This is a genomic window from Asticcacaulis sp. W401b (genome assembly GCF_046503825.1).
Lineage (GTDB): Bacteria > Pseudomonadota > Alphaproteobacteria > Caulobacterales > Caulobacteraceae > Asticcacaulis.
The window spans coordinates 1-57,137 of the sequence record NZ_JBKFEE010000014.1 but is presented as its reverse complement, the minus strand read 5'-3'; the positions used below and the strand labels follow the sequence as shown (position 1 = coordinate 57,137).

The window sequence follows — 57,137 nt, the reverse complement described above, 5'->3', positions numbered from 1 at the left end:
AGCATCTGGACTCACTGGTCGCCGTGGTCGAACGCGCCATGCCGACCTCGGTGCCAGCGCAGATCGAGATGGCGCGCTTTTCGGCTCAGGCCGATGAGCTGGCGAACGCGCGCAAGAAACAGGCCTGATCCACTGGATTTTGTGGCGCTCTGTGCCTATATCCGTCCCATAAATCCTTTTTCCGGAGTGCCCGCCGTGAGCGCCGATATCCATACCGAAGTGCATCAGTTCATTGATGGCACCATCAAGAGCAACCCCGTCGTCCTGTTCATGAAGGGCACGCCGGATCAGCCGCGCTGCGGCTTCTCTTCGCTGGTGGTGCAGGTCCTGGACCATCTGGGCGTCGAGTTTGCCGGGGTGGACGTCCTGCAGGACAACGATCTGCGGGAAGGCATCAAGGTCTATTCCGACTGGCCAACCATCCCGCAGCTCTATGTGAAGGAAGAGTTCATCGGTGGCGCCGACATCGTGCGCGAACTGTTCCAGAACGGCGAACTGAAAACGCTTCTGGCCGAAAAAGGCGTGATCGAGGCCTGATTTCGCTTTTTCTTTCATACGCCTGACGCACGCCCTGCCCTATTTGGTCAGGGCGTTTTTGTTGACTTGTCAGCGCGCGTGGAGCGGGTATTTTAAGACCGGTTTTGCCGTTCAGGGGGGTGGGATGCGAAAGACAGCGATGATTGGCCTCAGTCTCTGCCTGAGTCTCGGCCTGTCTCTTATGGGCAGCCTCGCGCACGCCGCTGACAAATGGATTGTCGCGCAGAGCCCGAATTTCACTGTCTATTCCAACGTCAATGCCAAGGCCACCGAGGCCTATGTGCGCAATCTGGAGAAGTTTCGCTACATTATCGGCGCCTTTTATGGCCTTTCGGGTATGGCCTTTCGGGGCCGGATGCTGAGCCGCAGCCGCGGATGAAGCTGTATTTTCTGGGTGACCGTTCCGACCTTAAACAGGTCAGACCCAAGCTGGATAGTAACGTCGCCGGCTTTGTCAGCATCTGCGCCGCCGGCACGGTCGGGTTTTCGACCTATGAAGGCGAAACCATCGCGTCGGGTTCCAAGGTTCAGAACCTCGCTGAAAACACCAGCCAGCACATCTTCTTCCATGAATATACGCACATATTCATGTTCCAGAACTCGCAAACCTTCTATCCGCGCTGGTTTGTCGAAGGCTTTGCCGAATATTACGGCACAACGAAGATTCTCGACGATCAGGCCGTGGTGGGCATGGCCTTGTCCTGGCGCATCCGCCAGCTCAGCTCCAGCGGCACCCTGACCTATGAGGACATACTGCGCGATGCCCCCTCGACGCGCCGATCCGGTTCAAACTTCTACCCGCAGTCGTGGTTGCTGACGCACTGGATCCTGAGTGACCCGGCGCGGCGTGAGGCCTTCCGCCAGTATCTTCAGCGCCGCAGCAAGGGAGAAGAGGCCGTCGCGGCATTTGAGGCAGCCTTTGGTGTGCCGGTCAAATCGCTGTCGTCGGTCCTGTGGAGCTATATGAATTCGCTGAAGGCGACGGTTTATCGCATGCGGGATATGCCGGACCCAAAAATCACGCTGTCGCCCATGCCGGTCAGTGCCGACAAACTGGCGCTGTGGGATGCCGGGTCAATGACCTGCATACCCCGCGACTACAGGCCAGTGCTGCTGGAGAAAGTCCAGAAGGAGGCTGCCAGGTATCCGGACGATGCCTATGCGCAGGGCGTGCTGGCGCGCGCCGAAATCCAGCACGGCGATGAACAAAAGGGGCTTGCCTACTATCAGACCTACACGGCGGCCCACCCCGATGACGCCGAAGGCTTCTATCGTCTGGGTCAGACCTGGTATCTGATGAGCCTTCACAAGCTTTTCCAGCCGGCGGAAACCTTCGACTCCCAGATGCGCAAGGCGCGCGAGGCGTTTCGTAAGGCCTATGCCCTTGACCCGATGAACGCCTCAAATCTCAACTATCTGGCACGCGCGGCGAAGATGGGGCCGGATTATCCGGACGACAACACGGTGAACGCCGCCTATCAGGCCCATATCCTGGCTCCGGCGGTGCGCGACTACGCTATTTTTGCGGCGCAGTTGCTGATCAGGCGTGACCGTTTAAGCGAAGCGGCGGATGTGTTAAGGCCGGCGGCCAATGACCCGCACGGCGGCGCGACGGCCGAACGGCTGGGCAGCATTGTCGCGGCCATTGATGCCGGGAAATCGAAGGCTGACGTTCTGGACATGCTGAAGGCCCCGGCCCCAAAGCCCGGCGCGACCGACGATGATGATGAGGACGGCAAGAAAGACGACCAAAAGTAACAAAACCCCGGAAGGCGAACCTTCCGGGGCTTTGTACGTCTGATCGCTACTAGAGCATTCGTCGGCTCAGATGAGCCGCCGAATAGCTCTAATTATTTCTAACGCCTCATGTTTTTCCGAAAAGTGGTGTCCACTTTTCGGCATGAGGCTCTAAGCCGTAATGACGCGGCGAAAATGTCTGGCTTTTGAGCACCCGAAGCGATGTGTACGAGAGTACATGAGCAAGGGCGCGCAAAAAGACGGGCATTTGCAGCCCGTCAGGACGCGCTTAGGACGAGTAATATTCGACGATCAGGTTCGGCTCCATCTTGACCGGATACGGAACTTCCGACAGTTCCGGCAGGCGCAGATAGGTGGCCTTCATCGCCTTGGCGTCCAGTTCGATATAGTCCGGCACGTCGCGCTCAGGCGATTGCAGGGCTTCGAGCACCAGAGCCATGTTGCGCGAACGCTCGCGGACCTCGATCACGTCGCCGACCTTCACGCGGTAAGAGGCGATGTTCACCTTCTTGCCGTTGACCAGCACATGGCCGTGGTTGACGAACTGACGGGCCGCCCACACGGTCGGCACGAACTTGCAGCGATAGACGATGGCGTCCAGACGCGACTCCAGCAGCGCGATCAGGTTCTCGGAGGTGTTGCCCTTGCGGCGATCGGCCTCTTCGTAGATCTTCGAGAATTGCTTCTCGGTGATGTTCCCGTAGTAGCCCTTCAGCTTTTGCTTGGCGCGCAGTTGCAGGCCGAAGTCCGAAACCTTGGACTTGCGACGCTGACCATGCTGGCCGGGGCCATAGGAGCGCTTGTTGACGGGGGACTTGGGACGACCCCACAGGTTTTCACCCATGGCGCGGTCGAGCTTGTACTTGGCGCTGTGGCGCTTCGACATAGTCTTACCTTTATATAACCCTGTCCGGCGTCCCACGAGAGTGCGAGACAGCGATTTCAACGGCGGTTCAGGATCAACCCGTAATAGCCCGCCTACCGAAGGTAAGCAGGAGAAGCGGCGCTTATGGCGTCATCGGCGCGCAGAGTCAAGCCGCTGCCGTGCCGAACCCGGCCTATTCCTCGTCTGCCTCGTTCTTTTCAGGCTTGCGGAGGGGCGTGAACAGCAGCTTGTCTATGCGGCGTTCGTCCATGTCGATCACCTCGACGCGGTGATGGCCCAGGGTCAGGATTTCGCCCTCCTTGGGGAAGCGGCCCAGACGGTGCAGGACCAGACCCGCCGCCGTGTGATAACCGGTGCCGGGCTCATAGGCCTCATCCAACGCTTCCGACAGCTCGAACAGGTCAGCGCGCCCATCGACCAGACACGAGCCGTCCTCACGATGCAGGATCATTGGCTGTTCGTCATCGTGCTCCTCATTGAAGTCACCGGCGATCATTTCCAGCAGGTCGGTGGGGGTCAGCACGCCTTCGATGGTGCCGAACTCATTGACGACAAAGGCGATATGCAGCTTCGACGCTTTGAACATATCGAGCGCCTGAAGGAGCGAGGTGGTATCGGGGATATAGATCGGCTCAGCGATCAGCTTTTGCAGGTCGAGTGGCTCACCGCTCAGCAGCGTATCGGCGACGTCGCGCTTGTGCAGAATGCCGATGGGGTTTTCCATGTCCTGCCCGCGCACCACGACGATGCGCGAATAGGGGCAGGCACGGATGTCGTTGCGGATGACCGTCTCTTCGTCATCAATCGAAATCCAGTACACTTCGGGGCGCGGCGTCATGGCCACGCGCGCCGGCCGGTCACCCAGACGCATCACTTCAGTCATCATGGCCTGTTCCGCCGGCTCGATCAGGCCCGCGCCCATGCCTTCGGCCAGAGCGGTTTCCACCTCTTCCTGCGTGATGGTCTCGCCCTTTTCGTCGCGGATGCCCAGAAAACGCAGGACCAGCGTGGTCGAGCCGGTCAACAGCGTCACAAACGGACCCATGGCCATGGCCAGAAATGACAGGGGACGTGAAACGAAACCGGCAATGGTTTCCGGGAAAATCAGCGCCACGCGCTTGGGAACCAGTTCGCCGACGATCAGCGACAGATAGGTGAGCAGCACAACGACGATACCTGTGGCCAGCGCTTCGCTATAGGGGGCGAGTGTTGGGAAGTTATGTTCCAGCAGGTGATCCAGCTCACTGGCGATCGTGGCCTGACCATAGGCACCGGCCAGAATCCCAATCAGCGTAATCCCCACCTGCACCGCCGACAAAAAGCGCGTTGGGTCCTGCGACAGCTTCAGCGCCTGTTGCGCCCCCTTGTCCCCCTTATCGGCACGGCTTTGCAGCTTGGCACGGCGAGACGACACCACGGCCAGTTCGGACATGGCAAATATGCCGTTCAGCACCACCAGAAGGAGGACGACGGCACAGGCAAGCAGTAACATTGGGGGGAAGATCCGGAACGAAGCCATCCTGCGGCTCCACGGCTTATGCTAGTCACTAAACTGAGCGGGCGCAATATTTTAGGCGTGCGCTTTGCCGATTGTACCTTAACAGTTTCGTTATTCGATCCGTAAGCGTGGCTTGAGCGTACCTCTTATACTTCACAGGAAAATCTCAATGAAACGCAATGCTGCGCTGGGCTCCGGCCTTCTTTTATGTCTGGCCTCAGCGGCCCACGCCGCCGACCTCACCCCGCAACAGGCCCTGCTCAGTCTTGAAGGCGAGTGGACCGGGGCGCTGGAATACCGCGATTATCAGAGTGATAAATGGTTCGCTCTGCCCGTCAGCCGCACGGTAAAGGTGCTTGAGGACAAGGCGACGGTTCTGGAAACCTCACGCTATGATGACGGACCCAAGACCGGCATTGTCTATATCTATGGCCTCTCCGGCTTTGAGCCAGATGGCAGGACGCTGGCCAGCGCCAGCCTCCGCAAAGGTAAACCGGCCTCGGAAGACCGCGAAACGGTGAGCCTCGCCAAGGGGGCGACGGCGGAAAACTGGACCCTCTATTTCGACAGCACCGCCACGGATGACGACCGTCCGGCGCGTATCCGCGTTACGATGACGTATAAGGACAATGCCTATACGACGCTGAAAGAAATAGATTTTACCGACGATGCCACGGAAACCTGGATCACGCGCAATCGCTCACACATGAAACGGGTTACGCCTTAAGCCGCCGGGCGTGAAAATCCAGGTGGTCGTCGATGAAGCTGGCGATGAAATAGTAGCTATGGTCATAGCCTTCGTGACGGCGCAGGGTCAGCTTTTGCCCCACCACCCCGGCGGCCTGTTCCAGCAGATGCGGCATCAGTTGCGTCTCCAGGAAAGGATCGGCCAGCCCCTGATCGACCAGAATTTCATCAAACGGCAGGGCCTTGCCCTTGGCCAGTCGCAGGGCCGCGTCGTATTTCTCCCACGCCTCATGCGACGGGCCAAGATAGGCCTCCATCGCCTTTTGCCCCCACGGACAGTGGACGGGCGAGGCAATGGGCGCGAAGGCCGAAACCGATCTGAACAGGTGCGAATAGTTCATGGCCAGAGTCAGCGCGCCGTGCCCGCCCATCGAATGGCCGGACAGACCAACGCGGCTCATATCCGCCGGAAATTCCGCCGCGATCAGCTGAAGCAGGTCGTGCGTGACGTAAGTTTCCATCTGGAAATGCGGCGCCCACGGGCTTTGCGTGGCGTTGACGTAGAAGCCCGCCCCCTGCCCCAGATCATAGGCCTCATCATTGGCAACCCCCTCTCCGCGAGGTGAGGTGTCCGGTGCCACGATCATCAGGCCCAGTTCGGCCGCACGCTTATAGGCCCCGGCCTTTTCCGTGAAATTGTTGGCGGTGCAGGTCAGGCCCGACAGCCAGATCAGCACCGGGAAGGGCCCCTCACCTTCGGGCACGAAGACGCTGAGCGCCATCGGCGTCTGGGTCGCCGCCGAGTCGTGCTTCACAAAGCTCAGCGTGCCCCCGAACAGGCGGTGTTGCGCGGTAATGTCCATGATTAAACCCTCAGATCAGTCGGCGCAGCAGGATACCGGGCAGGATGACGCCCTCGGCCATGTGAATTTCAATCAGATTTTCGCGCTTGAAGCCCAGCGTCCGGTAAAAACCTTCGGCATTGAGCCCGGAATAGCAGACAAACTCGCGCAGGCCCGCCGCCTTGGCCTCTTTGAGGCAGTGCTGGAACAGGCGGCTGCCCACACCGAATCCCGCAAAGTCCGGATGGGTGGCAAAGTGGCGGATATGGGCGACGCCTTCGATAACTTCGCCCGAGCCGGGGGCTTCGCGGGTGAAGCCACCGCACGCCGCGATCTGCCCGTCCATATCGGCCATGACGTAGAAAGTACCACAGGTCAGGAGCGCCGGATCAAGCACGGTCAGGAACGCCAGCACCTCCTCGACCAGATCAGAGCCGTAGGACCGGTGCAGGCCTTCTTCGTAGGCCAGACCCAGCATGTCCTCGATATCGGCGCGATCTTCGGGGCGCGCGACCGTCAGCGCCAGCGATTCGGCATAGTCGCGGTCATCGCCCGTATCGACACCGAACAGGACGTGTGGCTCCCACGGCCACGACCCGTGCCAGTTCTTTTGCAGGCACGCGGAATGGCACCAGAAGTCCTGCGCCAGCGGCGAAAACTTGGCGGCGCGCCAGTGCGGCATCCACGTCGCGGTCAGGGTCACGGCGGCGTTTTCGTCCTCGATCGGCTCGGAACAGAAGACGCAGCTATAGGGTTCGACGTGCTCGATTTCGAAATCGTCGTCCTCTTCCATCAGAATACGATCACACTCCGGATGCTTTCGCCGGCATGCATCAGGTCGAAGGCCTCATTGATGCGCTCCAGCGGGAGGGTGTGGGTGATCATCGGGTCGATCTCGATCTTGCCGTCCATGTACCAATCGACGATCTTCGGCACGTCGGTGCGACCGCGCGCGCCACCAAAGGCCGAGCCCTTCCACACGCGCCCGGTGACGAGCTGGAACGGGCGCGTCTTGATCTCCGCCCCGGCAGGTGCCACGCCGATGATGATGCTTTCGCCCCAGCCGCGGTGGCAGGCCTCCAGCGCCTGACGCATAACCTCGACATTGCCGGTACAGTCGAACGTGTAGTCCGCCCCACCGCCGGTCAGCTCGACCAGATGCGCGACAATGTCGCCCGACACCTTTTTCGGATTGACGAAGTGGGTCATGCCGAAGCGACGGCCCCACTCTTCCTTGGAGTCGTTGATATCGACGCCGACGATCTTGTCCGCTCCGACCAGCTTCAGGCCCTGAATGACGTTGAGACCAATACCGCCCAGACCAAAGACCACAGCATTGGCCCCCGGCTCGACCTGCGCCGTGTGAATCACCGCGCCGACGCCGGTCGTCACGCCGCAGCCAATATAGCAGGCCTTGTCGAACGGCGCGTCCGGGCGAATCTTGGCCAGCGCGATCTCCGGCAGAACAGTATGATTGGCGAAGGTCGAACAGCCCATATAGTGATGGATGGCCTGCCCCTTATACGAAAAGCGCGACGTGCCATCCGGCATCAGCCCCTTGCCCTGCGTGCCTCGAATGGCGGTACACAGGTTGGTCTTGCGGCTGAGGCAGGATTTGCACTGACGGCATTCCGGCGTGTAGAGCGGGATAACGTGGTCGCCGGGTTTCAGCGAGGTGACACCGGGGCCGACCTCCAGCACGACGCCCGCGCCTTCGTGGCCGAGGATGGAGGGAAACAGCCCCTCGGAATCGAGCCCATCCAGCGTATAGGCGTCGGTATGGCACACACCCGTCGCCTTGATCTCAACCAGCACTTCGCCGTGACGCGGCCCCTCCAGATCAACCTCGACAATTTCGAGGGGCTTTTTGGCTTCAAACGCGACGGCGGCACGGGTCTTCATGGCAGTCTCCCTAAATCTGCTGCCAAACCTAAGACCCCGCTGGATGCGGGGCAAGCCCTAACCGGCGTTTACCCCCTATAAAAGCCGCCCGGCGCTCAGGTTCGGCTTCACCCGCTTAAGGTAAACAGCAACCATATGTATCATGTTGTATTACAAAACAAAATTTTGTGATCTCAATTGGTCGGTCAGAAAGCCTTAAGACTCTGAGCCTAGATTGTAACCCTGTTATTGAACGGTGACGTGCGCCGTCCCGCTTTACACGCGGGCGGCCACATCTTCGGATCAAAGTTCGGGGTAAGAAAAGATGAGTATCAAGTTCAAGATTCTGGCGCTGGTCGCCGCCTTCGCCATCATCGCTTCGGCCATTACCGGTCTGGGGCTGGCCACCATCGGCGACTACAACAAAATCCTGGCCAGCTACGGCAATGCCAACCAGAACGCCTATAACGGCGAAAAACTCAACCGCCTCGTGACGCTTGTGGTGATGGAATCGCGCGGTGTCTACATGGCCGAAAGCACCGAAAAGGCCAAGAAGTTCGCCGATGGCGTCGATAAGGGCCTCGACGATATGCAGGCGCTCTTGACCTTGTGGAAGGCTACGCTTGAACCCAATGAACTGCCAGCCTTTGCCGCCGTCGAAGCCAAGGCGCAGCAATTCATCACCTTCCGCCGCGAAATCGCCCGCGTCGGCCGTGATGTCTCTCCGGAAGAAGCCAATACGCTGGGCAATAACGAGGCCAACCGCGCCAACCGCTCGGGCTTCCAGAAAGACATCGACGCGATGGTCACCACCATCCGCGCCGATCTGGAAAAATCGCAGGCCGAGGTGGCTGGCTATAGTCAGACGCGCTCCAACCTGTTCCTGCTGATGGCCGTCACCGGCATTCTGGCCCTTCTGGCCGTCTCCCTTTGGGTCGCCATCAAGGTCATTTCGCGCCCGATCCAGAATATCGACCGCAGCGTGACGCGTATCTCCGAAGGCGCCTATGACACGCCGATCCCGGAGCATACGGCTAAGGACGAGATCGGCAGCCTGTGGCGTTCGATCCGCGTCCTGCGCGACCGCGCCGCCGAAGCCGAGCAGCTCAAGGTCGAGCAGCAGATGGCCGAAAAGCGCGCCTATCAGGAGCTGATGGCCGAACGTAACCGCATCGCGGCCGAGTTTGAAAAGCACATGGGCGAACTGGCCACGCGCTTTATCTCCTCGTCGCGCACGGTTGCCGAAGCCGCCCGCGGCCTTAACGAAACGGCCGAAGACGCGTCGCACCGCGCCGCCTCGGTGTCGCAGGCCGCTATCGACGCCGCCAACAATGTGCAAAACGTGGCTGCGGCCACCGAAGAACTGTCGGCCAGCGTCGGTGAAATCAACCATCAGGTCGTGCGCACCGCCGAGGTGACGCAAAGCGCCGTCGAAGAAGCCAAGAAGACCGAAGAGGCCATTCAGACGCTCTCAACCGCCGCACAGCAGATCGGCGAGGTCATCAACCTCATTCAGGCCATCGCCGCCCAGACCAACCTGCTGGCGCTCAACGCCACCATCGAATCGGCGCGCGCCGGGGAAGCCGGTAAGGGCTTTGCCGTCGTCGCCTCCGAAGTGAAGCAACTGGCGCAACAAACCGCCAAGGCCACCGACGATATCCGCGCCAAGATTTCGGAAATCCAGTCGGCGACAGCGGTTACGGTGGGTTCCATCGACGCCATCGTCCGCACGATCGAAACCATCGGCGGCCTGACCGGCTCGATCGCGGCCTCGGTCGAACAACAGGGCGCGGCGACCAATGAAATCGCCGCCAATACCAACCGCGCCGCCACCGGCACGCGCGATGTGACCGGCCACATTACGGGCGTCGATCAGGCGGCCCAGATGACCGGCCACGCCGCGCAGCAACTGCTGGGCCTGTCGTCGGAACTGGAAGAACGCTCCGCCGACCTGCAAGGCGAGGTCGTGGCCTTCGTGCAGCGCCTGCGCGCCGCGTAACACGCTTAAGACAAAGCGTTTCTGATAAAATCTCCCCGCCGGTGAGTGTCTCCGGCGGGGGGTTTTTTATGCGTCCAGAGGATTGTCCGGCAGCTTCCAGTCGATAGGCGTCACGCCCTGCGCCTTTAGCCAGTCATTGGTTTGGGAAAAGGGCCGGCTGCCCAGAAAGCCGTTGTGCGCCGACAGCGGCGACGGGTGCGCCGATTTCAGCACCAGATGGCGCGACGCATCGACAAAGGCGGCTTTTTTCTGCGCATAGGCCCCCCACAGGATGAAGACGACAGGTTGCGGCAACGCATTGACGCGGGCAATCACCGCGTCGGTGAACTTTTCCCAGCCGCGCCCCTGATGCGCCGCCGCCTTGCCCTCCTCAACCGTCAGCACGCTGTTGAGCAGCAGCACACCCTGCTTCGCCCAGTGTTCCAGAAAGCCATGCCGTGCGGGCGGGATGCCAAGATCGCTCTGCATCTCCTTGTAGATATTGACCAGAGACGGCGGGATACGCACGCCCGGCCGCACGCTGAAACACAGGCCGTGCGCCTGACCTTCGCCATGATAGGGGTCCTGCCCCAGAATGACGACCTTGACCTGATCCAGCGGCGTCAGGTCCAGCGCCCGGAAATACTCGCTGCCCCTGGGGAAGATGCGCTTGCCGTGGGCCTTCTCGTCTTTCAGAAAGGCCTTGAGCGATTGCATATACGGGCTGTGGAATTCCGGCGTCAGCGCCGCCTTCCAGCCGGGTTCGAGGCTGATGCCCTCCGTGGTGGGGGTGGCTGTCATACGATATATCCTCTTGCACGGTAGAATGGCCCGAACGGACACCGACTCTGCGAAGGCGTCAAGCCGACGGATCATGTCCGTGTCCGGGTAAAACCGCACAGACCAATTGATAACGGTTCGCAAGCATGAGAGACTGCGGGCGGGCGGGACTGATGAGAGAAGGAAATTCCATGCGCACATTCGCATTCGCCGCGGCCTTGATCGCCGCTGCCACACCGGTCTTTGCCGCCCCGGCGACGTCAGACCTGATCGGCAATGACGGCACGACCATCGGCACGGTCACCGTTACTCCGGCCCCCAAGGGCGTTATTCTGCGTATTGAAGCGACGGGCCTCAGCGAAGGCTGGCACGGCGTACACTTCCACGCCAAGGGCGACTGCGGCGACACGGCCAAATTCCAGAATTCCGGCGGCCACGTCCATGACGCCAGCCACGGCGCACTGGTGCACGGCCTGCTCAACCCCGCCGCCAATGACGATGGCGACCTGACCAATATCTATGCCGGTAAGGACGGCGTGGCCAAGGCGGAAATCTTCTCGTCGCTGGTCAGCTATGCGCCCACCCCTGGCAAGTCGGCCCTGAAAGACGCTGACGGCGCGGCGGTCGTCGTTCACGCTTCGCCCGACGACTATTCGAGCCAGCCCATCGGGGGCGCCGGGGCGCGTGTCGCCTGTGCGGTGGTGAAATAGCCCATAAAAAAGCCCCTTCCGGGAGGCCGGAAGGGGGCAGTGGCTCAGGGAAGTCACCCAGAAAAGACTTCAATGAGAACTCTCACCCCGGCACTATGACGCGCCACGCATAGCGATCCCATCGGGGAAGCCCGCCCGCCCATAAGAAACCGGTAAGTTTCAAAACGCGGGCGCGGCGGCGACCTCGATCCTGCGCCCGTCGGCCGGATGCGGAAATGCCAGATATTCGGCATGGAGCTGCAATCGCGGGCTGAGCGCGCGCACCTCATCCGGCGCATAAAACTCATCGCCCAGTATCGGATGGCCCAGCGCCATCATATGCACCCGGAGCTGATGCGAGCGCCCGGTAACGGGTTCCAGTGCCACGCGGGTGCGCCCCGCCTCGCGCGCCAAAACCGTGTAGCGGGTCAGGGAGGGTTTACCGACCTCATGATCGACCTTCTGGCGCGGGCGATTGGGCCAGTCGCAGATCAGCGGCAGATCAACCTCCCCCTGCTCGGCGGCCACTTCCCCGGCGACCACCGCCACATAGCGCTTGGTGACCTGTCGTTCCGCAAAGGCGATGGACAGGGCGCGATGCGGCTCAGCCCCCCGCGCCATCAGGATCAGGCCAGAGGTGGCCATATCCAGCCGATGCACGATTAGGGCGTCCGGCCACAGGGCCTGCACGCGCAGGGCCAGCGAATCCTTGTTCTCCGGCAAACGTCCCGGCACAGACAGCAGGCCCGCCGGTTTATCGAAGACCAGCACGCTGTCGTCGGCATACAGCGGCGTTATCACAGGTGCGTCAGCCCCAAAAGCGGTCTGGGGTCGGGACAGACCTGTGTCCACGGGTCGCGCTCGGAGCGTTTAAAGACGCCGGGAAAGTCGCCCGACCGGCCGCCCAGGTCGAGAATGACCTGAAAATGCAGGTGCGGCGACCAGCCGCCATTGACGCGGTCATCGCCCAGACGCGCCAGCCTGTCGCCCGCGTTGAACACCTTGCCCGCAAACAGACCGTCGAGACTGTCGCGGCTGAGATGCCCGTACAGCGTCCAGAAGGTCAGGCCGGGCCGTGGTTCATGTTGTACAATAACCGTCGGGCCGTAGTCTTTGATATTATTGTTATCCTGAAACGAGTGCACAGACCCGGACAAAGGCGCAAACACCTCTGAACCCGCCGCAGCGAACAGGTCGATCCCCAGATGCAGGGTGCGCCGTTCGCCGCCGTCTCCGGCAAAGACGCCGCTGTCGTAAATACCGCGATCCTCGTCATAGCCCCCGATACGCAGCGGTTCACCGGCCTGCACGGCCCAGCCGCGCGGCATATCGCCCTCCCAGCCTTCGGCCCTCAGCCCCTCGGCATCGAGGCGGATCGGACGGGCGGTTTCAAGCCCCGCCATAATCCCGGCACTGGTTTCGGGGCGCTCGGCCAGCCACAGATGATAGGCGGCCAGCCGTTCAGAAGTCGATAGAGCATTCATTCCCGCACTTTAGCGGCAATGTCGGCGTAACCCTACCGCTTTTTCATACTGACAGCGCCTGTCCATTCGCCGTAGATAGTGGTCCGAACCTAAACGGAGGCAGGCATGAGCATCTATATCGGTATCGGCGGCTGGAACTTCGAGCCGTGGCGCGGCACCTTCTATCCCGACGGCCTGTCGCAAAAGAAAGAGTTGGACTATGCCAGCCGCAAGCTGACCTCCATCGAGATCAATTCGACCTATTACGGCGCGCAGAAACCGGAAACCTTTGCCAAATGGCGTGACGAGACGCCGGAAGGGTTCATCTTCTGCGTCAAGGGCTCGCGCTATACCACCAATCGTCGCGTACTGGCCGAAGCCGGCGAGTCGATTGAAAAATTCATCACCTCCGGCGTCACCGAACTGAAGGATAAGCTGGGGCCGATCAACTGGCAGTTCATGGCCACCAAAAAGTTCGACGCTGAGGATTTCGAGGCTTTTCTGAAACTTCTGCCCGCTTCCTACGACGGGGTGCGCCTGCGTCACGCGGTCGAAGTGCGCAGCCCGACCTTTCAGACGCCGGAATTTATCGACATGGCGCGCCACTACAAGGTCGCCGTGGTCAATGCCTTTGACGAAGACTTCCCGCAGATCGGCGATCAGACGGCGGACTTCGCCTATCTGCGCCTGCTGGGCACCGAGGAAAACGAGCCGATCGGCTATGCGCAAGCCGCACTCGATGAGTGGTCGGGGCGGCTGAAGACCATCGAAAAGGGCACAGTGCCGGGGGATATTGCCTGCGTCGGCGAAAGAAACCGTCACGAAAACGGCGCTAAAAGGCGCGACGTCTTCGCCTATGTCATCAGCGGGGACAAGGTGAAGAACCCGCACGCCGCCATGGCCCTGATCGAGAGAGTGAAATGAAGCGTATCGCCCTGAGCCTCGTCCTTTTGAGCACGACACCGGCCATGGCCGCCGAACCCCACGTGGCCGAGCGGGCGCGCAAGGATTACAAGAGCTTGCAGCAAACCGCTCAGGGGCTGACGGACCCGCAGATTCGCGCGGCAACGGTTGACGCCCTGTCGCCAAACACCTGCCTGCGCCATCGCGCCGGACTGACCGCCGAAGGCAAGTCGGTCCTCGTCACGCGGTTGGCGGCGCGCGGCTTCGTCGCCGATACCGGCCCGCAAACCACCGCCGGGGTCTTCCCGCCGGTGACCGCCGACGGCAGTGCCTGCCCCACCCTCGCTCAGCCCTTTGTGGCGGCCCCCGGCGGACCCGTCCATTCGCACCACGGCTGGCCCGGCGGGTTGCCGGAGCACGAACGCTTCAATCAGCGCTCCGGCGCGGCCCTGTCGGCGCTTTATAGTGAAAGCGCGGGCCTGCCGGTGGACGCCAGCCTCGTCTCGGCCGCCGCCCTGTGGCACGACTGGGCCAAGGCGCTGGTTTTTCAATGGCAGGCCGACGGCACCACCCTGCCCGAACTGCGCATCGGCGGGACCAATGGCACGGGCGCGCACCATGTGCTCGGTCTGTCTGAGAGCATGGCACGTAAGCTGTCGCCGCGTCTGGTGATCACGCAGGCCTGCGCCCACACGGCCCCGGTCGGTGACGGCGCCGCAAAGGTCGCCACCTGGCTGGAGGCTGCCGCCATCATCGCCCGCGTTGATCCGGTCAAGGCCGGGTATCTGCGCGAAGGCCCGAACGGTCTGGAGATCAACTGGGGCAACGGGGCGAGCGGCGAAACCGGCGTCTGGCGCGAATGCTTCATCCATAACGAATCCGACGCCGGCTATATCCATTCCGGTGCCGCCGAAAAGACCGCCGACACCGTGCTGGAAAAACTGGCCCCGCGCTTTGGCTATGACCCCAAGGTCAGCGGCTATCTGATGAAGTTCCGCCACATCGTGCTGGCCGAACTGGGGGCCGACCGCATTCAGGCCCTCGTCAGCGCGAGCGACGAAGCCGGGCTGATCAAAGAGATCGAAGCGCTTAAGACTAAGGGCTTGCTGTAACTACCTCCTCCCCTGTAGCGAAGTGTACGGGGGAGGTGGCAGCGAATGAAATGAGCTGACGGAGGGGGCCAAAACGACGGCTATGCCCCCTCTGCCTCAACAGGCTCGGCACCTCCGCTGCTAGATCGAAATGATTTTAGATGGAAACGGCTTATCGCTATAGCGCCTCCCCTGATTTGGCTTCGCCGAACTTCGTTTCAGGGGAGGGTGGCCTGAAAGGCCGGGTGGGGTTAAAGCGACGGTAGTTAACCCCACCGTCTTTGACGCCTGAGCGGCGTCAAATCCACCTCCCCTGAAATCAGGGGAGGCGCTTCAATGACGATCCCATTAAAAGTCATACCGGTCTAACGCAGAGGGAGGATGTTCCTTTACTGCCCCAAAAGCGTCTTCTGCCAGAACATCAGACTGGTCCAGAACTGATAGTCCTGATTAGCTTTTTTGGCGAAGCCATGCCCTTCGTCCATGCCGACCAGATGCCAGGCCAGACCGCCGCGGGCGCGCACGGCTTCGACGATCTGATCGGCTTCCGACTTGGGCACACGCGGATCATTGGCCCCGGTGACCACCATCAGCGGCACCCGCAGCTCGTTGACCCGCGTCATCGGCGAAATCTCGAGCAGCTTGGCCTTTTGTTTCGGGTCACGCTCGTCGCCATATTCGACGCGGCGCAGGTCACGCCGATAGCTTTGGGTGTTTTCGAGGAAGGTGACGAAGTTGGAAATGGCCACCACACAATTGGCGCCTTTCAGCCGCGCGCCATAGCGGATGCCCACGGCGTAACACATATAGCCGCCATATGAGCCGCCGGTGACCGCAAACTTCGCGGCATCAAGGCCTGCATCCGTCTCAAGAACGTCGAGGAAGGCCCCGATATCCTTCACAGAATCCTCGCGCTTGAACGGTCCGTTATCGAGCGAGACGAAGCGCTTGCCAAAGCCGGTCGAGCCGCGCACGTTCGGATAGAAGATGGCGATGCCCAGCTCATTGAGCAGGTAGTTGTTGCGCCCCAGGAAACCGGTCGTCGATTGCCCTTCCGGCCCGCCGTGAATATTGATGATCAATGGCCGCTTGCCGGGGAATTTTTTGGGGTCCGGGCGATAGAGGAAGCCCGACACCTTTTCCTTATCGAACGAGGTGACCTCGACAAATTCCGGCTCGGCATTGACATTAGGGTCAAGCCCGCCCGTCTCCGACTGCGTCCAGCGCTTTACCGCCATGGTTTTGGGATCAATCGAATAGGCATCCGATGCCGCCCTGGCCGAAGCGACCGTAACTCCAATCTCTCCCCAGGGCGCGATGTCAAACCCACCCACCGTGCCCTGCGGCAGGGAGGTGACCGGTGTGGATGTGCCCGTCTTCGGGTCCAGTAGTTTCAGGCGATAGACACCGGCTTCATTGACCGAATAGGCGATGAAACTACCGTCATCGGCGATGTCGAAACCTTCGACATCCCATTTGGGATCGGGTGATTTGGGCGTGAACTTGCCCGTCTTTATATCCAGCGTCCCCAACCGCTGAAAATCAGAGCCAATATCCGACGTGACCCACAATGTACCGTCCGGCGCAAACTGCACCCCGCCCCAGGCGATATCGGTCTTGTGGTCGCCGATGGGGGTCATCTGCCCCGACTGGAGGTTCAGCAGATAAAGGTTCGACTTGGTGACCGAGATATATTGCGCGACCACCGCCGTCTTCTTATCCGGCGCGAAGTCCGCGAACCCCCAGCCGCCGCCACTGACCTGTGCCACCATACGGTCGGTCTTCGGATCACGCGGGTTCATCACGTAAAGGTCAGTATCGGTGCCGTTGCGGCGGGTCGAGCTATAGGCGATCAGCTCGCCATCCTTGGAAAAGCCCTGAAAATTATTACGGCTCTTGCCGTCGGTCAGCAGGGTCAGACGGCCGTCTTTAAGCGTATAGAGCTGAAAAAACTCATTGCCACCCGTATCTTTGGACACCAGCAGCACGTCGCCTTTCGGAGACAGGGTGCCGCTGACCGGCTCGGCCTCAAACGATATCTGGGTGCGCGCCCCCATCGGCATCCTGACGCTATGCAGTTGCGCCGTATTGCCAAAGCGCGTCGAAATCAGCATCGAGCGGTCGGTCGGGTCCCAGCCGCGGAAGCTGGCCGTGCGGAACTCCATATAGGGCCGCGTGGCGGCGACAATGCTGTCCGGAACCGCCGGGATACCATCGGCGATCAGATTGGCCGGCTTTTCGGCATCGGCCAAAGCCATCATCGGCATGAGCGACACGCCCGCCGCCAGAGCCAGAGTCAACAGGGATGTACGCATAATAAGAGCCTCCCATCTGAGAACGAGAACCGACTAAACCACACTCCCGAAACATCTGAAACGACTTTTATGGACAGGTTCCGGGGGTGAAATCGATACCATCGAGAATAAGGTCAGGCCGCAATGACCGAAGCTGTACCTCTTGTCGCCCGGCACCGAGTGTCAGGGGCACAGAGGCCGTCAGGCGATTATGCAGCACGCCCTGCTGCCATGCCTTGTCCTGCGGTCCGCGGGCGTAAGTCAATGGCGTGGTCACCCCCTCCGTCTTGAGATCAAGTGACCAAGCGGCCGCCCCGTCGGTCGGGAAAACCGGCAGGATATGGGTACTGACGCACCACGTCCCGGCCTTGGGTAGATCGGGACGCAGGCTGACGACCGCATCCGCCCGCAAGGCGCGCAGACTCCCCTCACCGCGCCCGAGGCCTTCGATCCGCCGCCAACCCCTGGCCACACCGCCTTCCGCCTCAAGGCGGATCACCCCGTCATCGGCCAGACGATAGACAGGCAATTCCCCCGTCTGAGCCAGCGTCGCAGTCGGCAGAACCGGCGGTGACAGGCGGAACGAGGTCCACAGGGCATCCGCGGGTTCTTCGGCAATTATGCCCGCCCACTTACCGCTGTTGTAGCGTGCCGTCAGCGCCTTGATCTGCGCGTCGAACGCGCGGGCCCGTCCCGCATAGAGCCCGCCCAGACGCGGATTGCGCTCATATTCCGCTACATAGGCCTCCAGCGCGAAAAACCGCCGGTTGGCCAGAGCCGAAGCCTTCAGCGGGTATTCGACCAGTTGAAACAGACCCGGATCGTCGCTTTTCAGCGCCTCGACATCGGTCATCAGGTTTTCAAAGGCGCTCACCCGCTCAAACACCTGCCGCGGCGACAGGCCGGAGCGCCGCGCCTTCTCGCCGGGCAGGTAGTATTGCAGGTGTTCCGGGCGGCGTTCGAAATTGAGCCTGTAATAGCGATCCCACAGGTCGCCAATCACCGCCGACTTGTCTGCACCAAAGGTTTCGCCCGCCAGTCGCGTCAGATACTGCTTTTGGCTGAGGGCACGCACGCCCTTCACATCCCAGGCCAGATCGAAAAAGTGGGTCAGATTGACCTCTGCCGGTTTGATATCTCCGGCATTGACGACCCACAGACGGTCCGCGCCATTGTCATAGGCGCGCGTCATCTCTTCGGTCACCAGAGCGGGCGGCGTGGTCGAGAGCCAAAGATAGGAGAGCGGTGCCCCCAGATAGGACAGGTGATAATAGACGCCCGACCGGCCCGAACGCTTTTGTTCTGAAGCATTGGGGAAGTAGCGGATATAGCCGAAATTGTCGTCGGGCCACACCAGGGTTACATCCTCCGGCAGGTCTATTCCGGCACGGTAGATATCCAGAACTTCCTTATAGGGCACAAAGACTTGCGGGAGTGTTTTTGGATCACCGACCGTATCTTTCAACAGTTGACGCTGATCCGACAGAATGCGGTTGAGCAACGCCTGTTTCTCTGCGGTCGTCGAAGCCCCGACAATGCCGGAATCGTGGATGCCCCGCATCCCCAGTGTGTACATATTTTCATAACGACCATTGGTTTTGAGACGCGCTTCCCAATAGGCGCGCACCCCCTGCGGATGGGTCGCGTAGTTGAACCGCTCACCCGGTTCGGTCCATTCCCCGACATTGTTCCGCAGCATCGGCTCGGCGTGCGATGAGCCCATAACGATGCCATAACGTTCGGCTAAAGCCGCGTTTTGCGGGTTAGCATTGAACGGGGCAGACACCTTATGCATGGCCGGCCACAGGGTATTGGCCTTCAGGCGCAGCAAGAGCTGAAACACCTTCTCGTAGGTTTTGGGACCGATATTGCCCGTTTCCGGATCGAAGGTTTGTGCCGCCCAAGGGAAAAGACCCCAGTCTTCATCATTTATGAAAAGACCGCGATAAGTCACGGAAGGTTTCAAGAAATAAGGCTTAGACAGCGAGACATTCAGTCCCTTTTTCACCGGCGTCACATCGGCCCACCATACCCACGGCGACACCCCCAAAGCGCGCGACAGGTCATAGACGCCGAATGCAGCACCCCGCCGATCGGACCCCACAATGATCAGGGCGCGCTCAACGCCCGACGCGGGCTTCGATACCACCGCCGTCAGTGAACATTCCCAGCAGTCTTTCAGCCGTCCGACATCCAGTGTGCCCGCCTTGATCAGCGCATCAATACCGGCATGATGGCCGGGCGTCCCGACCCAGACCTGCGTTCGGCCGGATGAACCCGTCGTGACTGCCTGCGCCTGACCACCCAGTCGCCCGATATCGCCAGCCAGATCACGCGCGGCGATGCCCACCAGCTCAGCATCGCGGGCGTCATAGACAATCGCGGCCCCGTTCAGGTCCAGAGAGCGCAACGTAACGGCGGGCGACACGACCACCTGCGCAACAGCCGGGGTGGCCACACAGGCCATCAGTGCTATCAGCCAGCGCCTCACGGCTGCTTGTCCTGATAATAGGTGGCCAGAACGTCAAAAGCCTGTTTACGCACACCGGTTTCCGAGAGCAGACCCTTTCTGTTCCAGCCGTTCTGATAGATCGGGTGTTCGCGGCGGGGCGACTGGAAGTCCTTCAAAATCCACGGCGACATACCATTCAGGGTCGGTATCCTGTCGGCCATTTTCAGGGTCTGGCGATAGTATGCCGCCTGATAGTCCTCGGAAAACTTATGCATAGCGGTCGGGTCGCGATAGCCCGCTAGCGCATCGGCCCCGAACTCCGATAGGATCAGGGGACGGTCCGCCGGCACATTCCAATGCAGACCCGGCAACGCCGATAGCGGATCATCGCCATACCAGCCGGCATAGGTATTGACCGCCAGCACATCCAGCTTATCCACCAGCGGGTCGGCCAGATAGATGTCATTGCCCTTGCGCTCGACCAGCAGAGCGGCACTGATCAGGCGCGTCGGGTCAAGCGCCCGCACATTGTCGGCCATGGCGGCGTGGAATTGGGTGCGCGCCGCTGACACCGGGGTTTCGTTCCCGACGCTCCACAGGATGACCGAGGCCCGGTTGCGATCCCTGAAAACCGTCTCCGCCTGCATCCTCAGCGCCTTTTGCAACACCGCGGGGTTTTCCCAATCGACCGTCCAATAGACCGGGATTTCGCTCCACACCAGCAGCCCCATTTCATCGGCCAGACGCAGGGTCGTCTCCGAATGCGGATAATGCGACAGGCGTACATAGTTGCCGTGCAGGCCGTATTTGATCTCGGACAACAGGCCACGTGACGCCGCTTCCGTCATATTGCGTGCCGGATGGCTGCCGAATTCCTCCTCGTGCAGCGAAACGCCTTTGAGAAAAACAGGCTTACCATTCAATAGTATCTGGTGGCCTTTGACCGTGATGGTGCGAAAGCCAATCCGGTCCCTCAGCTTGTCATCAACGGTTGAAAAGCTCACCTCATACAGGACGGGGGTCTCCGGTGACCACAGTTTCAGCGCACGCGGCGCTTTCAGATCAAAAACAGCCTGACCTTTGCTATCCGTCGTCCCAGACAGCGTGGTCTTGAGCCCGGCAATGTTCAGCCTAACCACCTGCCCGGAGGCGCGGGGGCCGTTCAGTTGCGCCATACCTTTCAGACGCCCCTCCGGCGTCAGGGTCAGGGTGGCGTCATCGACAAAGGTTTCTGGCGTATAGATCAGCTTCACAGGACGCGTAATGCCGCCGTAGAGGTCCCAGTCGGTGATCGCCGTCGGAATGGACTGAGCGTCATGGGTGGAATCCACACCGACGCTGAGGCGGTTTTCACCGGCGCGCAGGGCGTGCGTGACCTCGATAACGAACGGCGTGAAACCGCCTTCGTGGCGGCCAATTTCCTTGCCGTTCAGATAGACATAGGCCTTGTAGTTGACCGCCTCGAACCGCAGAAAAGCGCGTTTCCCGTCAAACACTTTGGGGGTAAACTTGCGCTGAAACCAGATCAGCCCGTCATAATAGCGCAGTTCGGGTTCGGCAGCATTCCACGCGCCGGGTAGCGCCATCTGCGGACCACGATCGAGGTCAAATTCAAAGAAGGTCGCCCCGCCCCTGGCCTCTTCGGCGGCCACATCCACATCGCGGTAACGCTGCATCCGCGATTTGGCCACCCAGCCATTGATGTCGGTCAGGCCCGTGCGATAGAGGTCCCTGGAATAGGTCCAGGGCCCTGACAGGTCCTGAACCTCGCGATACGCCGCCCCCGTCAAAAGGTAGGCCGGCCGCATATCCTGCGCCCCGGCGGGTAGGGCAAACAGGGCCAATACCGCCAAAATGGTGGAAACCCAACGCATGACCACTCTCCCTCCTGCAATCCTTATCAGACCTAATAATTTTATTGGTAAGACCTTTTAGCGCCTCAAAAATTCAACTTCAATCAAATTCGATCTATAATGCACGTTACTCGGCCGAACCATTGCGCTTACAGCCCTGGATTTACGGTCGTCTTATCACCTCTAATGCGCAGCCCATGTCATTCTTATCGCGTTCAACGCTAAGTCTGCAAAATAGACGAATATCCCGATCACGGATCAACAGATCGCAAAAAGCGCCCCAATCCGAACGGTTTAACGCCACGATTGCGCCGGAAAGTCGGCGCATCTTCTTTCTGAACGCTCAATGGCCGAACGCCATGCCCCTAAATCATGATGGTCAGGGCTGGCGGACGGCTGATGAACAGACGCCGACGGCCCTCTTCAAAAAAGCAGACACTGTATCGTTTTTTCATAGGGGAGAGGTTCATGACCCCGCATCTGCTGTCTGCCCGTCGCCCGAACAACGCCTTGCCGCTTCGCCGTGCCCCGCGCTCTAGCCTGTCCGCGGCGTCGGTGCCGAACATTGTCGATATATTCGTAGGCCTCGTCTCGCGCCTTAACGCCGTCGCCATTCAGGCCCACCGCACGGCCTCCCTGCGTTCAGAGTGCGCCGATATTCGCGCCTATGCCCGCCATATGGGCGAAAGCCACGTGTGGCTGAACGAGGCCCTGCTGACGGCGCTGGAAAAGGCCGGGTCGTCGCTGACGCCCGACTACCTGCCTTCACCCGAACAGCAGGACGAGATCGACGCCCTGCAACTGAGCGAGGCCGCGCATTTCGATATCGACTATATCCAGTTCCAGAACCGGCTCTATCTCGACATGCTGAACCTGTGCGAGCGCTTCCTGCGCACGCGCACGCCGATGGCCAATCTCAACATCTATGCCCTGACCCTGTGCGACTATCTGAAATACCACCTGAGCCAGTTTGCGCCGACACTCTCGACGGCGCGAGCCTCGGCCGCGTAGGACGCGCTCAACGGTCTGTGATCAAGGTGGATTTTCGTTTGCATGGCCGGACGGATCGCCTATCCTTCTCAATATATGGAGGATTTGATGGGCGCACTGTACGATATCCCGCTGAAGCGGATTGATGGGACGCAAACGTCGCTGGGTGACTATGCCGGTAAGGTGTTGCTGGTCGTCAATGTCGCCTCGAAATGCGGCCTGACCCCGCAATACGAAGCGCTGGAGGCTCTCTATCGCGACAAGCAGGCGCAGGGTCTGGAAATCCTCGGCTTTCCCGCCAACAACTTCATGGGGCAGGAGCCGGGCACCGATCAGGAGATCGCCAGCTTTTGCCAGACGGCGTTCGACGTGTCCTTCCCGCTGTTCTCCAAAATCAGCGTGGCCGGACCGGACAAACACCCGCTCTATGCGGCCCTCACCGAAGCTTTACCCGACGCCGCAGGTGCCGAACTGATGCGCGAAAAGTTTGCCGGTTATGGCTTCCCGCCGACCCCGCGCGGCGAAATCCTGTGGAATTTCGAGAAGTTCGTCGTGGGCCGTGACGGTAAGGTCGTGGCGCGCTTTTCTCCGGACGTTGCCCCGGACGATGTGCGCTTGGTCGATGCTCTCAACAAGGCGCTGGCGGCTTAGAGCGGATTTCGTTCAGGTTGAATCGAAACGAAGTTCGGCGCAGCCAAATTCCGCTCTAACCTTTTGTTTGGTCGCGCATTTGATTCCGAAACGGAGTTCGGCGAAGCCAAAACCGTTGCACACTTTTCGGAATGCGCTCTAAACCCCACTTTTTCGAAGCCGACGTCAGGCAAACGCCCGCGCCGCCAGCAAAAGCGTGTGCAGTTGCGCGCGGCTGAGGCGGCGCAGTTCCGGCAACAGGCGCGGCTGCGCCAGATGCACGATCTGCGCGTCGCGATACCAGGGCGTATCCGTCAGCGGATGCGCGACACCATTTACCGGCGGCAATATATCCATCGGGTGCGCCCCCAACTGCTCACAAATGCGGATCAGCATGGAGCAACTGACTCGGTTGGCAGCCTTTTCGTACTTCTGTAGCTGCTGAAAGGTGACGCCCAAACCCGCCGCCAGATTTTCCTGCGTCAGGCCACGCGCCTTGCGGATCAGGCGGATATTCTGCCCTACCGCCACATCAACCGGATGACCTGTCTCGCGCATAACGTCTCCCCTCTTGCAAGAAGGAGAATGCCGACACACGCCCAGATTGTCAATTCATTTTATGCGTTTGATGCGATTCAATCAGGCTCGCCACGCAGAACAATGGGGTAAACCCCTGTAATATCAGCCATATTCAGGCCTTGCGTCACCCGCCGGTGTGCATCACCTTCGGCCACCCAATACTCAACCCACAGCTCAGCCGCCTGCCGCAGATAAAAGCGCGGGAGGCTGCGCCCATCGCGCAGGCGGATGATCACCCCCTCCCCCGGCTGCGATAAACGCTCGGTGTCATAGATGGCGAGGCTGCCCACGCGCAGATAGGGGCTCAGGTCGTCCGTCTGAATACGCACCTGTTGCAGACCGGGCCGATGGAACGGCGCCAGATCGACGCCCCCCGAAGCCGAAAGACCCGCCGCAAACCCCTGCGTCCCCTCTTGGGTCGCGTAAGGCATATCGGTCGCCAGCAATTCCGCCTCGGCCTCCAGATCGCGCAGCGTAAAGCCCAGCGCCCGCACGACTTTCGCGCGTACGGCCAGACGGTCGAGAAAGGCCCGGCTGTCGCCGCTTTCATAGCGCGCCCAGGTGGGTTGCGACGTACCGGCGGCCTCCGCCGCCTTGTCCTGCGACAGGCGCGCCCGCATCCGTAGCTGCGCCAGAGCCTGTCCGTAGATGAGCGCCTTGTCCAAATCTCGCCTCCCGCTTGCAGCATACTGCCGCAAGCGAGCGACAGACAACAGCCCTAATTCAAGGCCTGAGTTGCAATTTTAGCAACGAAGCGTTTTTAATTCACCCTCTATGCGCAACACTGCATCCGCCTATATTGACGCTCAACAACACCCTTTATTGCGAAAGGCCTACGCCATGATCCAGCATCGCCCCTTTGAAAAGCTCTATAACGCCAAACACGGCTGGCTGAACGCCCGTCACCACTTTTCGTTTGCCGACTATTACGACCCCAACAACATGGGGTGGGGGTCGATCCGCGTGTGGAATGACGACGAAATCGACTCGAAGTCGGGCTTTCCGCCGCACCCCCACGCCGACATGGAAATCATCACCTATGTTCGCGAAGGCGCCATCACCCACGAAGACAATCTGGGCAATCGCGGCCGCACCGAAGCCGGCGATGTTCAGGTGATGTCGGCCGGAACCGGCATCCGTCACGCCGAATATAATGTCGAGGACGTGCTGACCAAGATCTTCCAGATCTGGGTCATCCCCGACAAACGCGGTCACGCCCCGCGCTGGGGGGCCAAGCCCTTCCCCAAAAGCGACCGGGCGGGCAAGTTCGTGGCGCTGGCGTCCGGTTTTGATGACGATGCCGAGGCGCTGAAGATCAACACCCCGGCCCGTCTTCTGGGGGCGACGCTCCTCAGCGGCCAGTCGGAAACCTACGCGCCGCAAAAAGGCCGTCATGTTTACGTGGTCTTAGCCGCCGGACGTGTTAAGCTTAACGGCCTTGAGCTGAACGTGCGCGACGGGGCGGCCATCATCGACGAAGATGAGCTGACCTTCGAAGCGCTCGAAGACGCCGAAATTCTTCTTCTGGATGCTGCCTAGATGCGCTTGAAACCGCTCCTTACCCTCACGGCCCTGATCGGGTTTCCCCTTCTGCTTCAGGGCTGTACAGCCGTAGCCGTCACCGGCGCGGCAGTCGGCACCGCCGTGGGGGTAACGGGAGCGGTCATAGGCACCACAGGGAAGGTCGTGGGCGCGGCCATCCCTGACGGCGACGACAAAAAGAAAGATAAAAAAGACAAGAAAAACAAGAAGGGCGAGGACTGATGCGGCTGTCTGCCCTGCGCCCGGTCGCGCTTGCGTCCCTGCTTGCCCTCGCCGCCTGTGGGCCAAAGATCGAAAAGCCACCCGAGCCGCAATCGACTCAGGTCGATTCTCTGGCCGGCGTCGATCTCAATGCGCCGCTAAGCGTGATCGGCACCGAGCCCTTCTGGTCGCTCAGCCTGACCGAACGCGATGTCACCTTTGAACGCCCCGGCGACGACGCGCAGGTCTTTCCGCGCCATCTGTTTGAGATCAACAAGGACAAGAGCGGGCCCAAGCGCGCTGAGTTATTGTCGAATGAAATCAGCCTGACCCTGATCGCCCAGACCTGTTCGGACGGCATGAGCGACCGCGTCTATCCGCTGACCGCCGAGGTCAATTTCGGGGACGAAGTGCTCAAGGGCTGCGCCACCCCGACGGCCAAGCTGGAAAGCGAGAAGCCTTAAGAATAAAAAGGCCTCCCGGAAAGGAGGCCTTTTTATTTCAACATGTTATGCGGTTTAGTTCACCTTGACCGGAACCGGCACATCGCAGCCGGTAAGGCCTGCGGGACTGGCCTTGCGCTTGGCTTCGACCAGGGCGGCAAACTCAGACGAATGGGTGTCCATCACCTCAACCTTCGGACGCTCGGCTTCGGGCATGTCGGCGAGCACCTGCACCTTGGTCATCACATCCGGATCGACCGGCGGCTCACCCAGCTTCAGCTTGCGCACCACATCCAGCCCCACCAGCGTCATGCCAAAGGCCGTATATTTACGCTCCAGTGCGTCCGTATAGGAGCGCATCAGGAAGAACTGGCTGTTGGCCGAGTTGACATCCCCGGCCCGGGCCATCCCCAGCGTTCCCGCGCAGTAAAGCCCCCAGGTTTCAACCTTGCTGTCCTTGGTTATAGCCATCAGGTCGTTGACCTGCGACTGCACCGGCAGGGCCTTGACGTAACCGGTCAGGATACCGCGCTCGGTCGTCAGCGGCGTGATATCGAGCGTCGTGTCACGGCGGATGATGAATTCGGCCGGCACATTCGGCAACTCGGAATTGCCCTCACCCGTGCCCTTGGGGTCGCCGGTCTGGGCCATAAACCCTTCAATGACGCGGTGAAATTTCAGCCCGTTATAGAAGCCCTGCCGCGTCAGCGTCTTCATGCGCTCAACGTGCTGCGGGGCCAGTTCGGGATACATTTCAACGATGACACGGCCTTTGTTCGTGTCGATCACTAGCGTATTGTCGGCATCGACCGGACGATAGCCCGGCGTCGCCGCCACCGCGGTACCGGCCAGAAGCGTTGCGGCGATTGCCAGACCTGCCGCGCGCGCAGCCCCCATCTTAAACGTCATTACTCTTTTCCAACCTTAGCCAAGAGCCGCTCAGCGACGCTTTTTGAAACGAACGGCGCGATATTGCCGCCCAATTGGGCTATTTCTTTGACCAATCGGGACGCAATCGCCTGATGCCGGGGATCGGCCATCAGAAACACCGTCTCGATCTCACGGTTCATCTGCTGGTTCATCGCCGTCATCTGAAACTCGTATTCGAAATCGGCCACCGCGCGCAAGCCGCGAATGATGACAGACGCCCCAAGTTCCTCGGCAAAGTGCATCAAAAGGCTGTCGAAGGGCAAGACCTCGACGCGATCGGCGAACGGAGCGCAGCTTTCGCGCAACATCTCAACCCGCTCATCCAGCGTGAAGACCGGTGCCTTGCCCGTATTGCGCGCCACACCGATCACCAGATGATCGACCAGCTTAACGGCCCGGCCGATAATGTCCGAGTGTCCGTTGGTGATCGGGTCGAAGGTTCCGGGGTAGAGCCCTATCCTTTTGGCCATCTGACGTGGCTCCTTATTCAGTAATGGGTCAGCCTTATCCGGCATCGCCCCCGCTGGCAAGCTCAGCCTCGTCCGGGCCGTCCTCTTCGGCGGTTTCGGCCAGGCGCTCGACCGAGACGACCTTCTCACCTGAGGTGCGGAAGATGGTCACGCCCTGCGTATTGCGGCCCGCCACGCGGATCTGCGACACCGGCGTGCGGATCAGTTGCCCGCCATCGGTGACCAGCAGAAGCTGATCTGTGTCTTCGACCGGGAAGGAGGCGACCAGCTTGCCGCCGCGCTTCGACAGGTCGATGGCGACAATGCCCTGACCGCCGCGACCGGTGCGGCGATAGTCGTAGGACGAGGTCCGCTTGCCAAAGCCCGTATCGGCGATGGTGAGAATGAACTCTTCGGCCGCGCCCAGTTCGGCGATGCGCTCGACGCTCAGCGACGCATCCTCCGCGCCCTCTTCGGCCTCGTCTTCGACCACCACCGGCGTGTCTTCGCCTTCGCCCGACACCGCCGCACGCAGCGAGGCCGCGTGCTTCAGATAGGCGGCGCGTTCGGCTGGTGTGGCCTCAACTCGGCGCAGGATGGCCATGGAGATAACTGTGTCGTCCTCACCCAGACGCACGCCGCGCACGCCGGTCGAGTCGCGGCCCTTGAACACGCGCACCTCATCGACGGCGAAGCGGATCGAGCGGCCCGATGCCGTGGACAAGAGCACGTCCTGATCCTCGGTGCACAGGGCCACGCCGACAATGGCGTCACCCTCTTCCAGCTTCATGGCGATCTTGCCGGCGCGGTTGACGTTGACGAAGTCCGACAGCTTGTTGCGGCGCACGTCGCCGGAGCGCGTGGCAAACACGATATCCAGACGATCCCAAGTAGCTTCATCCTCCGGCAGGGTCAGGATGTTGGTCACCGTCTCGTGCTTGTCCAGCGGCAGCAGGTTGACGAAGGCCTTGCCCTTGGATTGCGGATTGCCGAGCGGCAGACGCCATACCTTCAGCTTATAGGCCTTACCCGTTGAGGAGAAGAACAGCATCGGCTGGTGCGTCGAAGCGGCGTAGATGCCGGTGATGGCGTCTTCGTCCTTCATCGCCATGCCCGAGCGGCCCTTGCCGCCGCGGTGTTGGGTACGATAGGCGCTGAGCGGGGTGCGCTTGACGTAGCCCGAATGGGTCACGGTCACCACCATGTCCTCACGCGGGATCAGGTCTTCGTCCTCGATATCGGCTTCGCCATCGACGATCAGGCTGCGGCGCGGCTCGGCATAAAGCGCCTTCACCTCTTCCAGCTCCTCGCGCACGATGCCGAGGATGCGCTCGCGCGACGACAGGATGGCGAGATATTCGGCGATAGAGGCCGCCAGGGTGCGGGCTTCACCGAAGATTTCATCGCGGCCCAGACCCGTCAGACGCGACAGGGTCAGGGCCAGAATGGCGCGCGCCTGTTCGTCGGTCAGCCGCACCTCGCCGCCTTCAAAGACGATCGAGCGCGGATCAGCGATCAGCTCGATCAGCGGCGACATGTCCCCGGCGGGCCAGTTGCGCGCCGTCAGGCGTTCACGGGCTTCGGTCGGATCGACCGAGGAACGGATAATGTGGATGATTTCGTCGATATTGGCCACCGCAATGGCCAGACCGACCAGCACGTGGCCCCGGTCACGCGCCTTGTTCAGTTCAAAGCGGGTGCGGCGGACCACCACCTCTTCGCGGAAATCGAGGAAGATTTCCAGCAACTTACGCAAGCCCATCTGCTGCGGGCGGCCGTGGTTGAGCGCCAGCATATTGACGCCGAAGCTCGTTTGCAGGGCCGAATAGCGGTAAAGCTGATTGAGAATGACATCGCCGGAGGCGTCGCGCTTCAGCTCGACCACCACGCGCATCCCCTGACGGTCGGATTCGTCGCGGATATCGGAGATGCCTTCGATGCGCTTTTCGCGCACCATTTCCGCAATATGCTCGATCAGGGTCGCCTTGTTCACCTGATAGGGCAGTTCGGTGATGATGATGGCTTCGCGGTCCTTGCGGATGGTTTCGACCGAGGCCTTGCCGCGCATAATGACCGAGCCGCGACCGGTCAGCAGCGCCTGACGTGCGCCGGAACGGCCAAGGATTTCTCCGCCCGTCGGGAAGTCCGGACCGGGTACGATGCCCAGCAGGGTTTCGGCGCTCACCTGCGGGTCATCGAGCATGGCCAGACAGGCCTCGATGATTTCGCCCAGATTGTGCGGCGGAATATTGGTCGCCATACCGACCGCGATGCCGCCGGCCCCATTGACCAGCAGGTTCGGGATGCGCGACGGCAGAACCGACGGTTCCTGGCGCGCACCGTCGTAGTTGTCGTTGAAATCGACCGTGTTTTTGTCGATATCGGCGATCAGCGACTCCGCCGCGCGCGTCATACGGCTTTCGGTGTAACGCATGGCCGCCGGCGGATCGCCATCGACCGAGCCGAAATTGCCCTGACCATCGACCAGCAGCAGGCGCATCGAAAACGGCTGCGCCATCCGCACCAGCGCGTCATAGATGGCACCATCGCCGTGCGGGTGGTAGCGGCCCATCACGTCGCCAACGATATTGGCCGACTTGACGTACTTCTTGTCGTGGGTACGGCCCTCTTCGTACATGGCATAGACGATGCGCCGATGCACGGGCTTCAGGCCGTCGCGCGCATCCGGCAGGGCGCGCGAAACGATCACGCTCATGGCGTAGTCGAGATAGGAACGCTTGAGTTCATCCTCGATGGTGACGTGCGAAATGCCGTGCGGCGTCGGCAGGCCGGTAGCAGGAGTATCGGTCATGAAGCCCGTTTCATTGCATAGTCATAAGTGCTCGACGGGAATCACACGTCGGCGCACTGGTTAACGCGCACCGTAGCACTTTTGCGACTAATCCCCAAATCCGGAAGGCGTTTTAGGGGAATTCAGAGCCCGCCTGTTAACATTTATTTTGCGTGCGGACCGGCCTGAAACGCCCACAAAAAAGCCTGCGGTTTGACCGCAGGCCTTGGGTTCGAATTTACAGGATTTAAAACGGAATTTCGTCGTCCAGATCGAAGTTCTGCTTGGGGCCGGAGCCCTGCGCCTTCGGGCCCGAGGAGGCCGGGGCCCCGTAACCGCCATCATCAAAACCGCCGCCATAGCCGCCGCCCTGATCATAGCCACCCGACGACGACGACCCGCCGCCGCTGTCGCCACGGCCGCCCAGCAGCGTCAGATTGCCGTTGAAGCGTTGCAGCACGATTTCGGTGGTGTACTTTTCGACACCCTGCTGATCGGTCCACTTGCGGGTTTGCAGCGAGCCTTCGAGATAGACGGTCGAGCCCTTGCGCAGGTACTGCTCGGCGATCTTGGCCAGGTTGTCATTGAAGATCACGACGCGGTGCCACTCGGTCTTTTCCTTGCGCTCGCCCGTCATCTTGTCGCGCCACTGTTCCGAGGTGGCCACCGTCAGATTGGCGACGCGCTCCCCCGAATTGAGCGTGCGGATTTCCGGGTCCTTACCCAGATTGCCGATAATGATGACCTTGTTGACCGAGCCCGCCATGCGCTGCGCCTTCCGTTCTGCCCGCGATTCGGCGGACACATTAATTGCTGAGGCCTGAGCATAGGCGGCAAAACGCCGCTTGCCAAGTCGATGTTAACGTTTTGTTCACATCTTTTCGCGTTGCGCGGGAGCCCTTATTTCTTTTCAGGCAGATTGTCCGGCAGGGTCTGCGGCTCCGAGAAATTGCGGTCGCGCGGCACCTCAAAGGCGCTGGGGATGACCAGACGCCCGTCCGGGGCCTTGGTCAGGAAGGGCATGGCCGGGCCTTCAAAATGCTTGGAAATGCGAATGCCCCGCGGCGTGGACCACAGGAAGGTGCCGTTATAGACCCCGACGATCTCCTTGCGCGGCGACCCTATGCTGAGGAACTTGATGCGCAGGGCGTCGAGATGCGCCGCGCAATATTCCAGCGATGGCACGTCTTTTTTGATGACGTTGAACTTCGGAGGCTGATCCTTTGGAAAGCCGATGTGGAAGCAGACATTCTTCGCATCGGGCGCTTTGACGGCCGTCTTTTCGCACCCGGCCAGCGCCAGACAGGCGGCCCCGGCGACAAGCCACAGAACAGGTTTCATCGCCATGAGTGGCTCCTTACTTTACTGAGCAGCCCTGACCCTGTTCGAGCAGGGTACGGAAGGTCTTGTTATCATCCGAAATTTCAACGCGCTTGGGCACAAGGCGCAGGGTCTGGCTGCCCCAGCGGCCATAGGAGGCCGAACCCGGACGTTCGCAGCGACCGTCAAACAGCAGGGTCGCGCAGGCGTTCAGCGAAATACCGTCCGACAGACGCGTCCACTCGTTACCGGCAAAGCGCAGACAGGCTCCCGACGGCCCGGTGGTCGGGGCGGTTGCGGCCACGGGCTCACCCGAATCGACGACCACAGGCGCCACCTTATCGGTCGAAATGACGGGCGGCGGAGCCAGAGAGGCGGTCGGGGCGGCGGTCATTTCGCCGCTTTCATCGACGCCCACATCGAGCGCATTGGCGGCCACGCCGTTCTTTTTGGCGCAGTCGGCGATGGTCAGTTGCCCCACAAATTCCCCATTGACGAAGCAGCGCAGCGTCTTCTTGGCGTCGAGGGTCGGCGCATCGTCGATGTCGAGGACAAGGCCCGGACCTTCGGTATTCATGCGCGGCGATTCTTTTTGCGAACTGGAGATCGCCCATCCGATCAGCACCGCCAGCAACAGGGCCCCGCCTGCACCCGCCAGCCAGATCGTCTGCTTCCGATTCAGCGCCATAATCCATCCCCTCGGAGGTGAGTTCATCTCCCCCTAAAGGCCTGTTTATGCGCCGCCTGTCAAGCGGGAGAGCGCCGCAGAATAGTTGGAAGCCTGGGCATTCCAGTAGGCGGCCGAACCGGCTGAACTGGTCTTCTTCTTGCTGTCGTCCGATGAGGTCGTATCTTCGCCATAGCGCAGGTAACGATAGGCGGAACGGACGTTTTTCAGGGCATCGTCCAGCGTCTTGAGCGCCGCCGTGATGCTTTCTTCCGAGTTCAGATTGACGTCGGCATTGAACTTCAGGCCAAACAGCTTTTCGGTATCCGTCTTTGTCTTTTTCGAGGAAGACGAAGAGGAGGTGTCCTCCGCCGTGCGGACCAGACCTTCGGTCAGCCCCAGCCCTTCGAGCGCATCCTTGCCCGCCGGGCCTTTAACGATTTCCATCTGGCTGGTCTTGTTCTGCGGCTCGATAACCAGTTGCGACTCGGCCTTGCCGGTCACCTTAGCCACCGTCACCTTGAGCTTGTACCCCGCCGCGCGCTGGATCTTCTTGGCCAGCGTGTCCAGCGTGTCATTGGCCTCGATCATGATCTTTTTCTGCGAGCCCCCGGCATCGCGCAGATAGAAGGAGTCCCCGGCGCGCACCGAAGTCCCTGAGGTCAGGAGCGTCGAATTCTTATACTCGATCGTACCGCTGGGCAGGCCCAGCCTGTCCAGCACCGAGGCCCCATTGGTCGTGACGGCCATGGCCTGCGGATCGACCTCACCGTCCTTGCCCGAATAGCGCTGGCTCCATTCGACCGCGCCGCTGGCCACGTCCATGCGCGCCAGATAGGCGTCGGCTTCGCCGATCTTGGTCGTGCCGTCGATCTCGCCTTCGGTCTGCCCGGCGAAATAGACCTTGCCGTCGGTGAACTGCACCTTGACGTTCTTTTCTTCCCCTGCCCCGCCATAATAGACGACCTTATCGCCAGCGGTGGAGGCGAGATCCGTCGAGACGGTGGCGGCAAAGGCGTCGGAATGCCCGTGGAAAGCGGTGCTGCCCGATCCGCCGCCCAGAATACTGTCATTGCCGGTCGAACCACCGACATAGACCTTGCCGTTATAGACGTCGATGGCGCCGATCTGCCCGCCCCCCAGACCGCCCAGATTGCGGGTGCCCGTCAGGGTTGGCTTGGCTGGGTCGCTGATATCATAAGCGCGCAGGACGATATTGCCGTCTTCCACACCGGCAGCGTAGAGCGTATTGCCATCGACCTTGACTGCGCTGACCTGATCGGTGCCGGAGGTACCATATTGCACCGTGGCGGTCGCCTTTCCGGTCGAATCAAAACTGCGGATATAGGCGTCCCAGCCACCCGCCGAACCGACTCCGCCCTGCATGACGCTGCGCGTCTTGCCGGCCACCTGAACCGAGCCATCCGACCCAAAGGTCACCGCCAGAGCGGCATCTTCATCGGTGGACCCAAAGCGCTTGGTCCACATTTCCTGACCGGCCGAATCAAACACGGTGACAAAACTGTCGGCAACCGTCTTGTTGGTGCCGGACGTCCCGCTGTCTTCCTTGGTCGAGGTCGTGGTGAAGGTCTTGCCATCCACCGTGTAGCTTGAGGTCGTGGTGGTAACGGTCGAAAGCGTACCGGTCACCGACCCGGCAATGGCGACCTTGCCATCATCGCCGACGCTCAGCGCGTAGCCGGTGGCACTGTCGGCCGCGCCCAGGGTGCGGGCATAGACGACATTGCCGGCCGAATCGTACTTGATCAAAGCCACGTCCTGCGTGCCCTTGATCGTCTGACCCTCTGTTGTGCCATCGACATCGGCCAGCACATAAACCGAGCCATCCGGCCCGGAAACCGTCTGATGCACGGTCTTGATCGCGCCTTCAAGGTCGTTCTGAACGCTGCGGCCCGCCGTCCAGAAGGTATCGCCGGGTGCCGACACCGTATCGCCACCCGTGCTGAACTTCACCATGCCGGTGGTCTGCTTGGGCGTGACGGTCTCGAACTTTTTGGTTTCCTTGTTGTATTTCGTGGTCTTGTCGGTATCGCCCGTCTTCTGCACGACAAAAACCGAGTCCCCGGTGGGCGCGGCACTAAAGGTAAGGGCCTCCGTAGAGTCTCCCTGTATCTTCAAGGAAAACGTGTCGGGATTGGTGCCAACCTTGACGGTCTTGCCATTCACCTCAACCGTCTTGTCACCGCCCGCCGTCCGCTGCACGGCGAACTTGGTCGAAAGCCCCGCCGCTTTCAGCTTGTCGTTGATATAGGTGACGACGCTCGACATCGAGCGGGTTTCACTACCCATTTCCGCAAGGTCGATATGAACATTGATCGGGTCCGTTGTCCCCGTCCGCTTGACCGAAATGTCAAAGGCCACATCGCCCTTGAAGGCCTCGACCTCACTGGTCGCCGTGCCCGAATGGATGTCCTTGGCGAAATAGGCCGTATCGGTGCGGGCGATGCCCACCGTCGATTTCAGCTTGTCGGTAATGGCCCCCTGCACAAGGTCCAGATGCTCGTAATCCGCATCCTTGACGTAGGTGCTGACCTCTCCGATGCCGGAATCAAACCGACGGCGCAGCGTATTGAGTTCCGTCTTGTTGCTGATCGAGTCGGGATTGCTCCCCGTCAGAATCGACTGCGCCTTGGCCGCCACGGCTCGCAGGGAGTTTAGTCCGGTATAGAGGGTGTAGAGCTTTTTGTAGTCGGTAGATGCGCCAGCCAGATCGAGATTAACCGCCGATTCGCGAATAAAGCTCTTACCCGCCAGTATGTTCTTGACCAGAGTGTCGTCGGGCGTGCCGCCCTTTTCCCACGGCGCGGTTGGCGCGCGGGTGGTGCCCGTAGGGCTGGCCGCCGTCGTCTGCGCAGCCGTATTGGCCGTACCGGAAGTGGCACGGGTCTTCGAGTTGAAATAACTCGTCAACAGGCTGGTATCGAACGACACGGTCATAGCGGCCATTGTCACAGATCAAAGCTTAAGAAGCGTTAACCTGCAGCAAAAAGGGCGAGATCATTATGATTTCTCATAGAAACATAATGATCTCGCTTTTGTTTAGCCCCTCGCCGGGCGGTGGCTTCGCCACCTTGGCCGCCGCCTCAATGGCGGCTTGAAGAAAAAACCCGCCGGATGCCGGCGGGTTTGCTCAGACTGCGTAAAGTAAGCGCCTACTGGAAGAGTCGGAGGATGGCCTGCGGCGACTGGTTGGCAATCGACAGGGCCTGCGTGCCCAGCTGTTGCTGCACCTGAAGGGCCTGCAAGCGGGCGCTTTCCTTGGCCAGATCGGCATCAACCAGATTACCGATACCGACTTCGATAGCGCCGGAGAGTTTGGCGACGAAGTTTTGACGCCCCTCGATCTGCTTGGCTTCCGAACCCAGTGCGGCAAGGCTGGCATTAACGTTATTGATCGAGGCATCCAGACGGGCCAGAGCCGATGTCGCCCGGGTCAGGGTCAGCACATTGGCCGCCGCCGACAGGGTAATGATCGTGCCCCCCAGACTGAAATTGCGCGCCGAGAGGGTTACAACCGAGCTGCCATCGGCATTATCTATAAATTTAATGCCATTCGTGATCGTGCCGTTAAGCAGGTTGGTGCCATCGAAAGACGAATTGGCTACGGCATGGCTGATCTGACGGAGAAGTTCGCGGAAATCGCCATTCAGAGCGTTTCGCGAGGCCGTTGAAAGCGATGGGTCCATGGCCGAAACGACCTTGTCGCGCATCTGCACCAGAAGGTCGGAGACCGATTCCCCGGCCGCCAGCGTCACGTCAGCGACCGATGTGGCGCGGTTGAGCGAGTTTTTCACCGCACTGAGCGAGCTAAGATCAGCGCGTTGCCCCTGCGCGATCGAATACAGCGCTGCATTGTCCTTGGCGCTGGACACCTCAAGGCCTGTGGAGATCTTGGTTTGCGTCGATTCCAGTTTGCGGGTCGTTGCATTCAGATTCTGCAACGCCGTCATGGCAGTCTTGTTGGTATTGACGCTTACCGTCGGCATGAGGATTCTCCATATACGCTACGACTCAAAAGTCTTAACGAACATGGTAACCAAAAGGTTAATTCATGCAAACGCCTTTATCCGCGACCTTGGCAGGTACGCGGTAAATATCACAGCTCACAAACCGGAAAAAGACGTCAGATATCGGTCCTGACGATGCTTCCCGCCTTGTAACTTCTCGATTTTTGCATTTCCAACAGCTCCTTTTGCGGGAACTGGCGGACCACCTCGCCGGTATAGCGATCAATCGCGCGATAGATGAACTCACCGCTGTCCGGGTCCTTATCTATCGTCAGTTTGAGCATATAGGCCGGTTGGGACTGCGCCCGGTCATGATTCGACAAACCGTTTTCCGTCTGGCTGCCCGAGGTCGCCGGAGCGACTTCCTGAACGGGCTTGACCGGCTCCACGGGCTTAACCTGAGTGGGGTCGGTGACGGCGGGCGGGGTTACTGCATTCGTAATCATCTCCTGTATTACGCACGGCGACTTACGCCGTTGCGCCCTCTGTTTATGACCGTGATGCCGAGCCAGACATCAGATCAGAGAAAAAGGGGGCGGACGCCGAAACGCCGCCCCCGTCATTCCTTAACGGAACAGGCTCAGAACCGTCGAAGTCGATTGGTTCGCGATCGACAGGGCCTGAACGCCAAGCTGTTGCTTGGTTTGCAGGGCCTGCAGCTTTGCGCTTTCCTTCGCCAGGTCGGCATCCACAAGGTTGCCGATCCCGTTTTCGATCGAGTCAGACAGCTTGCTGATGAAGTTGGCGTGGTTAGCCAGCGACTTCGAAGACGTACCGAGCTTCGCCAGCTTGGCCGAAACGTCGTCGATCTTGGTCGCGAGGGTCGCAACCGCCGCCGAAGCCGTAGCCTTGGTGCCGATCGTCGTCGCGTTGATACCCAGACCCGTCAGAGACAGGTTTTGAGCCGCAACGGTCAGCGTACCACCGGAGTCGTTGGCCAGAGCCGAGAGGGCCGAGCCACCTTGCTTGATGATGTTGATGCCGTTGAACGTCGCGTTGTTGACGGTCTTGCCGATCTGGTCGCGGATCGCCTTGAAGTCTTCGTTCAGAGCGGTGCGGCTGGCCGTGCTCAAGCTGGAGTCAGACGCTGCGAGGGCCTTTTCCTTCAGCTGCGAGAGCATGTCGGAAACGGATTCGCCGGCCGAGATGGCCACATCGACGACAGATGCGTTACGGGAGAGCGATTCCTGAACCGCATTGAGCGAGGTAACCTGAGCGCGCTGCCCTTGGGCGATCGCGAAGATGGCACCGTTGTCCTTAGCGCTGGCGACCTTTTGGCCCGTGTTGATACGGGTTTGGGTCGTTTGCAGGTCGGCGTTGGTCTTGTTCAGGTTTTGCAGAGCAATCATAGCTCCGCCGTTGGTATTCACGCTATTGAGCGCCATAGGTCTAGTCCTTCTTCTAGATGAACCGGAGACATTTTGTCGTCCGGCGGCATTTTGCCTAACCATTCGGCTGCAAGCGGCGGGCCAAACCTCCGCTTACGGAAAACCGAGGTATGTAATTGAAATATAAGCGTTATACATGCCTTAACCACACCCTCGGCCCGGCAATTTTTGCCGCTTACCGGCAATTTTTGCCCGGTCCGGCAGTTTTTGCCGCGCGCGTTTTGGGCAAAAAGAAAGCCGGAGCCGGGCCCGCCTGGACCCGCAACTCCGGCCTTTAAAGACCTTACTGGAACAGCCGGGTAACGACACCCGGAGCCTGATTGGCGATAGACAAGGCCTGCACACCCAGCTGCTGCTTGGTTTGCAGGGCCTGAAGCTTCGCACTTTCCTTGGCCAGATCGGCGTCCACAAGGTTGCCGATCCCCGATTCCATCGAGTCGACCAACTTCGAAACAAACTGTGCGTGCGCATCCAGCGACTTCGATGACGTCCCCAGACGGCCAAGCGCCGCAGACACATTGGCGATCGAGACATCCACGGCATCGGCAATGGTCTTTGCCTGCGCCGCCGAAGTAAAGGCCGAACCCGCCGAAAGCGTGATCGTGCTGCCCGTCAGGCTGAGGTCCTGCGCCGCCACGGTCAGCTTTGACGAGCCGTCCGCATTGGCCAGGGGAGCAATCGCTGAAGCGCCATTCTTGATCAGATTGACCCCGTTGAACGTCGCATTGTTCACCGTTTTCGAAATCTGATCGCGCAGCGCCTTGAAATCTTCGTTCAACGCCTGACGACTGACCGTGGTCAGGGACGTATCCGAAGCCGCGAGTGCCTTCTCCTTCATCTGGGTCAACATATCCGCAACGCTTTCGCCGGCGGAGATCGCTACATCGACAGCCGATTTAGCCCGATCAAGCGAGTCCGTCACCGCACCAAGGGAAGATACATCCGAGCGCTGGCGGGTGGCGATGGCGTAAACCGCCCCGTTATCCTTGGCGCTCGCAACCCTCAACCCTGTATTGATGCGGGTTTGCGTGGTTTGCAGTTCGTTGTTGGTTTTGTTCAGGTTTTGCAGGGCGATCATCGCACCCGCATTGGTATTGATCGACATATTCGGCATCGATAACGTCCTTTCCATTCTGGTCGGGGATTTGACCGGCAATTTTGCCGCAAAGCCATTTTGGCCTGCCCGTTACCTAGCAATGGAAATGCCAGCCTGTAAGGTCGCGTTAAATATTTTTATCGTTGTTTTTAATGGATATTTTTAAATTGAAAAAGGTGGGAATCAGTGACTCCCACCCTTGCCCACCGGCCCTGCCCGGCAAAATCTGCATCAGGGTGAATTTTTAACCGAGTGACGCCCGCACCGTGCCAACAAAAGCCGGATCGGCAGCCGGCGCCGTGTCCTGACGGGGCATCAGGCCCTGCATGATCAGGCGATTGACCTCGATCAGCGGCGCGATCTCTTCCTGACCGCGCATGACGGCGGAGGTATGACGGTTGACCCAGATCGACAGGGACACGATCTGCGCGCGCAGGGTTTCGGGCAGACCATTGCCCGGCAGGGCGCAATCCGTCCCCAGAACCGACCACAGGCGGCGGTTCCAGTCGAGCGCATCCATGCGACGGGAAACCTCGCTCCGGTCGAGCTCGGCCGCCTCCATCAGCGCGCGGGTAACCTGACCGAACAGACGATACTCCGTCTGGCGCGGATCTTCACTCCGCTGAGCCGTCTTCTGATAGGCCTGTAGAGACATGTCCAAGTCTTTCGTCTTCGTACTCGATAAGCTTACGGCAGCCCATCAGGGCCTTGTAATATTCGCGCCCCATGATGGCTTTGGAAATCACCACACATTCCGCCAGAATGGCCGGATTGGCGATGACGCTCATGAATTCGGTCATGCGCGTCAGGAACTCGTCGTAATATTTTTCCGCCCCCGCCTCATCGAGGTACATCATCATCACCGGGAAGTAGATGTGACGCGACGGAGAGGTGACCTCGCTGGCCTGCATGATGTCTTTTTCACGCAGCACCGAGGCCTTGTTCTGGAGCACAAGCGAACACCGGCGGTCACCGTTCTGCACGACGGCACCGTTGAGAACAAATTTTTCACCCGGCTTGAGCGACAGTTTGAGCGGCATGTGAGTCCTTTTGGCCAGCAGCTTAGGCTTCGCACGGTTAATATCCGGTTTCGCACGGCCGCAAATATAACGGGCGTAACGCTATCCTGATCTTAATCGAATCATCGCATAAGATTGCACGTTCATGACCATCTGTCCTCACCTTCGGTCAAATGCCCCATACAGAAAGCGGCACAGAGCGTGGGGCACAGACGGGTGCGGAGAGTCCAATGCCCAAAAAAACGTGGCCAATCAAACATCAGGCTGTTGAAACCGCGGCCGCAGAGGCCCTTGAGATACGCCCGGCAAAGGTTCTCGCCACGCCCGATACGGTCAGCTCTATCGCGATGAACGCCGCCGCCACGCCTCCGGGTAAGGACGTTCTGGCCGATCTGGCCTCAACGATTCTGGGGGATTCCGGGTCTTCGGCCGCCCTCGAAGCCCTGATGGAGGCCACGCGCTACATCAGCGAGGTGCGTCTGCTCACGCTTTTGAAGGACTCGCTGCTGCTTGTCCAGAAATCCGACTATGAGGGGGCGACGCAAAAGGCGCTGGAAGCGCTGCGCGTCAATGAAAAGTGCGGCACGGCCTGGCATATTCTGGCCGTATGCCGCGAAAAGGCCGGCGACATCAAAAGCGCCTTCACCTGTTTCGAAGCCGCCCTGCAACTCGAAGAAGACAATACCGGCATCGCCAATGATCTGGGCCGGCTGGCCTATCAACTGGACATGCACACGCAGGCCGAAAAACTGTTCCGTTATGTGCTCGACAAAAACCCGGACGATTTTGAGGTCGCCAATAACCTCGCCTCGTGCCTGCGTGAAGTGAGCCGCTTTGAAGAGGCGATTGCGCTCCTGACGCCATTTCTGGAAAAGGACCCGTCCAACGGCACGCTGTGGAACACGCTGGGCACGGTGGTCAATGCCAAGGGTGACCTGCCGACCGCCCTCCTCTTCTTCGACGAAGCCGTCAAATTCGTCCCGGATGACCCCAAGCCCTGGCACAATCGCGGCCTGATCCTCGGCGCTCTGGGCGAGATTGACGCGGCGATCCAGAGCCTTGAAGCCGGCATCAAGCGCATGGTCTCGCCCGCCCAGATCGAGGCGGCTGAGCTGGCCATGGCCTTCTGCTACTTCTGCAAGAGCGATCTGATGCCCGGCTATCGTTACTATGCGGCGCGCAAAGGCCTGCATAGCCTTGAAGGCATGAAGTATATTACCGACGTCCCGGCGCTGGATCTGTCGCAGTCCCTGACGGGCAAGTCGGTGTTCGTCACCACCGAGCAGGGGCTGGGCGATGAAATCCTGTTTGGCACGGTGCTGCCCGACCTTCTGGCTGAGCTGGGGCCGGACGGGCACCTGACTCTGGCCGTCGAAAGACGCCTTGTCCCCCTCTATGCGCGCAGCTTCCCGCAGGCGACGGTGATCGCCCACGGCACGGGCAAGATCAATGGCATTACGGTGCGTCACTTCCCCGGAATGGACACCAGCCGCGCCTATGATGGCTTTGTCATGCTGGGTGACCTGCTGCCGCGCTACCGCCCCAACGCGCAGGCCTTTCCGCGGCAAAACAGCTTCCTCACCCCCGATCCTGCGCGCGTCGCCCACTGGAAGGCCGAGCTGGACAAGCTGGGGCCTGAGCCCAAGATCGGCCTTTTGTGGAAAAGCCTTGTCCAGCATTCACGCCGCGACCGCTACTACTCCCCCTTCGAAAGCTGGGCCCCTATCCTGCGCACGCCTGGCGCCGTGTTCGTCAATCTTCAGTACGGCGATGTCAGCGAAGAACTGCGTCAAGCCGAACGCGAAGGCCTGAGCATCTGGAACCCGCCGGGCATCGACCTGAAACAGGATCTGGATGATCTGGCCGCCCTGTGCGCCGCCATGGACCTGATCATGGGGCCTTCAAACGCCACCAGCAATATCGCGGCCAGCGTCGGCACCCCCATCTGGATTCTCTCCCCGTCCAATAGCTGGCCCATGATGGGCACCGACTATTACCCGTGGTACGGTAGCGCCAGAATGTTCCTGACCCCCACTCCCGGCGAGTGGAAGCCTGCGCTTGAGGAGATGCGTCAGGCCCTGATCCGTGAGGTCGCTGCCCCGGTGCAGGCCCTGTCCAGCGACGATTTACGCCGTCAGTTTCAGGGCGTTGAGCGCGCCCTTCTGATGCGCGACTGGGCCGAGGCCGAAACGCAGGCGCGCGCCCTTTTACGCCACGTGCCCGACCATATCGGTGCCTGGCAGGCGCTGGCCACCGCGCTTGACCGGCAGGACCGCATTCCGCAGGCCCTTGACGCCTATCAAACAGCTCTGAAGCATCAGCCGGACTCGCTCGATATCGCCGCCGATCTGGCGCAACTGGCCTTCCGCATCGGCCTTTATGACATGGCCGAACGCTTCTACGGCCTGATCGTTCAGCGTGATCCCGGTCACCTGATGGCCGTCAACTATTACGCTGCGGCGCTGCGCGAGCAGTCGAAGTTCGATCAGGCCATCACGCTTCTTCAGGCCTATCTGAGCGACTATCCGAAGCAAAGCGCCCTGTGGGATACGCTGGGCACCATCCTGCTGGCGCAGGGCGATGCCGACACGGCGCTGATCTTCTTCAACGAAGCCATCTCGCTGGACAACAGCCTGCCGGCGCGCTTCAACCGCGCCTGCCTGTGGATGGAAAAAGGTCTGCTGGCCGAGGCCCTGCCGGAGCTGGAACTGTGTCTGGACCGCTTCTCCGAGCCCGGTAATCTGCGCTCGGTCGAACTGAGCATGGCCTATGCCCATCTGGGCCTCGGCAATCTCAAGGCCGGATGGCAGGCCTATGCGGCGCGCCATATGACCGGCACGCCGAAGCAGGTACATTTCGACCTGCCCGCCGGCCCGCTCAAGCCCGAAGAGATCGCTGGCAAGCGTCTGTTATTGCTGGCCGAACAGGGGCTGGGCGACGAGGTCATGTTCGGGACTTTGGTGCCGGATATTATCGAAAAGCTGGGCAACGGGGTTTTGACCTTAGCCGTTGAAAAGCGCCTCGTGCCGCTGTTTGCGCGGGCCTTCCCCAAGGCCCGCGTTCTGCCGCATCACACCGAAAGCCGTGACGGCGTCATTACCCGCAGCGTGCCGGGCCTGTCGGGCGACAGCGTGGACGGCTGGGCGCTGATCGGGGATTTCCTGCCGCTGTTGCGCGGCGATCTGGAGGCCTTTGCCGATAAAGCGCCGGTGTTCGTGCCTGACCCGGCGCGCGTCGCCTTCTGGAAAGGCAAACTGGCCCGACAGGGCAGCGGCCCGAAGGTTGGCCTGCTATGGAAAAGCCTGATCAGCCATTCCCGCCGCGACCGCTTCTACCCGCCTTTTGAGTCCCTCGCACCGCTGCTGGGGCGCAAGGACCTCGTCCTCGTCAACCTGCAATATGGCGAGACGGTCAGCGAACAGATCGCGGCCAAGGCGCAAGGCGCACGCTTTTTCACCCCGCCCATCGACCTGCTGAACGATCTGGGTGAACTGAGTGCCCTGTGCGCGGCGCTGGACGTGGTCATCGGTCCGGCCAATGCCAGCACGCAGATCGCCGCGGCGACCGGCGTGCCGACCTGGTTCGTCATGACGCCCGGCTCGTGGACCCAGTTGGGGAGCGACCATTGCCCGTGGTACGCCAATGCCCGCGTCTTTGTCACCGAAGAGGAGCAATGGGCGTTGCTCATGCAACGGGTGTCGGAGGAGATCCAATAAAAAAGGTGGCGGAAATTCCGCCGCCTTTTCATTATCTTCGGCGCTAAAATTAATGCGCCATATACAGGTTCAGATTGGTGTTGTGCAACAGCGCGCGCGTCGTGCCGCCAAAGGCGAATTCGCGCAGACGCGACCGCCCGAACGCCCCGGCGACCATATATTGCGCCTGATGCCGCTGATTGGCCTCGACCAGCGTGCTGATCAGATCATTGCTTTTGGGCAGGATATCGACCTCGACATTGAGGCCGTGCAGCATGTAGTAGCGCGCCAGCTTGCCCAGATCGGCCGGATTTTCCCCGACCGGAGCCCCGGCCACCACCACCTTGGACGCTTTTTTCAACAGGGGCACGGCACGACGCGCGGCGCGTGACGACGGCTCCTTGCCATCCCATGCCACGAGAGCTGTGCCCCCCACCGCAAAGGGCTGACGGGCGATAAACACCCCGGCGCGTTCTTCCATCAGTACCTGCTGAAAGGCTTCGGACAACAGGCCACGCCCGCGCGCGCTTTCGTCACCAAAGACCACAATGTCCGACAAGCGCGTTTCGGTCGCCAGACACTGCCACACCGGCGATTTCAGCGGCAGGAACAGTTTGTGTTCATAGGCCGTGTCGTTATAGGCGTCGCGCGCCACGGCCTCGGCCTCTTCGGCAGCCGATTTCAGCCCGTCCATCGCCGCCATCTGCACCGTGCCCATAAAGCCTTCGCCCAGCCACGGGGCCAGTTCCGCCGGATCGGGCGGCGCAAACAGGAAGCTCAGTTGCCCGCCGAACGCGCGGGCAATATCGGCGGCAATAGCAATCGCCGTCTCTTCCGAGGTGGCACCCGATACCGGCACCGATACGCGCGCCCAGGCGCCACCGGCAGTGAGGGGGGAGTCAGTCATCAGAGGGGCCTCCTTTTTTGTGCATGGTCAGCATTTAACCACGACGCAACGCGCCTTATGGCTGTAAGTATAGGCCTCGCACCGTGGATTGGACACGCGGCATATGGCCCCAATACACAAGTATCCCGTCAACACTTTGTGAAACCTGATGCCCCCTCGCACTCCACCGTCCCGACGCCCCGCCAGCGATCCGGCCCCGCGCGCCTGGCAGCGTATGCTCTCCGGGCGTCGCCTCGACCTGCTCGATCCGTCGGCCATGGATATTGAGATTGACGACATTGCGCTCGGCCTGTCGCGCGTCGCCCGCTGGAATGGACAAACCACGGGCGAACATGGCTTTTCGGTCGCTCAGCATTCATTGATCGTCGAAGACATCTGCGCCCATCTGAAGCCGGGGCTCGACACGCAGTGGCGGCTGGTGGCCCTGCTGCACGATGCGCCGGAATACGTCATTGGCGACATGATTTCACCGTTCAAGGCGGCGCTCGGCCTCGATTACAAGCGGTTTGAGCATCATCTGGAACAGGCCATCCACATCCGCTTTGGCCTGCCCGCCGTAGTGCCACCGGATATCAAGGCCCTGATCAACCGCGCCGATCACGCCTGCGCCTATTTCGAAGCCACGCAACTGGTCGGCTTTTCCGACGCCGAAGCCCGCACCTTTTTCGGCACCCCGCCCGAAGGCTACGACCTCAGCCTGACCGCCCTGTCGGGCCCCGAAGTCCGTGCGCAGTTCGTTGACAGGTTCTACGCCCTGAGCCAAAACCTGTAAGGAGGAGTTGCCTGTGCCGGTCAGCCTGACGATCGAACTGTCCGCCGTGGTTATGGCGATCAAGGACAATGAGGCGATGGTCCTGTGCCTGACCCTGCCCGACGGCACGGCCCTGCCGTCTGGCCCATTTCGCCCGGAGGCGCATCGCACCTTCGATCTGGCCGTGCGGGCCTTTGTCACCGAACAGACCGGCTTTTCGGCGGGCTATGTCGAGCAGCTCTATTCGTTTGGCGACGAAGGGCGTCAGGGCCTGAGTTCGCTGGCGCCCGGCGGCAGCGATCAGCGCGTCATTTCGCTGGGCTATCTGGCCCTCACCGCCGACAGCGCCTTTCAGTCGCGCTTGTCCGCTCAGTGGAAGCCCTATTCCGCCTTCTTTCCGTGGGAAGACTGGCGGCGCGGCGAACCGGCGGCGGTAGCCCCTTTGCGCCGGCGTCTGCGCGACTGGTGCGATGCCGCTCCGGACCAACAGTCGGCCGCCGAGCGGCGCGGGCGCGTCGAAACCCTGTTCCCCGAAGACAGCGACCTGTGGAACGAAGAACGGGTGCTGGATCGCTATGAATTGCTCTACAGCGCCTGCCTGATCCATGAATCGCGCTGCGCCGAAGCCTCCAGCGGCAGCGGCACAGCCATGTTGTCGGACCACCGCCGCATTCTGGCCACGGGCCTGTCGCGACTGAGGGGTAAGCTGAAATACCGCCCGGTGATCTTTGAGCTGATGCCCGAACGCTTTACGCTGCTGGAATTGCAACGCTCGCTGGAGGCCATCAGCGGCCTGCCCCTGCACAAGCAGAACTTCCGCCGCGCGCTGGAACGCACAGGTTTTGTGCGCCCGACCGGCATCATGCGCGACGATACGGGCGGCCGCCCGGCAGAACTTTATGCCTATGACCGCGACCGCTTCCGCTTCAGCCCGTCTCTGGGGTTGAGTTTGCCGAGAGGGTAGGTTTTAGCCACGAAAAACACGAAAAGCACAAAAATAGCGGAAGCTACGTTACCCGGAGGGCCTTTGCATATCGCGTAGAGCAGGCGCTACGCGCCGAAATATCCGCCTACGTCTTTTCGTGATTTTTCGTGATTTTTCGTGGCCAATAAAAAAAGCCGGCGGGTAACCCACCGGCTTTTCTCTATTGCCAAGAGCGAACTTACGCTGCGCGGCCCGCCAGACGCGCCGCCTGCGCCATCCAGTTTTCACGCACGATACGCGGCGCCGAATGGACGCGCGCCGACAGCCAGGCCACGTGTTCCGGCGTCCAGCTCGCCACCTGCCAGTAGTGGTAGATGCCCAGCATATTCAGTTCGCGCTCATTATCGGCACCAATGCCCGAAATCAGCGTCAGGTCGTCGGGATAGCCTTCGGGCGCGCTGAGGCGATGCGGCTCAAGGCCGGTGCCCGCCTGCTCCACCGCCGCGCGCACGCTTTCCGGCGTCATGGACGACAGAAGCGAGGCCTTGGGGCGTGAGGTGCGATCGAGCAGTTCCGTCACCGGTTCGGCCTTGACCGCCAGGGCGGGGGCGGCCACGGCCGGCGCTTCGGTCCGCTCGATCCCGGCCATGATGGCAGGCTCCAGCTCGGTGGAGACGCCCACGGGTGCGGGCTGCGGAGCGGCCGGTTGCGCGACCGGGGCAGCCGCGACCGGTCGCAGCGGGATGATGTCCGCCGACGGACGCGGGGCGTCTGCCTGTGCGGCGGGCGTCTGAACGGCCTGACGCGAGGCATTCAGCGCCTGAGCGGCGGCAACCATCGGGTCTGCCACGGGGCGTTCCGCCGCCGGGGCGTTCAGCGGCGCATCAAAGGTGGAATCAACGATAGAAGCCGGAGCCTCATCAAAGATCGAGATACGGCGCGCGGCGCGCTTCGGCTTGGGCGACAGGTGCCAGCCCACAAAACCACTGAACAGGAAGACCACCAGAAGCAGGGCCGCCGATTGTGCGATCAGCAAGTACATATGTTTCCCCTACCCTGCACGACGCGCGAGAAAGCCCGTACACAGGCCCAGCGCCGCCGCACCCAGCAGCAGCCAGCGCAGCTCAAAGATCAGATAAAGCATGATCGGTCTTCCCCATAGACACCCGCATCGGCGTTTCGCTTGTGTCGGTCAGCACTTGCAGCGCCGGCCCGTACAGATACCCCTCGCCCTTCGGGACATAGACCTCGATTTCCGGCGGCAGTTCCGGTTGCAGGCTGCGCACGGCGGCGGCGGCCTGCATCAGACGCGCCTTGCGCTCATCGGCGGTGACGCCGGGACGAAAATCCTGCGTTTTAAAGCTGAGGCGCACATTGAGGCCATCGACCTCATAGGCGATGTCGCCCAGCCCCTCGGCCTTGAGCGCGTCGGCGACCCGTGCTTCCAGCGCCTGCGGCATGGCCGGAAGCTGTTTATAAAGCCCCACCCCTGCCCCGGCGGTCAGAAGTAGCAGTCCCAGTCCCCATACTGTTTTGGACGACATGCCAAGTTCCCGGAAAATCGAAATTCTGAAAGTGTTAACAACTAAAGCCCAAATCCCGACACCTGACAATAGGCCGCAGCGTGCCGGAGAGCGATAAGTTAGACGGCGCGTGTGACAGCGCCAAGACATACGCCTGTGAGGGGAAATGCGATCCCTTTCCGCCACGAAAAAAGCCCGGCGGAGGGCCGGGCTTCTTCCAGTCGGGTGTTGTAATTGACTTACTTTGCCGAAATCGCGGCTTGCGCGGCGGCCAGACGCGCCACAGGCACGCGATAGGGCGAGCACGACACGTAGTCGAGGCCGACCTTTTGACAGAAGGCGATCGAGGCCGGATCACCGCCATGTTCGCCGCAGATGCCGAGCTTGATGTCCGGGCGCGTCGTGCGGCCCTTGGTGCGGGCGATGTCGATCAGTTGCCCAACGCCGTCCGGATCGAGGCTGACGAAGGGGTCCTTCTCGAAAATCCCCTTTTCAATATAGGGGTTGAGGAAGCGGCCCGAGTCGTCACGGCTGATGCCGTAGGTGGTCTGGGTCAGATCGTTGGTACCAAACGAGAAGAATTCCGCCGTCTCGGCCAGCTTGTCGGCCAGCAAAGCCGCGCGCGGCAGCTCGATCATGGTGCCGACCTTGTACGCCACCTCGGCCCCGCGCGCCTTGAGCACGCCCTCGGCAATGCCCTTGGTCATAGCGACCAACTTGGCCATTTCTTCCTTGGTGGCGACCAGCGGGTGCATGATGTCCGGCTGCGGGTCGAAGCCTTCGGCCTTCACGTCGCAGGCGGCTTCAAAAATCGCCGTCACCTGCATCTCGTAGATTTCCGGGAAGGTGATGCCCAGACGGCAGCCGCGCCAGCCCAGCATGGGGTTGGTTTCCGACAGTTCCTTGGTGCGCTTCAGGAGTTTTTCCTCCGGCACTTCCGCGGCTTCGGCCACCAGCTTGATGTCTTCCGGCGTGTGCGGCAGGAACTCATGCAGCGGCGGATCGAGCAGGCGGATGGTCACCGGCAGGCCATTCATGATCTTGAACAGCTCGACAAAGTCGGCCTTCTGCATCGGCAGGATCTTGGCCAAAGCCTTGCGGCGGCCGGCTTCGTCATCGGCGAGGATCATCTCACGCACAGCGCTGATGCGGTCTTCGTCGAAGAACATGTGCTCGGTGCGGCACAGCCCGATGCCTTCGGCGCCGAAGCCGATGGCGGTGCGGGCGTCCGCCGGGGTTTCGGCATTGGTCAGCACCTTGAGCGTGCGGAATTCGTCGGCCCAGCTCATGATCTGATGGAAGTCATCCGAGAATTCCGGCTCGATCATGCGGATGGAGCCTTTGAACACCTCCCCGCTGGAGCCATCCAGCGTCACAATGTCTCCGAAACGGAAGGTCTGACCGCGCGCGCTGAATTCGCCGCGCTCGGTCGAAATGACCATTTCCCCGGCCCCGGATACGCAGGGACGGCCCATACCACGCGCAACGACGGCGGCGTGCGAGGTCATGCCGCCGCGCGCCGTGATAATCGCCTTAGCCGCGTGCATACCGTGGATATCTTCCGGTGAGGTTTCATCGCGCACCAGAATGACGTCGTCGCCCGCCGCCGCCAGACGCACGGCGTCATCGGCGGTGAAGACGATCTTGCCGCAGGCCGCGCCCGGCGAGGCCGGCAGGCCGCGCGCGATCAGGGTGCGCTCGGCCTTCGGGTCCAGCATGGGGTGCAAAAGCTGATCCAGCGCGCCTGGATCGAGGCGCATCAGCGCTTCCTGCGGCGTGATCAGGCCTTCCTTGGCCATATCGACGGCGATTTTCAACGCCGCACGCGAGGTGCGCTTGGCATTGCGGGTTTGCAGCATGAACAGCTTGCCCTGTTCGACCGTGAACTCCACATCCTGCACGTCGCGATAATGCTTTTCGAGCGTCTCAACGGTTGAGCGGAACTGCGCGAAGACCTCTGGCAGGGCCTCTTCCATCGAGGGGTTGCGCTCGCCCATCTCTTCGCGGGCTTTTTTCGTCAGGGTCTGCGGCGTGCGGATGCCCGCCACCACGTCTTCGCCCTGTGCATTGAGCAGGAATTCGCCGTAGAGATAGTTGTCACCCGTCGAAGGGTTGCGCGTAAAGGCGACGCCCGTGGCCGAGGTGTCGCCCATATTGCCGAACACCATCGACTGAATATTGACGGCCGTGCCCCAGTCTTCGGGGATGTCGTGCATTCTGCGGTAGAATTTGGCGCGGTCGTTCATCCACGAACCGAACACGGCCTTCACCGCGCCCCACAACTGATCCTGTGGGTCCTGCGGGAAGTCGTGGCCCAGATCGGCCTGCACCTTGGCCTTATAGTCGGCGATGACGCGCTCCCAGTCCTTCGCCGTAATGTCGGTGTCCACCGTGACGCCCAGACGGTCCTTATGGTCGTCCAGAATGTCCTCAAAGCCGTGGTGGCTAACGCCCAGCACGACGTTCGAGTACATGGTGATGAAGCGGCGGTAGCAGTCGAGCGCGAAGCGGCGGTCACCCGTCAAGGCGGCAAGCCCTTCGACCGTCTGATCATTGAGGCCCAGATTGAGGACCGTATCCATCATGCCCGGCATCGACGCGCGGGCCCCCGAACGCACAGAAACCAGCAGCGGGTTTTCGACCGAGCCAAAGCCCTTGCCCGTTACGGCCTCCAGATTGGCCAGAGCGGTCTGCACCTGCGCTTCCAGTCCGGCGGGGAAGGTCTTGTCGTTCTGATAGTAATGGACGCAGGCCTCGGTGGTGATGGTGAAACCCGCCGGCACCGGCAGCCCCAGGGACGACATTTCGGCCAGATTGGCCCCCTTGCCGCCCAGCAGGTTCTTCATCGAGGCATCGCCATCGGCCTTACCGGCGGCAAATGCGTAAACCCATGACTTCGACATCGAAAATCCCTCTTTCCTCAATCAGATAGACGTATCTGTTCACCCGGCTGGCAGGGCCGGATACCAGAGCGATATGTCGAAAAGTGTGAGCGGTTTTCGACAAAAATATCGCGATAAAACAAAAATTTAAAGCGGGATGATGCTTCCATCCCGTTCTGAGAGCAAAGGTACACGCGCGCGCGAACTCTGCGGAATAAGTTTTTATGTAATTCGAAATCCCCTCCTCCCTGTCGCGCCAGCGATGGGGAGGTGGATTTTGGCGCGAAGCGACAAAAGACGGAGGGGGGGGGGTGATTCGGAAAAAGGCCAGAGGCTCTCGCCCCTGACCTTTCGCAACGTCCAGGGCCAGCCCCCGGAACACCGAAAGCGTCATCCCCCTCTGCCTCGCAGGCTCGGCACCTCCCTATCGCTGCGCGACAGGGAGGTGGAAAAACTACGCCAGATTGGACAGATCACCCACGCCGTCGAACAGACGCCGCAGGGCCGACAACAGGCTCAGGCGGTTTTCACGCTCAGCCGCCACCTCGGAATTGACCAGCACCCCGTCGAGGAAGGCATCGACCGCCCCGCGCAAACCCGCCAGCTTGTCCAGCGCCTCTTCGAACTGTTCGGCGTCGATCAGCCGCTCCAGCACCGGCGTCAGGGCAATCACCTGCTGCGTCAGGGCCGTTTCGACCTCCGGGGCACTGCTGAGCAGCTTCGGCTCCGCCGTCGGCAGAGCGCCCTTCTTCGCCTCGGCATTGAGGATATTGGCCACGCGCGTATAGGCGGCCTGAAGCTCAGTACCCGCCGGCGACGCCAGCACGTTTTCCAGCGCCTTGATGCGCGCCACGGTGCGCACCATGTCGTCGTCCTTGACCGCAAACCCCGCCTCGACCACGTCGAAGCGCACGCCTTCGTCCTTCAGCATGACCTTCAGGCGATCGGCGAAGAAGTCGGCAAACTCCGCCGACACCGCGCGGAAATCGCGGAAGGTCAGCAGAGCGTTTTCGACCTTGGGCGTATTGGTGACGTGCTCGAATTGCAGGTCCAGATCGTAGTCACGGTCGGTCGGGATGACAAAGACCGGGCTTTCGAGCAGACCGGCGCGGAAGTCGCGCAGATAGTTGTCATAGACCTCGGTTTCGCCCTCGGCCCAGCGCGGCCCGGCTGAACCGCGCCAGTTGTCCGTATCGACATAGACGGCGCGGCCTTCGCCCGCATAGATCAGCAGCGACTGATACCAGGCAGCGACCAGCTCCGACAGCGAGGCGCGCACATTGTGCTGACGCAGGATGCGCAAAATCCCCAGAGCGGCACGACGCAGGGCATAGGGGTCTTTCGACCCCGTCGGCTTTTCGTCGATGGCAAAGAAGCCGACCAGCGTGTCGATCTTGTCAGCCAGCGCCACGGCCGCCGACAGCGCGCCTTCGGGCACCGAATCCGACGGGCCCTGCGGCTTATAGTGTTCGCGGATGGCTTCGGCCACGTCGCCGGGCAGCTTGGCCGCTTCGGCGTAATATCCACCCATAACCCCTTGAAGTTCCGGGAATTCCCCGACCATGTAGGAGGCCAGATCAGCCTTGGCCAGATGCGCGGCCTGCGTGGCCAGCGACACGTCGGCCTTGACCAGCGGGGCAATGACTTGCGCCAGCGCCTCGATGCGCGCCACGCGCTGCGCCATCGTGCCCAGCCTGGCGTGGAAGGTCACACCGTTCAGCTTGCGCAGCCAGGCGTCGAAATTGCCTTTGCGATTGTCCTCGGACCAGAAGAAGACGCCGTCCGACAGGCGCGCCGACAGCACCTTGGCATTGCCGCGGCGGATTTCGGCCCCGCCGTCGCTGGCCACCTGATTGGCGACGATGACGAACTTCGCCGCCATCTTGCCGGTCGAAAGATCGCGCACGGCGAAGTATTTCTGGTGCGTTCGCATCGAGGTCTTGATGACTTCCGGCGGCAGGCTGAGGAATTTCGGGTCCATATCGCCCAAGAGCGGCGTCGGCCATTCGTTGAGGCCAGCCACCTCTTCCAGCAGGCCATGATCGTCCATCAGGGCGCAGCCCGCGTCGGCGCAGGCCTCGTTGGCCTTATCCAAAATCAAGGATTGACGCTCAATGTGGTCGAGGATGACGAAGTTATCACGCAGCTTTTGCTGATAATCGGCGAAGTCCCTGACCGCAAAGGCCTCTCCGGACGACAGGACGCGGTGACCTTGCGTAAGACTGCCCGAGGTGACGCCGCCGACGCTCAGCGGAATGACCTTGCCGTCGAACAGGAACAGGATGCGCTTCAACGGGCGCACCCAGCGGAAGCTCGACGTGCCCGAACGCATCGACTTGGGCCACGGGAAGGTCAGGATAACGTCTTCGAGGATGCCGGGCAGGACCTCGGCTGTGCTCTTGGCGGGCTTTTCGATGCGCGCCATCCACACGCCGTTTTCCAGCACCAGTTGATCCTGCGTCAGGCCAACCTTGCGCAGGAAACCGGCCATGGCCTGTTCCGGTGCGCCGTCCTTGGGCCCCTTGACCTCTTCGGTGACGGCGGCCTGTTCCAGCGGCAGGCCTTCGACGTGCAGGGCGAGACGACGCGGACCGACATAGGCCTTGAGGCTTTCCCAGGTCAGGCCCTGCGCCTTGGCGCGATCGCCGAACAGGCGCTCGAAATCGCGCGCGGCCTGAAGCTGCATGCGCGCAGGGATTTCTTCTGAGAAAAGTTCGATAAGTAACTGAGCCATTTTATCTTCTCTCCTCCCTGTCGCGCAGCGATGGGGAGGTGGATTTGCCGCCGCAGGCGGCGAAGACGGAGGGGGATAACACGGAAAGGGCAGCGCACGCCGATGTTTGGAGTAGCCCCCCTCCACCGCTTCGCGGTCCGGCACCGGCCGCCCGGCCCTCCCACGCTTCACGCAGGGAGGAGAAGAATGCTACACTCATCGCGCTTCCTCCTGTGCGGCCCATTCAAGCGCGCAGGCCTTACAGAGGTCGCGGATGCGGCCGATATAGGATTGCCGTTCGGCCACCGCGATGGCGCCGCGCGCATCCATCAGGTTGAACAGGTGCGAGGCCTTCAAAACGTGGTCATAGGCCGGCAGGACCAGCTTATAGCCCAGACTGTTTTCGGTATTGAGGATGCGCAGAACGTTGCGCTCCATGTCCTCAAACTGCCGCTTGAGCGTCGCCACATCGGACGCTTCAAAGTTGAAGGCCGAAAACTGGCGCTCCTGCTCCTTGAACACGTCGCCGTACTTCACGCCGTCATTATTGAATTTCAGATCATAGACGTTATCGACGTTCTGAAGATACATGGCCAGACGCTCCAGCCCGTAGGTCAGTTCGCCCGACACCACATCGACCTCGATGCCGCCGACGCCCTGGAAATAGGTGTATTGCGTGACTTCCATGCCGTCGCACCACACTTCCCAGCCAAGGCCCCACGCGCCCACGGTCGGGTTTTCCCAATCGTCTTCGACGAAGCGGATGTCGTGCAGCGCCGTGTCGAGCCCGATGGCTTTCAGCGAGCCGAGATACAGCTCCTGAAGATTGTCGGGGTTCGGCTTCAGGATCACCTGATACTGATAATAGTGCTGAAGACGGTTGGGGTTTTCGCCATAGCGGCCATCGACCGGACGGCGCGACGGCTGCACATAGGCGGCCTTCCACGGCTTCTTGCCCAGCGCGCGCAGGACGGTGGCCGGATGCAGGGTGCCTGCGCCGACTTCGACGTCATAGGGCTGAAGGATCACGCAGCCCTGCTGGCTCCAGTAATGGTGCAGGGTCAGGATAAGGTCCTGAAAGGACAGGGGCTCTTTGGTCATGTTCGAAAATGCCGGACTCCAGAATGGCCGCGAACATAGAGAGGTGCGTCCGGCCAAGCAAGGTTTGCACGGAAAGAAAACCTGTTCAGACGGCGGAGAATCGCTTTTTCTGTGCGTCTCCTCGCGACTGGGGAGAGCGGGTTAAAGCCAAATGTCCTCTGCCGATAAGCCCACCCTCCGCGACATCCTCCGCGCCCTGAAAACGCCCAATGCCTGGCTGTTGCTGGTGCTGGGGTTTTCGGCAGGCCTGCCCTTTCTGATGACCGGCGCCACGCTCGGCTTCTGGATGCGCGAAGAGGGCACAAGCCTGACCGTCATCGGCTATATGGGCTGGATCAGCCTGTTTTACGGCTTCAAGGTCGTGTGGGCCCCGTGGATGGACAAGGTGCGCCTGCCGCTCCTGCACGCGCGGCTGGGGCAAAGGCGGTCCTTCATGCTGCTGGCGCAGGGCGGGGTGATCCTCAGCCTGATCGGCATGGCGGCCATCGGCCCTACGGGGAATATCTGGGCCTTTGTCGCCGTGACCCTGCTGCTGGCGCTGTGCGCCGCCTCGCAGGAAATCGCCATCCACGCCTGGCGTATCGAGCAGACCGAGGGACAGGCGCAGGAGGCGCTCAATCCGACGATTTATTCCCTCGGCTATAAGGTCGCGGCCATCGTCTCCGGCTCGCTGATCCTTATTCCCGCAGACCATTTCGGCTGGCCGACCACGGTAACCGGGCTGGCGGTGCTGATGCTGGTCGGTGTGGCCGCGACACTAATCGCGCGGCCGTCGCGCGCCGAGGCCCTGACGCCGCAGGTGCCCTACAGCTTCGACACCTATGTCGTCGTGCCGCTGAAAAGCTTTTTTCAGGAACATTCCGGGTTGGCGTGGTGGGTGCTGGCGACCGTGGCGCTCTACCGTCTGCCCGACTATCTGATCGGGCCGGTGGCTGGGCCGCTTTACAGCGATACGGGCCTCAGCAATGCCGATATCGCCTATGTGCGTTCGACCATCGGGCTGGCGGCCTCGTTCGCCGGGGTGGCGCTGGGCGGGGCGTGCCTTCTGTGGCTGGGGGTTGAGCGCGCCTTCTGGCTGGGGGCGGTGACCGGGCCTTTGTCCAATATCTGCTTTGCCCTGATGGCCGCGCATCCGGGGGATGTCACCGTGTTCGGCGGTACGCTGATCATCGACAATATCGCCAATGGCATAGCCGAAACGGCCTTTATCGCCTTTCTGACGCGCCTGACGGTGAAGGAACACACCCTCACCCACTTTGCCCTGATGTATTCGGCGGCTGACCTGACCGGCAAGCTGCTGAAGGGCTTTTCGGGGCAGATTGTTGATGGCCTGACGGCTTCGCACGGCCTGTTCGGGGCGTATCAGATCTTCTTTATCGGCACGGCGGTGGCCGGGCTTCCCGCATTGAGTCTTTGCCTGATCCTGCGGCAGCGTGGCCTCTTCAAGACGGCCTGAGACAGGCGTATACTCACTGTCCCAAAGGCCGCGACACAGGGACGACGCCATGATCCGCAACACCTTCATCGCCATCGCCGAAGACTCGAAACACCGCATGGGGGTCGAACCGCCCCGCCGTGACGGCCCGCCGACCCTGGCGCGGCTGCATTATGAGCTGTTGTCGGAACATCCTTACGAACTGACGCTGGATGATCTGAACTTTACCGTCCATTGCCTGAAACACGGTCTTGATACAGCGGATCAGCAGGCGCGGACGGCGTTTCTCTCCAAAGGCCATCCGTGTATGCGCGCCTCTCCCCTGACCAAGACCTATGGCTTCGGGGCGCATTATAATCACGCGGGCAAGATCGCGCTTTATCCTGCGGATTCTGTTGCTTATCGGAAGTTTCTCAAAGACCCGGAGGTCCGCGTCGAAAAAGCCATGCGCAGCAAACGCGCGATGGAGATGGTTTAAGATTTCTCCGCAGATGGCCACAGAGCCGCGACAGTTAGGTGAAACCACAGATTACACAGATTTCACAGATGGGCGCTGCGCGCCGGTTTGCATGGCCTCCGCACCCAGACGCTGAAAACGGATAATCTGTGAAATCTGTGTAATCTGTGGTTCCCAAAACCCGATCCTCCCCACGGGATGAGTTGCGCTGATCAGATGTCGCCTACATGTGCATCTGTGGGGTCACTTCAACGTACAGGCCCGAACCCATGCCTTGGGCCAGTCGTCGCGTAGCCGGGCCGCCAGGGTTTCGGCCTCGCTCAAGGTCTCGCACAGGGCAAAACAGGTCGCCCCTGATCCCGACATGCGGGCAAAGCGTGTCTCAGGCTGCGCGCGTAAAGACGCCAGCACTTCACCGATCACCGGCACCAGACGGATGGCCGGCGCTTCCAGATCGTTACGGGTGGTAGCGAGATCGTCGATCAGGTCGTCTCCCCGCCAATGCGTGTCAACAGGGGCAAATTCCGCTGCCGCATCATAGGCCTTGAACACCGCCGGTGTCGGACACTCGACGCCCGGATTGATCAGCACAGCGGGCAAGGGCGACACTGTGACCGGCGTCAATCGCTCGCCATAACCTTCGGCAATCGACGCCTGAGCCCACAGGCACATCACGCCGTCAGCCCCCGTCTCCGCCGCCATGGCCGACAGGGCGTCGTCAGTCACCTCCGGCGCGCAGGCTTCGCGCAACAGGTGCAGCACGGCCCCGGCATCAGCGCTGCCGCCGCCCACGCCTGAGGCTAAAGGGAGGTTTTTGGTCAGGTGGAAATCGTGGCTATACACGCGCACGCCGGTTGCCGCTTCAAACCGCCGGACGGCCTTGAGAACCAGATTGTCCTCACCCGTGCTCAAACCCTGCCCGAACGGCCCGTCGATGAACAGCCGCCCCTCACCCGGCGTCAGGCTTACCTCATCGCCATAGTCGGCAAAGACCACCAGACTGCGCAGGGGGTGATAGCCCCGGTGATCCGGGGCGGCGACGTGCAGATAGAGATTGACCTTGGCCGGGGCCAGCCGCGACCG

The 57,137-nt window shown here is 61.0% G+C and carries 52 protein-coding genes (1 of these 52 running past the window's edge); 19 read left to right on the top strand and 33 right to left on the bottom strand.

Translation table 11 applies throughout. The features are described from left to right. From ACK8OE_RS17765 to ACK8OE_RS17750, 4 genes are all read left to right on the top strand, one after another. Nucleotides 1–128, top strand: partial view of an aldo/keto reductase gene (locus ACK8OE_RS17765; RefSeq protein WP_410273675.1) — the 3' end only. Its footprint begins 799 nt before the window's first position; the window shows 128 of its 927 coding nt (coding positions 800–927); its start codon lies off the left edge, out of view; its stop codon occupies nt 126–128. Between the two features lie 67 nt (nt 129–195). Then, on the top strand, nt 196–537 hold the full coding sequence (grxD, locus tag ACK8OE_RS17760; protein WP_290793167.1) for a Grx4 family monothiol glutaredoxin: 342 nt from the start codon (nt 196–198) through the stop codon (nt 535–537). 124 nt (nt 538–661) lie between these two features. Continuing rightward, complete coding sequence (locus ACK8OE_RS17755) at nt 662–916, top strand: hypothetical protein (protein ID WP_410273674.1); 255 nt, start codon at nt 662–664, stop codon at nt 914–916. Further along, entirely contained in the window at nt 913–2,295 is a 1,383-nt protein-coding gene (locus ACK8OE_RS17750; protein WP_410273673.1) for a hypothetical protein, read from the top strand. The genes ACK8OE_RS17755 and ACK8OE_RS17750 overlap by 4 nt, the downstream gene beginning before the upstream one ends. Before the next feature lie 268 nt (nt 2,296–2,563). On the opposite strand, the gene rpsD is transcribed toward ACK8OE_RS17750, so the two are convergent. Next, a complete protein-coding gene (gene rpsD, locus ACK8OE_RS17745) occupies nt 2,564–3,181 on the bottom strand; it encodes a 30S ribosomal protein S4 (protein ID WP_013480534.1) in 618 nt (205 codons plus the stop codon). 172 nt (nt 3,182–3,353) lie between these two features. Then, on the bottom strand, nt 3,354–4,673 hold the full coding sequence (locus tag ACK8OE_RS17740; protein ID WP_410273672.1) for a hemolysin family protein: 1,320 nt from the start codon (nt 4,671–4,673) through the stop codon (nt 3,354–3,356). A gap of 175 nt (nt 4,674–4,848) precedes the next feature. On the opposite strand from ACK8OE_RS17740, the gene ACK8OE_RS17735 reads away from it, so the two are divergent. After that, nucleotides 4,849–5,406 (top strand): hypothetical protein, encoded by a 558-nt coding sequence (locus ACK8OE_RS17735; RefSeq protein WP_410273671.1) that lies wholly within the window; start codon nt 4,849–4,851, stop codon nt 5,404–5,406. Here the strand turns inward: ACK8OE_RS17735 and fghA are convergent. From fghA to ACK8OE_RS17720, 3 genes are read right to left on the bottom strand one after another with little or no spacing between them, the layout of a single operon-like run. Next, nucleotides 5,396–6,229, bottom strand: a complete 834-nt coding sequence (gene fghA, locus ACK8OE_RS17730; RefSeq protein ID WP_410273670.1) for an S-formylglutathione hydrolase — start codon at nt 6,227–6,229, stop codon at nt 5,396–5,398. The two genes, ACK8OE_RS17735 and fghA, sit on opposite strands and share 11 nt — an antisense overlap. A gap of 10 nt (nt 6,230–6,239) precedes the next feature. Further along, nucleotides 6,240–7,001 (bottom strand): GNAT family N-acetyltransferase, encoded by a 762-nt coding sequence (locus ACK8OE_RS17725; protein ID WP_410273669.1) that lies wholly within the window; start codon nt 6,999–7,001, stop codon nt 6,240–6,242. Then, a complete protein-coding gene (locus ACK8OE_RS17720) occupies nt 7,001–8,110 on the bottom strand; it encodes an S-(hydroxymethyl)glutathione dehydrogenase/class III alcohol dehydrogenase (protein WP_126423998.1) in 1,110 nt (369 codons plus the stop codon). Before ACK8OE_RS17720 ends, ACK8OE_RS17725 begins: the two co-directional genes overlap by 1 nt. Nucleotides 8,111–8,414: 304 nt before the next feature. On the opposite strand from ACK8OE_RS17720, the gene ACK8OE_RS17715 reads away from it, so the two are divergent. Next, nucleotides 8,415–10,088, top strand: coding sequence for a methyl-accepting chemotaxis protein (locus ACK8OE_RS17715; RefSeq protein ID WP_410273668.1), 1,674 nt, complete (start codon nt 8,415–8,417; stop codon nt 10,086–10,088). 66 nt (nt 10,089–10,154) lie between these two features. On the opposite strand, the gene ung is transcribed toward ACK8OE_RS17715, so the two are convergent. Further along, nucleotides 10,155–10,868: a uracil-DNA glycosylase gene (ung, locus tag ACK8OE_RS17710; protein WP_410273667.1), complete on the bottom strand. Its 714-nt coding sequence runs from the start codon at nt 10,866–10,868 to the stop codon at nt 10,155–10,157. Nucleotides 10,869–11,038: 170 nt separating this feature from the next. Between ung and ACK8OE_RS17705 the strand changes: the two genes are divergently transcribed. Next, entirely contained in the window at nt 11,039–11,557 is a 519-nt protein-coding gene (locus ACK8OE_RS17705) for a superoxide dismutase family protein (protein WP_410273666.1), read from the top strand. A gap of 159 nt (nt 11,558–11,716) precedes the next feature. On the opposite strand, the gene ACK8OE_RS17700 is transcribed toward ACK8OE_RS17705, so the two are convergent. Both ACK8OE_RS17700 and ACK8OE_RS17695 read right to left on the bottom strand, forming a co-directional pair. Continuing rightward, nucleotides 11,717–12,337: a pseudouridine synthase gene (locus tag ACK8OE_RS17700; protein ID WP_366509202.1), complete on the bottom strand. Its 621-nt coding sequence runs from the start codon at nt 12,335–12,337 to the stop codon at nt 11,717–11,719. Continuing rightward, complete coding sequence (locus ACK8OE_RS17695; protein ID WP_410273665.1) at nt 12,334–13,020, bottom strand: peptidoglycan DD-metalloendopeptidase family protein; 687 nt, start codon at nt 13,018–13,020, stop codon at nt 12,334–12,336. The genes ACK8OE_RS17700 and ACK8OE_RS17695 overlap by 4 nt, the downstream gene beginning before the upstream one ends. A 105-nt stretch (nt 13,021–13,125) precedes the next feature. Between ACK8OE_RS17695 and ACK8OE_RS17690 the strand changes: the two genes are divergently transcribed. Together ACK8OE_RS17690 and ACK8OE_RS17685 are read left to right on the top strand one after the other, a co-directional pair. Then, on the top strand, nt 13,126–13,923 hold the full coding sequence (locus ACK8OE_RS17690) for a DUF72 domain-containing protein (RefSeq protein ID WP_410273664.1): 798 nt from the start codon (nt 13,126–13,128) through the stop codon (nt 13,921–13,923). Then, complete coding sequence (locus tag ACK8OE_RS17685; protein ID WP_410273663.1) at nt 13,920–15,014, top strand: hypothetical protein; 1,095 nt, start codon at nt 13,920–13,922, stop codon at nt 15,012–15,014. Before ACK8OE_RS17690 ends, ACK8OE_RS17685 begins: the two co-directional genes overlap by 4 nt. A 368-nt stretch (nt 15,015–15,382) precedes the next feature. On the opposite strand, the gene ACK8OE_RS17680 is transcribed toward ACK8OE_RS17685, so the two are convergent. From ACK8OE_RS17680 to ACK8OE_RS17670, 3 genes are all read right to left on the bottom strand, one after another. Beyond that, a complete protein-coding gene (locus ACK8OE_RS17680; RefSeq protein WP_410273662.1) occupies nt 15,383–17,308 on the bottom strand; it encodes a S9 family peptidase in 1,926 nt (641 codons plus the stop codon). 67 nt (nt 17,309–17,375) lie between these two features. Beyond that, complete coding sequence (locus ACK8OE_RS17675; protein WP_410273661.1) at nt 17,376–19,778, bottom strand: glycosyl hydrolase 115 family protein; 2,403 nt, start codon at nt 19,776–19,778, stop codon at nt 17,376–17,378. Then, nucleotides 19,775–21,613, bottom strand: a complete 1,839-nt coding sequence (locus tag ACK8OE_RS17670; protein WP_410273660.1) for a glycoside hydrolase family 2 protein — start codon at nt 21,611–21,613, stop codon at nt 19,775–19,777. The genes ACK8OE_RS17675 and ACK8OE_RS17670 overlap by 4 nt, the downstream gene beginning before the upstream one ends. Before the next feature lie 447 nt (nt 21,614–22,060). On the opposite strand from ACK8OE_RS17670, the gene ACK8OE_RS17665 reads away from it, so the two are divergent. After that, the gene (locus ACK8OE_RS17665; RefSeq protein WP_410273659.1) at nt 22,061–22,603 is read left to right on the top strand and encodes a DUF4142 domain-containing protein; all 543 of its coding nucleotides are present in this window, start codon (nt 22,061–22,063) and stop codon (nt 22,601–22,603) included. 87 nt (nt 22,604–22,690) lie between these two features. Further along, nucleotides 22,691–23,233 (top strand): glutathione peroxidase, encoded by a 543-nt coding sequence (locus ACK8OE_RS17660; protein WP_290793215.1) that lies wholly within the window; start codon nt 22,691–22,693, stop codon nt 23,231–23,233. A gap of 165 nt (nt 23,234–23,398) precedes the next feature. Here the strand turns inward: ACK8OE_RS17660 and ACK8OE_RS17655 are convergent, their stop codons facing one another. Next, nucleotides 23,399–23,770, bottom strand: a complete 372-nt coding sequence (locus ACK8OE_RS17655) for a helix-turn-helix domain-containing protein (RefSeq protein ID WP_290793218.1) — start codon at nt 23,768–23,770, stop codon at nt 23,399–23,401. A gap of 77 nt (nt 23,771–23,847) precedes the next feature. After that, nucleotides 23,848–24,456 carry a helix-turn-helix domain-containing protein gene (locus tag ACK8OE_RS17650; RefSeq protein ID WP_410273658.1) on the bottom strand — a complete coding sequence of 203 codons (609 nt, stop codon included), beginning with the start codon at nt 24,454–24,456 and terminating at the stop codon, nt 23,848–23,850. Between the two features lie 175 nt (nt 24,457–24,631). Here ACK8OE_RS17650 and ACK8OE_RS17645 point away from each other — a divergent pair, with 175 nt between their 5' ends. The 3 genes from ACK8OE_RS17645 to ACK8OE_RS17635 are packed head-to-tail and all read left to right on the top strand — an operon-like array spanning nt 24,632 to nt 25,998. Then, a complete protein-coding gene (locus ACK8OE_RS17645; protein WP_410273657.1) occupies nt 24,632–25,330 on the top strand; it encodes a pirin family protein in 699 nt (232 codons plus the stop codon). Then, the gene (locus ACK8OE_RS17640) at nt 25,331–25,555 is read left to right on the top strand and encodes an NF038104 family lipoprotein (RefSeq protein WP_410273656.1); all 225 of its coding nucleotides are present in this window, start codon (nt 25,331–25,333) and stop codon (nt 25,553–25,555) included. Beyond that, nucleotides 25,555–25,998: a COG3650 family protein gene (locus ACK8OE_RS17635; protein WP_410273655.1), complete on the top strand. Its 444-nt coding sequence runs from the start codon at nt 25,555–25,557 to the stop codon at nt 25,996–25,998. Before ACK8OE_RS17640 ends, ACK8OE_RS17635 begins: the two co-directional genes overlap by 1 nt. A gap of 54 nt (nt 25,999–26,052) precedes the next feature. Here the strand turns inward: ACK8OE_RS17635 and ACK8OE_RS17630 are convergent, their stop codons facing one another. The 13 genes from ACK8OE_RS17630 to flbT all read right to left on the bottom strand — a co-directional run bounded on the left by ACK8OE_RS17630 (nt 26,053) and on the right by flbT (nt 39,686). Beyond that, entirely contained in the window at nt 26,053–26,886 is an 834-nt protein-coding gene (locus ACK8OE_RS17630; RefSeq protein ID WP_290793233.1) for a peptidylprolyl isomerase, read from the bottom strand. Next, nucleotides 26,886–27,377 carry a pantetheine-phosphate adenylyltransferase gene (gene coaD / locus ACK8OE_RS17625; protein WP_013480556.1) on the bottom strand — a complete coding sequence of 164 codons (492 nt, stop codon included), beginning with the start codon at nt 27,375–27,377 and terminating at the stop codon, nt 26,886–26,888. Before coaD ends, ACK8OE_RS17630 begins: the two co-directional genes overlap by 1 nt. 34 nt (nt 27,378–27,411) lie before the next feature. Further along, nucleotides 27,412–30,168 carry a DNA gyrase subunit A gene (gyrA, locus tag ACK8OE_RS17620; protein WP_410273654.1) on the bottom strand — a complete coding sequence of 919 codons (2,757 nt, stop codon included), beginning with the start codon at nt 30,166–30,168 and terminating at the stop codon, nt 27,412–27,414. Between the two features lie 226 nt (nt 30,169–30,394). Beyond that, nucleotides 30,395–30,913, bottom strand: coding sequence for a single-stranded DNA-binding protein (gene ssb, locus ACK8OE_RS17615; RefSeq protein WP_126424015.1), 519 nt, complete (start codon nt 30,911–30,913; stop codon nt 30,395–30,397). A gap of 134 nt (nt 30,914–31,047) precedes the next feature. Then, nucleotides 31,048–31,494 carry a hypothetical protein gene (locus ACK8OE_RS17610; RefSeq protein ID WP_410273653.1) on the bottom strand — a complete coding sequence of 149 codons (447 nt, stop codon included), beginning with the start codon at nt 31,492–31,494 and terminating at the stop codon, nt 31,048–31,050. 10 nt (nt 31,495–31,504) lie between these two features. Further along, nucleotides 31,505–32,155 (bottom strand): hypothetical protein, encoded by a 651-nt coding sequence (locus ACK8OE_RS17605; protein WP_410273652.1) that lies wholly within the window; start codon nt 32,153–32,155, stop codon nt 31,505–31,507. Between the two features lie 45 nt (nt 32,156–32,200). Further along, on the bottom strand, nt 32,201–35,101 hold the full coding sequence (locus ACK8OE_RS17600) for a transcriptional regulator (RefSeq protein WP_410273651.1): 2,901 nt from the start codon (nt 35,099–35,101) through the stop codon (nt 32,201–32,203). A 206-nt stretch (nt 35,102–35,307) separates the two neighbouring features. Next, nucleotides 35,308–36,141, bottom strand: a complete 834-nt coding sequence (locus ACK8OE_RS17595) for a flagellin (RefSeq protein WP_410273650.1) — start codon at nt 36,139–36,141, stop codon at nt 35,308–35,310. A 137-nt stretch (nt 36,142–36,278) separates the two neighbouring features. Continuing rightward, nucleotides 36,279–36,608 carry a flagellar protein FlaG gene (locus ACK8OE_RS17590; RefSeq protein WP_290793254.1) on the bottom strand — a complete coding sequence of 110 codons (330 nt, stop codon included), beginning with the start codon at nt 36,606–36,608 and terminating at the stop codon, nt 36,279–36,281. A gap of 120 nt (nt 36,609–36,728) precedes the next feature. Next, the gene (locus tag ACK8OE_RS17585) at nt 36,729–37,547 is read right to left on the bottom strand and encodes a flagellin (RefSeq protein ID WP_410273649.1); all 819 of its coding nucleotides are present in this window, start codon (nt 37,545–37,547) and stop codon (nt 36,729–36,731) included. 286 nt (nt 37,548–37,833) lie between these two features. Next, the gene (locus ACK8OE_RS17580) at nt 37,834–38,664 is read right to left on the bottom strand and encodes a flagellin (RefSeq protein ID WP_290793258.1); all 831 of its coding nucleotides are present in this window, start codon (nt 38,662–38,664) and stop codon (nt 37,834–37,836) included. 226 nt (nt 38,665–38,890) lie between these two features. After that, nucleotides 38,891–39,301 (bottom strand): flagellar biosynthesis regulator FlaF, encoded by a 411-nt coding sequence (gene flaF, locus ACK8OE_RS17575; protein ID WP_290793261.1) that lies wholly within the window; start codon nt 39,299–39,301, stop codon nt 38,891–38,893. Beyond that, nucleotides 39,261–39,686, bottom strand: a complete 426-nt coding sequence (gene flbT, locus ACK8OE_RS17570) for a flagellar biosynthesis repressor FlbT (protein WP_013480567.1) — start codon at nt 39,684–39,686, stop codon at nt 39,261–39,263. The genes flaF and flbT overlap by 41 nt, the downstream gene beginning before the upstream one ends. A 209-nt stretch (nt 39,687–39,895) precedes the next feature. On the opposite strand from flbT, the gene ACK8OE_RS17565 reads away from it, so the two are divergent. Continuing rightward, the gene (locus ACK8OE_RS17565; RefSeq protein ID WP_410273648.1) at nt 39,896–43,381 is read left to right on the top strand and encodes a tetratricopeptide repeat protein; all 3,486 of its coding nucleotides are present in this window, start codon (nt 39,896–39,898) and stop codon (nt 43,379–43,381) included. Between the two features lie 49 nt (nt 43,382–43,430). Here the strand turns inward: ACK8OE_RS17565 and ACK8OE_RS17560 are convergent, their stop codons facing one another. After that, entirely contained in the window at nt 43,431–44,267 is an 837-nt protein-coding gene (locus ACK8OE_RS17560; protein WP_126424024.1) for a universal stress protein, read from the bottom strand. 148 nt (nt 44,268–44,415) lie between these two features. On the opposite strand from ACK8OE_RS17560, the gene ACK8OE_RS17555 reads away from it, so the two are divergent. Beyond that, the gene (locus ACK8OE_RS17555) at nt 44,416–45,039 is read left to right on the top strand and encodes an HD family hydrolase (RefSeq protein ID WP_410273647.1); all 624 of its coding nucleotides are present in this window, start codon (nt 44,416–44,418) and stop codon (nt 45,037–45,039) included. 13 nt (nt 45,040–45,052) lie between these two features. Continuing rightward, nucleotides 45,053–45,982 (top strand): NUDIX hydrolase, encoded by a 930-nt coding sequence (locus ACK8OE_RS17550; protein WP_410273646.1) that lies wholly within the window; start codon nt 45,053–45,055, stop codon nt 45,980–45,982. A gap of 199 nt (nt 45,983–46,181) precedes the next feature. Here the strand turns inward: ACK8OE_RS17550 and ACK8OE_RS17545 are convergent, their stop codons facing one another. From ACK8OE_RS17545 to ACK8OE_RS17525, 5 genes are all read right to left on the bottom strand, one after another. Then, nucleotides 46,182–46,985: a hypothetical protein gene (locus ACK8OE_RS17545; protein ID WP_410273645.1), complete on the bottom strand. Its 804-nt coding sequence runs from the start codon at nt 46,983–46,985 to the stop codon at nt 46,182–46,184. Between the two features lie 82 nt (nt 46,986–47,067). Then, nucleotides 47,068–47,487, bottom strand: coding sequence for a hypothetical protein (locus tag ACK8OE_RS17540; RefSeq protein WP_290793275.1), 420 nt, complete (start codon nt 47,485–47,487; stop codon nt 47,068–47,070). Between the two features lie 218 nt (nt 47,488–47,705). Beyond that, the gene (gene ppdK, locus ACK8OE_RS17535) at nt 47,706–50,369 is read right to left on the bottom strand and encodes a pyruvate, phosphate dikinase (protein WP_410273644.1); all 2,664 of its coding nucleotides are present in this window, start codon (nt 50,367–50,369) and stop codon (nt 47,706–47,708) included. 433 nt (nt 50,370–50,802) lie between these two features. Beyond that, nucleotides 50,803–53,082, bottom strand: coding sequence for a glycine--tRNA ligase subunit beta (glyS, locus tag ACK8OE_RS17530; protein WP_410273643.1), 2,280 nt, complete (start codon nt 53,080–53,082; stop codon nt 50,803–50,805). A gap of 195 nt (nt 53,083–53,277) precedes the next feature. Further along, nucleotides 53,278–54,162, bottom strand: a complete 885-nt coding sequence (locus tag ACK8OE_RS17525) for a glycine--tRNA ligase subunit alpha (protein WP_290793281.1) — start codon at nt 54,160–54,162, stop codon at nt 53,278–53,280. A 151-nt stretch (nt 54,163–54,313) separates the two neighbouring features. Here ACK8OE_RS17525 and ACK8OE_RS17520 point away from each other — a divergent pair, with 151 nt between their 5' ends. Both ACK8OE_RS17520 and ACK8OE_RS17515 read left to right on the top strand, forming a co-directional pair. Continuing rightward, nucleotides 54,314–55,618, top strand: coding sequence for an AmpG family muropeptide MFS transporter (locus ACK8OE_RS17520; protein ID WP_410273642.1), 1,305 nt, complete (start codon nt 54,314–54,316; stop codon nt 55,616–55,618). A gap of 49 nt (nt 55,619–55,667) precedes the next feature. Further along, nucleotides 55,668–56,075: a DUF6157 family protein gene (locus ACK8OE_RS17515; RefSeq protein ID WP_410273641.1), complete on the top strand. Its 408-nt coding sequence runs from the start codon at nt 55,668–55,670 to the stop codon at nt 56,073–56,075. A 222-nt stretch (nt 56,076–56,297) separates the two neighbouring features. Here ACK8OE_RS17515 and ACK8OE_RS17510 read toward each other — a convergent pair whose 3' ends face one another. Further along, on the bottom strand, nt 56,298–57,128 hold the full coding sequence (locus tag ACK8OE_RS17510) for a 4-(cytidine 5'-diphospho)-2-C-methyl-D-erythritol kinase (RefSeq protein WP_410273685.1): 831 nt from the start codon (nt 57,126–57,128) through the stop codon (nt 56,298–56,300). Nucleotides 57,129–57,137: the final 9 nt, after the last annotated feature.

Coding starts and splice junctions, on each gene's coding strand:
- ACK8OE_RS17755 (WP_410273674.1), top strand. CDS start 662: ATGCGAAAGACAGCGATGATTGGCCTCAGTCTCTGCCTGAGTCTCGGC.
- ACK8OE_RS17750 (WP_410273673.1), top strand. CDS start 913: ATGAAGCTGTATTTTCTGGGTGACCGTTCCGACCTTAAACAGGTCAGA.
- rpsD (WP_013480534.1), bottom strand. CDS start 3,181: ATGTCGAAGCGCCACAGCGCCAAGTACAAGCTCGACCGCGCCATGGGT.
- ACK8OE_RS17740 (WP_410273672.1), bottom strand. CDS start 4,673: ATGTTACTGCTTGCCTGTGCCGTCGTCCTCCTTCTGGTGGTGCTGAAC.
- ACK8OE_RS17735 (WP_410273671.1), top strand. CDS start 4,849: ATGAAACGCAATGCTGCGCTGGGCTCCGGCCTTCTTTTATGTCTGGCC.
- fghA (WP_410273670.1), bottom strand. CDS start 6,229: ATGGACATTACCGCGCAACACCGCCTGTTCGGGGGCACGCTGAGCTTT.
- ACK8OE_RS17725 (WP_410273669.1), bottom strand. CDS start 7,001: ATGGAAGAGGACGACGATTTCGAAATCGAGCACGTCGAACCCTATAGC.
- ACK8OE_RS17720 (WP_126423998.1), bottom strand. CDS start 8,110: ATGAAGACCCGTGCCGCCGTCGCGTTTGAAGCCAAAAAGCCCCTCGAA.
- ACK8OE_RS17715 (WP_410273668.1), top strand. CDS start 8,415: ATGAGTATCAAGTTCAAGATTCTGGCGCTGGTCGCCGCCTTCGCCATC.
- ung (WP_410273667.1), bottom strand. CDS start 10,868: ATGACAGCCACCCCCACCACGGAGGGCATCAGCCTCGAACCCGGCTGG.
- ACK8OE_RS17705 (WP_410273666.1), top strand. CDS start 11,039: ATGCGCACATTCGCATTCGCCGCGGCCTTGATCGCCGCTGCCACACCG.
- ACK8OE_RS17695 (WP_410273665.1), bottom strand. CDS start 13,020: ATGAATGCTCTATCGACTTCTGAACGGCTGGCCGCCTATCATCTGTGG.
- ACK8OE_RS17690 (WP_410273664.1), top strand. CDS start 13,126: ATGAGCATCTATATCGGTATCGGCGGCTGGAACTTCGAGCCGTGGCGC.
- ACK8OE_RS17685 (WP_410273663.1), top strand. CDS start 13,920: ATGAAGCGTATCGCCCTGAGCCTCGTCCTTTTGAGCACGACACCGGCC.
- ACK8OE_RS17680 (WP_410273662.1), bottom strand. CDS start 17,308: ATGCGTACATCCCTGTTGACTCTGGCTCTGGCGGCGGGCGTGTCGCTC.
- ACK8OE_RS17670 (WP_410273660.1), bottom strand. CDS start 21,613: ATGCGTTGGGTTTCCACCATTTTGGCGGTATTGGCCCTGTTTGCCCTA.
- ACK8OE_RS17665 (WP_410273659.1), top strand. CDS start 22,061: ATGACCCCGCATCTGCTGTCTGCCCGTCGCCCGAACAACGCCTTGCCG.
- ACK8OE_RS17660 (WP_290793215.1), top strand. CDS start 22,691: ATGGGCGCACTGTACGATATCCCGCTGAAGCGGATTGATGGGACGCAA.
- ACK8OE_RS17655 (WP_290793218.1), bottom strand. CDS start 23,770: ATGCGCGAGACAGGTCATCCGGTTGATGTGGCGGTAGGGCAGAATATC.
- ACK8OE_RS17645 (WP_410273657.1), top strand. CDS start 24,632: ATGATCCAGCATCGCCCCTTTGAAAAGCTCTATAACGCCAAACACGGC.
- ACK8OE_RS17640 (WP_410273656.1), top strand. CDS start 25,331: ATGCGCTTGAAACCGCTCCTTACCCTCACGGCCCTGATCGGGTTTCCC.
- ACK8OE_RS17635 (WP_410273655.1), top strand. CDS start 25,555: ATGCGGCTGTCTGCCCTGCGCCCGGTCGCGCTTGCGTCCCTGCTTGCC.
- ACK8OE_RS17630 (WP_290793233.1), bottom strand. CDS start 26,886: ATGACGTTTAAGATGGGGGCTGCGCGCGCGGCAGGTCTGGCAATCGCC.
- coaD (WP_013480556.1), bottom strand. CDS start 27,377: ATGGCCAAAAGGATAGGGCTCTACCCCGGAACCTTCGACCCGATCACC.
- gyrA (WP_410273654.1), bottom strand. CDS start 30,168: ATGACCGATACTCCTGCTACCGGCCTGCCGACGCCGCACGGCATTTCG.
- ssb (WP_126424015.1), bottom strand. CDS start 30,913: ATGGCGGGCTCGGTCAACAAGGTCATCATTATCGGCAATCTGGGTAAG.
- ACK8OE_RS17610 (WP_410273653.1), bottom strand. CDS start 31,494: ATGGCGATGAAACCTGTTCTGTGGCTTGTCGCCGGGGCCGCCTGTCTG.
- ACK8OE_RS17605 (WP_410273652.1), bottom strand. CDS start 32,155: ATGGCGCTGAATCGGAAGCAGACGATCTGGCTGGCGGGTGCAGGCGGG.
- ACK8OE_RS17600 (WP_410273651.1), bottom strand. CDS start 35,101: ATGGCCGCTATGACCGTGTCGTTCGATACCAGCCTGTTGACGAGTTAT.
- ACK8OE_RS17595 (WP_410273650.1), bottom strand. CDS start 36,141: ATGCCGACGGTAAGCGTCAATACCAACAAGACTGCCATGACGGCGTTG.
- ACK8OE_RS17590 (WP_290793254.1), bottom strand. CDS start 36,608: ATGATTACGAATGCAGTAACCCCGCCCGCCGTCACCGACCCCACTCAG.
- ACK8OE_RS17585 (WP_410273649.1), bottom strand. CDS start 37,547: ATGGCGCTCAATAGCGTGAATACCAACGGCGGAGCTATGATTGCTCTG.
- ACK8OE_RS17580 (WP_290793258.1), bottom strand. CDS start 38,664: ATGCCGAATATGTCGATCAATACCAATGCGGGTGCGATGATCGCCCTG.
- flaF (WP_290793261.1), bottom strand. CDS start 39,301: ATGTCTCTACAGGCCTATCAGAAGACGGCTCAGCGGAGTGAAGATCCG.
- flbT (WP_013480567.1), bottom strand. CDS start 39,686: ATGCCGCTCAAACTGTCGCTCAAGCCGGGTGAAAAATTTGTTCTCAAC.
- ACK8OE_RS17565 (WP_410273648.1), top strand. CDS start 39,896: ATGCCCAAAAAAACGTGGCCAATCAAACATCAGGCTGTTGAAACCGCG.
- ACK8OE_RS17560 (WP_126424024.1), bottom strand. CDS start 44,267: ATGACTGACTCCCCCCTCACTGCCGGTGGCGCCTGGGCGCGCGTATCG.
- ACK8OE_RS17555 (WP_410273647.1), top strand. CDS start 44,416: ATGCCCCCTCGCACTCCACCGTCCCGACGCCCCGCCAGCGATCCGGCC.
- ACK8OE_RS17545 (WP_410273645.1), bottom strand. CDS start 46,985: ATGTACTTGCTGATCGCACAATCGGCGGCCCTGCTTCTGGTGGTCTTC.
- ACK8OE_RS17540 (WP_290793275.1), bottom strand. CDS start 47,487: ATGTCGTCCAAAACAGTATGGGGACTGGGACTGCTACTTCTGACCGCC.
- ppdK (WP_410273644.1), bottom strand. CDS start 50,369: ATGTCGAAGTCATGGGTTTACGCATTTGCCGCCGGTAAGGCCGATGGC.
- glyS (WP_410273643.1), bottom strand. CDS start 53,082: ATGGCTCAGTTACTTATCGAACTTTTCTCAGAAGAAATCCCTGCGCGC.
- ACK8OE_RS17525 (WP_290793281.1), bottom strand. CDS start 54,162: ATGACCAAAGAGCCCCTGTCCTTTCAGGACCTTATCCTGACCCTGCAC.
- ACK8OE_RS17520 (WP_410273642.1), top strand. CDS start 54,314: ATGTCCTCTGCCGATAAGCCCACCCTCCGCGACATCCTCCGCGCCCTG.
- ACK8OE_RS17515 (WP_410273641.1), top strand. CDS start 55,668: ATGATCCGCAACACCTTCATCGCCATCGCCGAAGACTCGAAACACCGC.